Annotated in this window: 38 protein-coding genes and 1 pseudogene; 20 read left to right on the top strand and 19 right to left on the bottom strand. The window is 62.9% G+C overall.

All coding sequences use genetic code 11. The annotated features are described in order from the left end of the window. A partial coding sequence (locus tag PM2_RS20940; protein ID WP_042132374.1) for a peroxidase family protein occupies positions 1 to 10035 on the bottom strand: 10035 nt, incomplete at its 3' end. Between the two features lie 543 nt (positions 10036 to 10578). On the opposite strand from PM2_RS20940, the gene PM2_RS20935 reads away from it, so the two are divergent. The 5 genes and pseudogenes from PM2_RS20935 to PM2_RS20920 all read left to right on the top strand — a co-directional run bounded on the left by PM2_RS20935 (position 10579) and on the right by PM2_RS20920 (position 15893). Beyond that, complete coding sequence (locus PM2_RS20935) at positions 10579 to 12315, top strand: type I secretion system permease/ATPase (RefSeq protein ID WP_019097807.1); 1737 nt, start codon at positions 10579 to 10581, stop codon at positions 12313 to 12315. A 6-nt stretch (positions 12316 to 12321) separates the two neighbouring features. Further along, positions 12322 to 13662 carry an HlyD family type I secretion periplasmic adaptor subunit gene (locus PM2_RS20930; RefSeq protein WP_028699880.1) on the top strand — a complete coding sequence of 447 codons (1341 nt, stop codon included), beginning with the start codon at positions 12322 to 12324 and terminating at the stop codon, positions 13660 to 13662. Position 13663: 1 nt separating this feature from the next. Continuing rightward, positions 13664 to 14992: a TolC family outer membrane protein gene (locus tag PM2_RS20925; RefSeq protein ID WP_016711196.1), complete on the top strand. Its 1329-nt coding sequence runs from the start codon at positions 13664 to 13666 to the stop codon at positions 14990 to 14992. A gap of 49 nt (positions 14993 to 15041) precedes the next feature. Further along, a pseudogene (locus tag PM2_RS31620) lies at positions 15042 to 15137 on the top strand (diguanylate cyclase); the annotation flags it as partial. Between the two features lie 87 nt (positions 15138 to 15224). Beyond that, a complete protein-coding gene (locus PM2_RS20920) occupies positions 15225 to 15893 on the top strand; it encodes a class I SAM-dependent methyltransferase (protein WP_028699881.1) in 669 nt (222 codons plus the stop codon). A gap of 29 nt (positions 15894 to 15922) precedes the next feature. Here PM2_RS20920 and quiC read toward each other — a convergent pair whose 3' ends face one another. Next, a complete protein-coding gene (quiC, locus tag PM2_RS20915) occupies positions 15923 to 17830 on the bottom strand; it encodes a 3-dehydroshikimate dehydratase QuiC (protein ID WP_028699882.1) in 1908 nt (635 codons plus the stop codon). A 288-nt stretch (positions 17831 to 18118) separates the two neighbouring features. Here quiC and PM2_RS20910 point away from each other — a divergent pair, with 288 nt between their 5' ends. Continuing rightward, the gene (locus PM2_RS20910) at positions 18119 to 19492 is read left to right on the top strand and encodes an MFS transporter (protein WP_016711199.1); all 1374 of its coding nucleotides are present in this window, start codon (positions 18119 to 18121) and stop codon (positions 19490 to 19492) included. Between the two features lie 35 nt (positions 19493 to 19527). Here the strand turns inward: PM2_RS20910 and PM2_RS20905 are convergent, their stop codons facing one another. From PM2_RS20905 to PM2_RS20885, 5 genes are all read right to left on the bottom strand, one after another. Next, positions 19528 to 20940 (bottom strand): DOPA decarboxylase, encoded by a 1413-nt coding sequence (locus tag PM2_RS20905; RefSeq protein WP_028699883.1) that lies wholly within the window; start codon positions 20938 to 20940, stop codon positions 19528 to 19530. An 81-nt stretch (positions 20941 to 21021) separates the two neighbouring features. Then, positions 21022 to 21966 carry a LysR family transcriptional regulator gene (locus PM2_RS20900; RefSeq protein WP_016711201.1) on the bottom strand — a complete coding sequence of 315 codons (945 nt, stop codon included), beginning with the start codon at positions 21964 to 21966 and terminating at the stop codon, positions 21022 to 21024. Between the two features lie 96 nt (positions 21967 to 22062). Continuing rightward, complete coding sequence (locus PM2_RS20895) at positions 22063 to 22773, bottom strand: YebC/PmpR family DNA-binding transcriptional regulator (RefSeq protein WP_016711202.1); 711 nt, start codon at positions 22771 to 22773, stop codon at positions 22063 to 22065. 97 nt (positions 22774 to 22870) lie between these two features. Beyond that, entirely contained in the window at positions 22871 to 24262 is a 1392-nt protein-coding gene (locus PM2_RS20890) for an FAD-dependent oxidoreductase (protein ID WP_028699884.1), read from the bottom strand. 14 nt (positions 24263 to 24276) lie between these two features. Next, positions 24277 to 25593 (bottom strand): MFS transporter, encoded by a 1317-nt coding sequence (locus tag PM2_RS20885; protein WP_016711204.1) that lies wholly within the window; start codon positions 25591 to 25593, stop codon positions 24277 to 24279. Between the two features lie 243 nt (positions 25594 to 25836). Between PM2_RS20885 and PM2_RS20880 the strand changes: the two genes are divergently transcribed. Continuing rightward, positions 25837 to 26706, top strand: a complete 870-nt coding sequence (locus PM2_RS20880) for a LysR substrate-binding domain-containing protein (RefSeq protein WP_028699885.1) — start codon at positions 25837 to 25839, stop codon at positions 26704 to 26706. A 76-nt stretch (positions 26707 to 26782) separates the two neighbouring features. Then, positions 26783 to 27154 (top strand): DUF2784 domain-containing protein, encoded by a 372-nt coding sequence (locus PM2_RS20875; RefSeq protein ID WP_016711205.1) that lies wholly within the window; start codon positions 26783 to 26785, stop codon positions 27152 to 27154. Here the strand turns inward: PM2_RS20875 and tam are convergent. Then, positions 27144 to 27926 (bottom strand): trans-aconitate 2-methyltransferase, encoded by a 783-nt coding sequence (gene tam / locus PM2_RS20870; protein WP_028699886.1) that lies wholly within the window; start codon positions 27924 to 27926, stop codon positions 27144 to 27146. The genes PM2_RS20875 and tam overlap by 11 nt on opposite strands. A gap of 182 nt (positions 27927 to 28108) precedes the next feature. Between tam and PM2_RS20865 the strand changes: the two genes are divergently transcribed. Beyond that, positions 28109 to 28288: a hypothetical protein gene (locus PM2_RS20865; protein ID WP_028699887.1), complete on the top strand. Its 180-nt coding sequence runs from the start codon at positions 28109 to 28111 to the stop codon at positions 28286 to 28288. Between the two features lie 3 nt (positions 28289 to 28291). Here PM2_RS20865 and PM2_RS20860 read toward each other — a convergent pair whose 3' ends face one another. Continuing rightward, positions 28292 to 29704: an amino acid permease gene (locus PM2_RS20860; RefSeq protein WP_016711208.1), complete on the bottom strand. Its 1413-nt coding sequence runs from the start codon at positions 29702 to 29704 to the stop codon at positions 28292 to 28294. Positions 29705 to 30029: 325 nt separating this feature from the next. On the opposite strand from PM2_RS20860, the gene PM2_RS20855 reads away from it, so the two are divergent. Continuing rightward, complete coding sequence (locus tag PM2_RS20855) at positions 30030 to 31454, top strand: aminotransferase-like domain-containing protein (protein ID WP_028699888.1); 1425 nt, start codon at positions 30030 to 30032, stop codon at positions 31452 to 31454. A gap of 46 nt (positions 31455 to 31500) precedes the next feature. Here PM2_RS20855 and PM2_RS20850 read toward each other — a convergent pair whose 3' ends face one another. Continuing rightward, positions 31501 to 31785, bottom strand: a complete 285-nt coding sequence (locus PM2_RS20850) for a type II toxin-antitoxin system RelE family toxin (protein WP_028699889.1) — start codon at positions 31783 to 31785, stop codon at positions 31501 to 31503. A gap of 119 nt (positions 31786 to 31904) precedes the next feature. Between PM2_RS20850 and PM2_RS20845 the strand changes: the two genes are divergently transcribed. After that, positions 31905 to 32447, top strand: a complete 543-nt coding sequence (locus PM2_RS20845) for a WYL domain-containing transcriptional regulator (RefSeq protein WP_016711211.1) — start codon at positions 31905 to 31907, stop codon at positions 32445 to 32447. Positions 32448 to 32456: 9 nt separating this feature from the next. Here PM2_RS20845 and PM2_RS20840 read toward each other — a convergent pair whose 3' ends face one another. Both PM2_RS20840 and PM2_RS20835 read right to left on the bottom strand, forming a co-directional pair. Continuing rightward, positions 32457 to 33179, bottom strand: coding sequence for a hypothetical protein (locus PM2_RS20840; RefSeq protein ID WP_028699890.1), 723 nt, complete (start codon positions 33177 to 33179; stop codon positions 32457 to 32459). Positions 33180 to 33256: 77 nt separating this feature from the next. After that, on the bottom strand, positions 33257 to 33559 hold the full coding sequence (locus PM2_RS20835) for a DUF3077 domain-containing protein (RefSeq protein WP_016711213.1): 303 nt from the start codon (positions 33557 to 33559) through the stop codon (positions 33257 to 33259). Positions 33560 to 33757: 198 nt separating this feature from the next. On the opposite strand from PM2_RS20835, the gene PM2_RS20830 reads away from it, so the two are divergent. After that, on the top strand, positions 33758 to 34381 hold the full coding sequence (locus PM2_RS20830) for a glutathione S-transferase family protein (protein ID WP_028699891.1): 624 nt from the start codon (positions 33758 to 33760) through the stop codon (positions 34379 to 34381). A 52-nt stretch (positions 34382 to 34433) separates the two neighbouring features. Here the strand turns inward: PM2_RS20830 and PM2_RS20825 are convergent, their stop codons facing one another. Further along, positions 34434 to 35603 carry an MFS transporter gene (locus PM2_RS20825; RefSeq protein WP_016711215.1) on the bottom strand — a complete coding sequence of 390 codons (1170 nt, stop codon included), beginning with the start codon at positions 35601 to 35603 and terminating at the stop codon, positions 34434 to 34436. A 94-nt stretch (positions 35604 to 35697) separates the two neighbouring features. Here PM2_RS20825 and PM2_RS20820 point away from each other — a divergent pair, with 94 nt between their 5' ends. After that, positions 35698 to 36609, top strand: a complete 912-nt coding sequence (locus PM2_RS20820; RefSeq protein ID WP_016711216.1) for a LysR family transcriptional regulator — start codon at positions 35698 to 35700, stop codon at positions 36607 to 36609. 6 nt (positions 36610 to 36615) lie between these two features. Here the strand turns inward: PM2_RS20820 and PM2_RS20815 are convergent, their stop codons facing one another. Next, on the bottom strand, positions 36616 to 37101 hold the full coding sequence (locus PM2_RS20815; protein ID WP_019097828.1) for a hypothetical protein: 486 nt from the start codon (positions 37099 to 37101) through the stop codon (positions 36616 to 36618). Between the two features lie 409 nt (positions 37102 to 37510). Here PM2_RS20815 and PM2_RS20810 point away from each other — a divergent pair, with 409 nt between their 5' ends. The 5 genes from PM2_RS20810 to PM2_RS20790 all read left to right on the top strand — a co-directional run bounded on the left by PM2_RS20810 (position 37511) and on the right by PM2_RS20790 (position 42128). Further along, on the top strand, positions 37511 to 37756 hold the full coding sequence (locus PM2_RS20810) for a hypothetical protein (protein WP_016711218.1): 246 nt from the start codon (positions 37511 to 37513) through the stop codon (positions 37754 to 37756). A gap of 58 nt (positions 37757 to 37814) precedes the next feature. Next, complete coding sequence (locus tag PM2_RS20805; protein WP_016711219.1) at positions 37815 to 38846, top strand: 5'-nucleotidase; 1032 nt, start codon at positions 37815 to 37817, stop codon at positions 38844 to 38846. 120 nt (positions 38847 to 38966) lie between these two features. Beyond that, positions 38967 to 39737: an SDR family NAD(P)-dependent oxidoreductase gene (locus PM2_RS20800; protein ID WP_028699892.1), complete on the top strand. Its 771-nt coding sequence runs from the start codon at positions 38967 to 38969 to the stop codon at positions 39735 to 39737. A gap of 284 nt (positions 39738 to 40021) precedes the next feature. Then, the gene (locus PM2_RS20795; protein WP_028699893.1) at positions 40022 to 41299 is read left to right on the top strand and encodes a bifunctional O-acetylhomoserine aminocarboxypropyltransferase/cysteine synthase; all 1278 of its coding nucleotides are present in this window, start codon (positions 40022 to 40024) and stop codon (positions 41297 to 41299) included. A gap of 64 nt (positions 41300 to 41363) precedes the next feature. Next, positions 41364 to 42128, top strand: a complete 765-nt coding sequence (locus tag PM2_RS20790) for a hypothetical protein (RefSeq protein WP_028699894.1) — start codon at positions 41364 to 41366, stop codon at positions 42126 to 42128. 29 nt (positions 42129 to 42157) lie between these two features. On the opposite strand, the gene PM2_RS20785 is transcribed toward PM2_RS20790, so the two are convergent. Then, on the bottom strand, positions 42158 to 42613 hold the full coding sequence (locus PM2_RS20785) for an anti-virulence regulator CigR family protein (protein WP_019097834.1): 456 nt from the start codon (positions 42611 to 42613) through the stop codon (positions 42158 to 42160). A gap of 142 nt (positions 42614 to 42755) precedes the next feature. Next, a complete protein-coding gene (gene glsB, locus PM2_RS20780) occupies positions 42756 to 43664 on the bottom strand; it encodes a glutaminase B (RefSeq protein WP_016711224.1) in 909 nt (302 codons plus the stop codon). Between the two features lie 212 nt (positions 43665 to 43876). On the opposite strand from glsB, the gene PM2_RS20775 reads away from it, so the two are divergent. Then, positions 43877 to 44914, top strand: coding sequence for a sensor domain-containing diguanylate cyclase (locus PM2_RS20775; protein ID WP_028699895.1), 1038 nt, complete (start codon positions 43877 to 43879; stop codon positions 44912 to 44914). A 66-nt stretch (positions 44915 to 44980) separates the two neighbouring features. Here the strand turns inward: PM2_RS20775 and PM2_RS20770 are convergent, their stop codons facing one another. After that, positions 44981 to 45850 carry a DMT family transporter gene (locus PM2_RS20770; protein ID WP_016711226.1) on the bottom strand — a complete coding sequence of 290 codons (870 nt, stop codon included), beginning with the start codon at positions 45848 to 45850 and terminating at the stop codon, positions 44981 to 44983. A gap of 121 nt (positions 45851 to 45971) precedes the next feature. Here PM2_RS20770 and PM2_RS20765 point away from each other — a divergent pair, with 121 nt between their 5' ends. After that, entirely contained in the window at positions 45972 to 47354 is a 1383-nt protein-coding gene (locus tag PM2_RS20765) for an aminotransferase-like domain-containing protein (RefSeq protein WP_028699896.1), read from the top strand. An 8-nt stretch (positions 47355 to 47362) separates the two neighbouring features. Here PM2_RS20765 and PM2_RS20760 read toward each other — a convergent pair whose 3' ends face one another. Both PM2_RS20760 and PM2_RS20750 read right to left on the bottom strand, forming a co-directional pair. Further along, positions 47363 to 49486, bottom strand: coding sequence for a hybrid sensor histidine kinase/response regulator (locus tag PM2_RS20760; protein WP_028699897.1), 2124 nt, complete (start codon positions 49484 to 49486; stop codon positions 47363 to 47365). Between the two features lie 514 nt (positions 49487 to 50000). Then, positions 50001 to 51575 (bottom strand): aldehyde dehydrogenase (NADP(+)), encoded by a 1575-nt coding sequence (locus tag PM2_RS20750; RefSeq protein ID WP_028699898.1) that lies wholly within the window; start codon positions 51573 to 51575, stop codon positions 50001 to 50003. Positions 51576 to 51599 lie beyond the last annotated feature (24 nt).

The following is a 51599-nucleotide window of genomic DNA, read 5'->3' as shown; positions in this document are numbered from 1 at the left end:
AGTCAGGTTTTCGACGTTGGCACTCAGGGTATAATTGGCCAGCGCGGTACGCACGGCATCCGTACCGGCCCCCGCAGACTCAACCACCCGGTCCCCAGCGTTAGCCACCACGTAGGTATCGTTGCCCAGACCTCCCACCAGGCGGTCAGCACCTTCACGGCCATTGAGCACATCGTTGCCAGCGCCGCCGATGATGATGTTGTCCAGCATGTTACCAACTCCGGTGAAATTGCCCACCCCGGTATAGGTCAGGTTTTCAACATTGGCACCCAGGGTGTAGCTGGCCAGGATGGTCTGCACCAGATCAACACCGCCGTTAAGCGCTTCGCTTACCGTGTCGCCGACGTTGTCGACGACGAAGGTGTCGTTGCCTGCACCGCCAGTCATGGCATCCGCGCCGAGCCCGCCGTTGAGGATGTCGTTACCAAGCCCGCCGTCAAGAACGTCGTTGCCAAGCCCGCCAAACAGCTGGTCAGCTCCGTCCAGGCCCGAGATCACGTCATTGCCTGCACTCCCTATCAGGATATCGGCACCGTTGGTGCCAACCAGTGCCAACCCTGGCACTGCCGTTGTCGCCGCCGAGGTGAGCGATTCCAGCGTGCCGAAGGCGTCGGTGTAACGCACGATCACCTGCAATTGCTGGCCTCCCTGGTTGAGGCCTGGCGTGAAGGTGGCCGCAGTGGCGCCAACGATGTCGGTGAAGACGCCACCGGTACCTTGCTGCCACTGGAAGCTGAACGCACCCAGCCCATCAAGGTCGGCAATACTGCCGGTCAGAGCGGTCAAAACCTGGCCCACGTCTGGCGTGGTGTCGCTGATCGACACCGCACCCGTCGGGGCATCATTGACGTTGGCCACCGGGTCGAGGATGTCGGAGGCAACGCTTTCCTGCACACCGAAGTCATCCACGTAGCTCACCACCACCCGCATGTTCTGCCCCACTTGCGCCTGGGTCAGGACAAAGGTGCTGCTGATGGCGCCAGCGATGTTGACCCAACCAAGGCCCAGGTTGGACTGCCACTGGAAGGTGAACTGCGGGTTGCTCAGGCCGTCGGCATCGACGATGGTTGCCGTGTTGGCCGTCAGTGTCTGGTTCTGCACCAGCAACCCGGTCACGGTCGGGCCAGCACTCGGCGCGCTGTTCGCCGACGAGTCGACGATTTCCAGGGTGCCCTTGGCGTCCTGATACACCGCGCGAACGCGGATGCTGAGGCCGGCCACGTCGTCCGTGACCTGGTAGGTAGCGCCCGTCGCCCGTTGCACCTCCCCTGCGGCAACGAAGGTGATGTCTTCGTAAACCCCCGAACCCGGCAGCGTTTCGACTTGCCAGTAGTACGCTACCGGGCCGTTGACTGCACCGGTAGGGTTGGCCGCACTGACGTTGTCCGCATCGCGCACGGCTAGCGGTGTTACACGCAGCAGCTGACCACTGACGGGGGTATCGTCACGCAAACCGGTGGCCGCATCGAGAATCGCCAGGTGCCCCGTAGGGCCCGCGTTCACGGCAGTGCCCACACCCGACGCCTGCGAGCGGTCAGAGAACTGCAGCCGCTCGATACCGGTCAGGCGGTCGACACCATCACGCCCGGCCACCAGGTCGGTGACGATCACCGCGTTGCCATCGACCACCACGCTGTAGTCGGTGGCCACCCCCGAGAACACCGCCGTGTCATAGCTGTCGGTGCCATTGAGGATTTCCCGAATGATCACCAGCTGGCCCGGGTTGTAGGTGCCATTGAGCATGAACGGCACCATCGGCTCCATGCTGTCGAAACTGGCGATCTCCGGGCCGGTGCCGTCGCTGTTGGCGCGCACGCTGATGCGCACATTCAGCCACTTGTCACCGTCGAGGATGTCGTCGCCACCACGGCCTTCGATCAGGTCGCTGCCGCTGCCGCCGAGGATGATGTTGCCGCCATCGTAGAACGTCGCCCCGGCAGCCAGCAGGCTGGACAGGCCGTTGATCAGGTTGATGTTGGTCAGCACGCTGCCCGTGGCGCCATTGGTCGGCAGGCTGGCGGCGTCCTCGTTGTCACCGCGCAGGAAGTCGCCATGGGACGAGCCTGACAGGCCTTCCATGATGTCGAAGCGCACCAGCGCCGACGCGCCCGAGCCCGGTACCGGCGGCACATCGAAGAAGCGGTCGCTGTAGTCGACGGTCACGCCCTGGGCCAGGTCCTTGAAGGTCGCCCAGTCGTAGCCGGAGCCGCCGATATAGCGGTCGCCGAAGCCCAGGCTGCCGACCATGATGTCGTCGCCGCCTTCACCGTTGAACTTGTCGTTCTCGTTGCCGCCGATGAACACGTCGTGGCCGATGATCGGGTCGTTGCCGAGTGGGTCGAAGTTGTCGCCAGGCGCACCGTCCGAGGTGCCCTTCTCGATCCAGTCGTCGCCTTCGTTACCCATATCCTGTTCGTTGGCCTTGCTGCCCAGGATAAAGTCGTTGCCCTGGCCGCCAATGGCTTCGGAAGCGTCCTCACCGGTGACGATGAAGTCGTTGCCGAAACCGCCGATGATCAGGTTGACGCCATTACCGCCGTGCAGCACATCGTTGCCGTCGCCGCCCTGGATGTTGTCGTCACCGCCCATGTCGCTGATGATGTCGTCGCCGGCGCCACCGCGCAGCTGGTCGTTGCCGTCGCCACCCTCGATGCGGTCGTTGCCGCCATCGCCCCAGACCGTGTCGTCACCCTCGCTGGACACCAGGATGTCGTCACCGTTGGTGCCGCCCAGCACGATGTGCTCGACACCGGCATAGCGGATGTAGTTGGTGTCCGGGCCAACCGTCAGCGGGCTGTCGCGGAACACCACCTGCTCGCCGTTCTCGCCCAGCGGGTCGGCATTGCCCAAGCCGTCGTTGTATTGCTTGCTCTGGTCCAGTTCCAGGTAGAAGCCCGGGTCGGAGAACACCAGGCCCGGCAGGTGGGTGGCCGAGGTGTTGGCCATGATCAGCTTGGCGAACGAGTTGCTCTCCAGCTCGGCGTTCATCGACAGGCCAGAGGTGCGCTCCAGGTAGTAGAAGCGGTCACCGTCCTGCAGTTTCTCCATCTGGTTTTCGAACACGAAGTTGAAGGTACTGCCGAGCATGCCGCCGAACGGGGTTTTCGCCTCGGCCAGGCCGCCGATCCACAGGTCGATGGCATCGACACCGGTCACGGTCACAGCCTTCAGGTCATCGGCCGTACCCAGCACGCCATCCTTGCCCGGCAGGGTCACATTGGCCCAGGCACCACTGCTGTTGAGGAAGTCCAGGCGATCGGCCGGCGCACCATCGCCGCCGAACACCAGGGCCATGGCCGCAGCGCGTTTTTCGAGCAGGGTGGTGGCACCGGTGATGCTGCTGTGGGTGCCGTAAGCCGCGATGAAGTTGATCAGCGACTCGGGGTGCTTCAGGTGCTGCACCAGGTCGACCCAGCTGGTGTACGGTTTGAGCTGGGTGTCGCCGGTTTGCCCGAAGATGTCGCGGCGCACAGCATTCAGCGAGGGGATGCCGACATCACGGCCACGAGCGATGTTGATCGCCGGCAGGTCGAGCGGCAGGCCAAGCAGGTTGTTGCGCAGCGCCTCGGTGACGAACTCGTCGATTTCGTTACCGGCCTGGCGAGTAACCCCGCGCACGATGGCGCTGGTGGCATCCTCGGGGGTGACGCCACTGGCGGCATACGCCAGCGGGTTGAGGAACGCCGCGATCAAGCCCAGTTGCTGTTCGGGGTTTGCGCTGGCCGGGTCCTGGATGACGTTGAAGTCGACGTCAAAGCGGTCGACAGTCTCGGTCAGCATCGAGTGGCCAAAGCGGTACACGGTGTGGGCGAACTCGGCCACGATCGACGCATCGAGGTCCACGTCATACACCTGGGTCGGGGCGAAGAACAGGTCGACCCGTGGTTGCACGGTACGGGCGAACTCTTCGAACACCAGGTGCTGATACTGCATCTCGGTACCGAACTTGGCCGCTTGGAACAGGCGTTCGCCGTTCCATACCAGGGCATCGATCTCGGCCGGGGTGACCGGCAAAGCGGTGACCGGGTTGAGCAGCCACTCATTGAGGAAGGCCAGGTCGCCCGAGTCGAGCACGGTGTCCATGGTCTGCGCCACCAGCCGGTTGTGCTCGGCGTGGAAGACGGCATGCACGGCGGTCAGGCCGATGTTCTCGTTGACCCGGCCGTCGCCGGCAATGTAGTGCGCATCCAGCAGTTCGTTGTCGTAGGCCAGGTTGGCCCCGGTCTGCGGGTTGACGGGCACAGCGTTGCCGGCCACGTCGTCGGCATCCGGCGCCAGCACACCACCGCTGAACACCGGCACGGCATTGTGTGCAATGTCGGCGAGGAACTGGTGCCCCGTGCGCACGGCATTGGTCAGGTCGAGCGGCGCCAGCGGGTTGCCTTCGACCTGTTGGTCATCGGCCGTGCCGGCAATGCCGTCCAGGCCCTTCATCACCACCATCGGGTAGCCGTTCGGCCCCTTGATGAAGTTGCCGTAGGCGTCGGTGGCGAGCAAAGGCACGTTGTCGACATCGGCGTCGGTCAGGTTGATGCCAAGCAGGTCGCGGGCCTGGGCCTTGACCACCTTCCAAGTGGCCATGCCACCGATTTCGGTGTCGTCGCCGGTGCCGAACTTGCCATCGGCGCCCAGGTCACGGTTGGTGATCAGGCGGCCTGTAGCGACAGGGCCATCATCGGTCATGATGTAGGCGCGCAGGAACACCTGGTGCGAGGGGTGCGAGCTGTAGGTCTGGTTCTGGTCCACGAACGGCGTGGTGGTGTTGGTGTGCTCGTGAATGTCATCGGCGTTGCCGAGGATGCCATCCGGCCCTGGCAGGTTGGTGGCACGGGTTACCACCATGAAGTTGGTGAAACCACCCTCCACGTACAGCGGGTCATCCGGCTGCAGCGGGATGTAGATAGTACCCGAGCCGCCCTTGGTGACCAGGTCCAGACCATGGTCGAAGAACTGTCCGAAGAAGGTCATCCACGCGTTGAACGGCGCGGACAACCCGGCATCGGCTGCAGTGTTTTCGAACAGGTACACATCGTGGTCGTCGGTGGTGCCGAACTGGCCATCCATGCCGGGGCTGGCAACGATACGCACGCCGTCCTTGAGCACGTCGTCATTGCCTGGCGTGCCGAAGTTGAGCACGCCGTCCGCGCCCGGGTCATACGCGGTGGCATAAGCCGCCGGGTTGTTGGAGGTCTGGTCGACCACCAGGTTACTGATGGTACGCGGCTGCGAGTCGAACACCGGGCCGCTGGTTTGCTGGTACGACGTCCCCGGAATGGCTGGCGAGCCAGGCCCGAAGAAGCCAGCCGGGGCACCCTCTGCCGGGTTGAATACCGGGTCGGTCACGCGTGGGAAGACGTTGTCGGCGGCACCGAACTGGGTGTTGTCGGTGCCGTTGAGGTTCATCAGGTTGTTGTTCGAGCCATCTACCGCACGTAGCCCCAAGGGCGCGCGGATGTTGGGGATCAACGAAAGGATGTCCTGCCCGGCGGCATCGGCTTCGGCGATCTTGATCTGGGCCAGGATGAAGTTGAGGTCGGAGCGCACCATGTGCAGCCCTTCCCCCCCAGCGGTGGCATCCACGACCGGGGTGGCCGGCGTCGGCACCACCGGTGCGCCCGGCTGTACCACGGCCGTGGGCTGCGAGAAGAGCACTTCGGTAGTGCCATGGGCGTCCTGGTAGATCGCCTTGACCCGCAGGCTTAGCCCGGCCAGGTCTGGCGATACCTTGAACGACGTACCGTCGGCGCTCTGGAACGCCAGGTCGCCGGCCGGCAGCAGGATGATGTCCTGGAACACACCACTGCCCGGGTCGGCCTCGAACTGCCAGTAGTACGACACCGAACGGTCGGCAAGTGTGCCGGTCGGGTTGCCCGCGCTGACGTTGTCGGCGTCGAGCACGCCCGCCACGCTCACTGTCAGCATGTCACCCACAGTGATCGCACCGCCGTTGCCATCGAGCACGGTCGGGCTGCCGGTGGGTTGCGCGTTCACCCCTTCCACCAGCACGCGCTGGCTGTCGGCGAACTGCAGGCGTTCGATGTGCAGGAGGGTATCCACGCCATCGCGGCCGGCCACGGTATCGGTCACCGTCCACACGTCATCGGCAACGTCAGCCGTGCCTTTGGTGTTCTGGGTCACCACATATTCGCTCTGCACCCCCGCGTATATGGCAGTGTCAAAGGCCGCGCCGCCGGTCGAGGTACCCGGCAGGATTTCCCGCACGGCTTTGAGCTGACCTGGGTTGTAAGTGCGGTCGAGCATGAACGGGATCATGTCGACCATGCTGTCGAAGCTGGCGATCTCTGGCCCGGTGTGGTTGACGTCGCCTGGGGCATACACCGCAATGCGCACGTTCAGCCATTTATCGCCATCGATCAGGTCATCGCCGCCACGGCCTTCGATCAGGTCGCTGCCATTGCCGCCGAGCATGATGTTGCCGGTGGCAAAGCCGGTGGTCGGCAACCCGGCATCGGCCAGGAACTGCTGCAGGCCGCGGATCAATGCCACGTTGGTCAGTGCGCTGCCGGTGGCACCGCCATGGTTGAGGATGGTCACGGCATCGACGTCATCGCCCTTGAGCACATCGGCGTAGTTCGAGCCGGACACCCCTTCCACCTCGGCGAAGCGGTCGAGGATGCTGGCCGGCGAAGCGCCGACCGGGTTGAATACCCCGGCGTTCTGGTTTGGTGCATTGCCATGGGGCTGGGCCAGCGCGGCCAGGCTCAGGTCAACGGTAACGCCGACCTTGTCGTTCTTGTTGGTGATCCAGTCGAAGCCGGACATGCCGTCCATCTTGTCCTGAGCATCGCTGCCGACAAAGATGTCATCGCCACCCTCGCCGATCATTTCATCAAAACCACCGCCCCCGACGAAGATGTCGTTGCCGACCACCTCATCACCCAGCAGCGGCGCAAAGTTGTCACCTGGCGAACCGTCCTGGGTGCCCTTCTCGATCCAGTCATCCCCCTCGTTGCCGGTGGGCGGCAGGTTGGTCTTGGCACCGAGGATGAAGTCATCACCCTGGCCGCCGAAGGTGGTGGAAATATCCTCGGTGGTGATGATGAAGTCCTGACCGTCGCCGCCCAGAATCAGGTTGCCGGCCACCAGCATGCTGCCAGCGACGATCACGTCGTTACCGGCGTTGCCCTCCAGGCGGTTGTCGCCGAACGAGTCGGTGATGATGTCGTCACCTGCACCGCCCAGCACGGCATCGTTGCCAGCACCACCTTCAAGCACGTCGTCGCCGGCATCGCCGTAAACGGTATCGTCACCTTCGCCGGAAATGATGATGTCGTTGCCGGCAGTGCCGCCCAGCACCACATGGTCTTCACCGGTGTAGTGCAGGAAGTTGCTGTCGGGCCCAACCGTGTCAGGGTTGTCGCGAATCACCAGCGGTACGATTTCCACGCCGTTGATTTCGATGCCGCCCGTTGGGTCGGCCTTGCCGTCGGCCCCCAGCCCGGTGAACTGGTTGGCCTGGTTCACTTCCAGGGTGAAGGTGGGCGTGAGGAACACGGTGTTGGACAGGTGGGTGACGTCGGAGTTGGCCATGATCAGCTTGGCAAAGGAGTTGTTCTCCAGTTCCGTGCCGAAGTTCATGCCCGCCGTGCGCGACAGGTAGTAGAAGCGGTCGCCGTTCTGCAACGCTTCCAGCTGGGTTTCGAAGACAAAGTTGAAGCTGGAACCCAGCATGCCGCCGAAGGGCATTTTTTTCTCGGCCAGGCCGCCGACCCAGAAGTCGATGGCATCGACACCTGTCACCGTCACGCCGGCAATGTCGTCGGCCGTGCCGGCGATACCGTCTTTGCCGGCCAGCGTCACGTTGGCATAGGCGCCGGTGCTGTTGAGGAAGTCCAGGCGATCGGCAGGCGCGCCGTCGCCGCCAAGCACCAGCGCCACTGCGGCGGCGCGCTTGGCCGCTTCGGTGGTGGCCCCGGTGATGGTGGCGTGGGTGCCGTAGGCGGCGATGAAGTTGATCAGCGACGCCGGATGCTTGAGGTGGTCGGCAAAATCGACCCAGCTGATGTAGGCCTTGAGCTGGCTGTCACCGGTTGCGGCATAGAACTCGCGGCGCGCCTCGTTCAGGCTGGGGATACCGGTGTCACGGCCACGGGCGATGTTCAGCGCGGGCAGGTCCAGCGGCAGGCCAAGCAGGTTGTTGCGCAGCGCCTCGGTGACGAACTCGTCGATTTCGTTGCCCAGCTGGCGGGTCACGCCGCGAATGATCGCACCGGCTGCTTCATCGGCGGTGGCACCGCTGCCGGCGAAGGCCAGCGGGTTGAGGAAGGCGGCAATCAGGCCCAGTTGCTGATCCGGGTTGGCGGGGTCGCCCGACACCGGGTTGAAGTCGGGGTCAAAGCGGTCGACGGTTTCGGTCAGCATCGAGTGGCCGAAGCGGTACACCACATGGGCGAACTCGGCGAGGATGGCCGGGTTGATCGACGTGTCGTAGCCGTTGGGGGCGAGGAACTCGTCGATCTGCGGCTGAATGGTGCGCGCGAACTCTTCGAACACCAGGTGCTGGTACTGCATTTCGGTGCCGAACTTGGCGGCCTGGAACAACCGCTCGCCGTCCCATACCAGTGCGGCGATGCCGGCTGGCGTGGTGGGGATGGCAGTGACATCGTCGATCAGCCACTCGTTGAGGAACGCCAGGTCACCGGCGGCCAGCAAGGTGTCCTTGGTCTGCTGCACCAGGCGGTTGTGCTCGGAGTGGAACACATGGTGCACGGCAGTAAGGCCGATGTTTTCGTTCACCCGGCCGTCACCGGCGATGTAGTGGGCGTCGAGCAGTTCGTTGTCGTAGGTCAGGTTGTTGCCGCCTGGGCCAACTGGCTGGGCGTTGCCTACTGCGGTGTCGGCATCGGCCTGCAACACACCGCCCACCACCACGGGCGCGGCGTTGTGGGCAATGTCGTCAAGGAAGCCATGCCCGGTGCTCACGGCGTTGGCCAGGCTGATCGGCGCGTTGCGGTCGCCTTCGACCAGTTGGGTGACGTCGTCGGCCGTTCCGGCAATACCATCGGCGCCATTGTTCACCCGCATCACCACTTGCGGCATGCCGTTGGGCCCACGCAGGAAGTTGCCATAGGCATCGGTGGCCAGCAGCGGCACGCTGTGCACGTCGGCGTCGGTCAGGTTGATACCCAGCATGTCACGGGCCTGAGCCTTGACCACCGCCCAGGTGGCCATGCCGCCATTCTCGCTGTTGCCATCGTCAGCCGTGCCGAACTTGCCGTCCGCGCCCAGGTCGCGGTTGGTGATCAACCGCCCGGTGGCCACCGGGTCGCCAGCGGCATTCAGCGCATATTCGCGCAGAAACACCTGATGCGAGGGGTGCGAGCTGTAGGTCTGGCTCTGGTCGACGAACGGCGAGGTGGTGTTGGGCTGGCTATCGTCGGCCGTGCCCACCACGCCGTCAGCGCCGGCGGTGCGTACGGCGCGTGACAGCACCATGAAGTTGGTCGGGCTGCCGGCCACGAACAGCGGGTCGTCGGGGCGCAGCGGAATGAACACGATATCGGTGCTGCTCTTGCTCACCAGGTCAAGACCGTGGTCAAAGAACTGGCCGAAGAAGGTCATCCAGGCGTTGAAGCCAGCCGTCAGGCCCACGTCGGGCGAGACGTTGGGGATGAAGAACACGGGCTTGTCATCAGCGGTGCCGAACACCCCGTCGATCCCCGGGCTCATCACCGGGGCGGCACCGCCATTGGCCTCGACCGCAGCCGGGTTGTTCGCCGTCTGGTCGACGATCAGGTTACTGATGGTGCGCGGTTGTGAATCGACGACATTGCCGGTGCCCACATAGTTGGCGCGGTAGGAGGCATCGAGCAGGCGCAGGAACGCGTTGTCAGAGGCGCCGAACTCGCTTTGCCCGGCGACCAGGTTGTTGAAGCTGCCATCCACGGTGCGCAGGCCGAACGGCACCTGACTGTTGGGCAGCAGGTCGATCAGGCTGGCGCCATCTGCGTGGGCTTCGGCGATGAAGATCTGTTTGAGGATGAATTCCAGGTCTGACTTGCTGAAATTGGCCATTTCAATTGCCCTCGATCATTCAAGAGAAATCACAGGGCAACAGGGTCCATCCCGCGCCCAGTCAGTGTTGACGTGCGCAGTATCTGGTTCTTTTTTAAGGGCTCGGCGGCTCAACGCTGTTGTGTTGGCGCCTCAGCCTCATTACTCGAAAGCCGGCCCCACCGCTCCGGGGGGACCTGTTAATCGTGCGATACAGGTGTAACGCACGTGCATCGATCCCAGCTCGCACAGGGCCCGAATACTTCAGACTAAAGTCGTACGGCAAAAGCTTGTCAATATTTCGTCAAAAAAATCGTTCGATGATGATAATGCGATGCAACTAGCTGTTTTTCTGGCACTTATGAAAAGTTCAAAGTCTTTATAGAGCAAAATGATATTACCGAATGTTTCGTTGCAACCTACGCTCGTGCATGTGGGAGCAACGCAGCGTTTTGGACTATTCGCCATAAGAGCGACCCGCCTGCGAGCCGACCAAGAAGCCACAACTACCGTTGTACGGGGCGCCGCAAGGGCTTCCCGACTTGTAACGAAGGGAGGCCCCCGATGCCTAAGCCACCACGCACCCGCTCCGAGCTGGCCGACGTGCTCTTTCGCTTGCGCCGCAGCTTCTATGCCCTGGCCGCCTTCAGCGGCGTGATAAACGTCATGATGTTGACGCCAGCTATTTATATGCTGCAGGTGTACGACCGCGCGCTGGTCAGCCGCAACGTCACCACGCTGGGCATGCTCACGCTGCTGGTGGTCGGGTTGTTCCTGTTGATGTCGGCCTTGGAGATGACCCGTACCCGCGTGCTGATCCGGGTGGGCAACTGCCTGGACATGGACCTCAACCGGCGCATCTTCAGCGCCGCGTTCGAGCGCAACCTGAGCCGCGCCGGCGGCAACCCGGCCCAGGCCCTGCAGGACCTGGCGCAAGTGCGGCAGTTTCTGACCGGCAACGGTTTGTTCGCCTTTTTCGATGCACCATGGACGCCGATCTACCTGGTGGTCTGCTACCTGATCCACCCTTGGCTCGGGCTGGTCACGATGATTGGCTCGCTGATCCTGGTGGGCCTGGCCTACCTCACCGAGAAGGCTACGCAAAAGCCACTGGCCGAAGCCAATCAGGCCGCCATGACGTCGGCCAGCTACGCCAACAACAACCTGCGCAACGCCGAAGTGATCGAGGCCATGGGCATGCTGCCGTCAATCGGCAAGCGCTGGTACCAAGGGCACTTGCGCATCCTGCAGATGCAGACCCTGGCCTCCGACCGCGCGGCCCTGATCAGCAGCACCGGGCGTTTCGTGCGCATCACCTTGCAGTCGTTGATCCTCGGTACCGGTGCGTTGCTGGCAATAGAGGGCAAGATCACCCCCGGCATGATGATCGCGTGTTCGATCCTGACCGGCCGCGCCCTCGGCCCGGTGGAACAGGTGATTGCCTCCTGGAAGCAGTTGCTCGGTTGCCGCTTGGCCTGGGGCCGGCTCAACGACCTGCTGCAAGACTATCCGCAGCGGCCACCGAGCATGTCGCTGCAGCGGCCGATGGGCATGCTGGCCGTGGAAAACGTGATCGCCGGTGCCCCCGGCACCACCACCAGCATCGTGCGCGGGGTCAGCTTCAGCCTGGTGCCGGGTGAAAGCTTAGGCATCATCGGCCCTTCGGCTTCGGGCAAGTCTACCCTCGCCCGCCTGCTGGTGGGTGTGTGGCCGGCACAGGCCGGCAAGGTGCGCCTGGATGGTGCCGACATCTTCACCTGGAACAAGGCCGAACTCGGCCCTTGGCTGGGCTACCTGCCGCAAGACGTGGAGCTGTTCGAGGGCACCATCGCCGAAAACATCGCGCGCTTTGCCGAGGTGGACAGCGATGCCGTGATCCGTGCTGCCCGCAGCAGCGGCGTACACGACATGATCCTGCACTTCCCGCAGGGCTACGACACGCGCCTGGCCGCCGACGGCACCCCACTGTCCGGCGGCCAGAAGCAGCGTATCGCCCTGGCCCGCGCCCTGTATGGCGAGCCCAACCTGGTCGTGCTGGACGAACCCAACGCCAACCTCGATGACGTCGGCGAGAAGGCCCTGGTGGATGCGCTGGCCGAGTTGAAGGCGCGCGGCGCCACGGTGATCCTGATTTCCCATCGGCCCAATGTGCTGTGTGCAGTCGACAAGATACTCATGTTGCGCGACGGCGCTGTGCACATGCTCGGCAGCCGCGACGAAGTATTCGCGGCGCTGCGCAAGGCTGCCGTGATTCCAGCGGCCGGTGCGGCACCGCTGGCTTCGGTCAAAGTAAGGGAGTAGCCGATCATGCAGATGACTCAACACGCTGAGTTGATCCCCGCCGAAGCCAAGAACCTGATCGACCTGGATGCGGCCCGGCCAGTACGCTGGGGCGTATGGATGGTGATTGCCGGTTTTGGCGGTTTCTTGCTGTGGTCTTGCCTGGCGCCACTGGACGCAGGCGTGGTAGCCACCGGCACGGTCAAGATCACCAGCAACCGCAAGGCGGTACAGCACCTGACCGGCGGCACGGTCGAGGCGATCCTGGTGCGCGAAGGCGATCTGGTAAAAAAAGGCCAGGAAGTGGTGCGGCTCGACGCCCTGCGCGCAGTCGCTGAGCAAGGCGCGCTCAGCGCCCAGTACATCGTCAGCAAAACCGTGGAAAACCGCCTGGAAGCCGAACGCGACGGCCGCGACACGGTCACCTTCGACCCTGCCCTGCTCCAGCACTACGCCAATGACCCTCGCTTGCTGGCCGCCATGGACTTGCAACAGCGCCTGCTCGACACCCGCCGCGCCGGCCTGGCGGGGGAACTGAGCATCCTTGAGGAAAACCTCACCGCTTCGGCGGTGCAGCTCAAGGGCCTGCAGCAGGTGTACGGTGCCCGCGCCTCACAGATCGGCTTCCTCAACCAGGAACTGCAAGGCACCCGGGTGCTGGCCGCCGAAGGTTACGTACCGCGCAATCGCCTGCTGGAGCTGGAGCGCAGCAATGCCGACCTGTCCGCCGGCCAGGCAGAAAACCTCAACAACATAGCCCGGGCACGCAGCCAGGCCACCGAGATCAAGCTGCGCATCCTGCAGCGCCAGCACGACTACCTGAAAGAAGTGGAATCGCAACTGACCGACACCGCCAAGGAAAACACCACCCTGGCCGACCGCTTGCGCGCACTGGACTACGAAGTGACCCACACGGTGATCCGCTCGCCGATCGATGGCATGGTCCAGGGCCTGAGCATTGCCACGGTCGGCGGCATCATCCAGCCCGGTGCCAAGATCATGGAGGTGGTGCCACTCGACCAGCCCCTGCAGGTAGACGCAATGATCCCGGTGCAGGCTATCGACAAGATGGTGCCGGGCCTGGACGTGGACATCGCCTTCCCGGCCTTCAACCACGCACAGACGCCGAACATTCCGGGGCGGGTGAAGACCATTTCCGCCGACCGCCTGCTCGACGAAGAAAGCAAGCAGCCGTTCTACCTGGCCCAGGTGGAAGTGACGCCCGCCGGCATGGGCCTGCTGGGCAGCAACCACATCCGCCCCGGCATGCCCGCCACCGTCACCATCAAGACCGGCGAGCGCAACCTGCTCAGCTACCTGCTCAAACCCATGCTCGAACGCGTCGACGCCGCGTTCAAGGAGCAATGACATGAAACACCCGTGCCTGATGTTGTGCCTGCTGGGGGTTGCCGAACAGGCCAGTGCCATGGACCTGAAGCAAGCCTGGGACCTGTTGCAGTACCAGGGCCCGATCTACCAGGCCGCCGTGCATGAGAAACAGGCCGGCAGCGAAAACCGCGCTATCGGCGAAGCTGGCTTGCTGCCCCAGATCAACGCTTCAGCCTATTTCAACAGGGTCAATGGCAGCCAGCGCCAGAATGGCCAGGACAACGACCTGGACTATGACTCCAAAGGTGCCAACGTGCGCCTGCGCCAACCGCTGTTCAACAAACAGAAGATGGCCGAGTACCGCCAGGGCCAGCAACGGGCCGACTACAGCGTGGCGGTGTTCGATGCCAAGAGCCAGGACGCCGCGGTACGTCTGGCCGACGCCTACTTCGACGTGCTGCTGGCCAGCGAAACCATCACCCTGGCCAAAGCCAAGCTGAACGCTTTCGAAGAGCAACTGGCTTCGGCGAAGCGCCGCAAGGAACTGGGCGCTGGCACCATCACCGATGTCGACGAGTCGGTCGCTCGCCGCGACCTGGCCGAGGCCGACCTGATCGACGCCCAGGACAACCTAGTCAATACCCGGCGCAAGCTGGAGGAGTACATTGGTGAAACCCCACAGTCGCTGACCACCTTGCAGCCAGGCTTCAGTACACCGCCGCTGATGCCAGGCAACCTGCAGGACTGGCTGGTCAAGGCCCAGGCAGACAGCCCGTTGATTCATGCACGCCGGCACAGCTACGAGCTGGCCGAAGAAGAAGTGAAACGTGCCCGCGCCGGGCACTGGCCAACACTGGATTTCGTGGCCGGCTACACCGCCGGCAGCAGCCAGTCGATTTCCGAGATCAACCAGCGTAACCACTACAGCTCGATCGGGCTGGAGCTGAACATTCCGCTGTACAGCGGTGGCAGCACCAGCGCCCTTACTCGCCAGGCCAGCGCCAACAGCTCGAAGGCCCTGGACGAGCTGGACGCCACGCGCCAGGAGGTGATTTCCGACACCACCCGCGAGTACCGCGGTGTGCAGAGTGGAGCCTTGCGCATTCAGGCGCTGGAAAAGGCCGTGGCTTCCAACGAGCGCTCGCTGTCCTCCACACGCAAGGGCTTCAAGGAAGGCGGTACCAGCACCAACTCGGATGTACTCAATGCCGAAGAGTTGCTGTACGACGCCCGTCACGACCTGTTCGAGGCGAAGCTGAACTACCTGATGTCGCGGCTGCGGCTGGCCTCGTCGGTGGGTAGCCTGGGTGATGACGACATCGAACAGATCAACAATTACCTGGGGCCGGAACTGATGGTAAGCAATTGATCGGAGCACACACGGTAGCGGTGGCCGGTTTATTGACGTCAGGCTATTCACCGACTGCATGCACCCGGACGACCTGGCCATCACCCGCTCGTCGCTTGCAAGGGTGATGAACGGGCAGCCACATTACGACTCCCGCAACCGCCATGCCTGTTGCTGAGGCACGCGGATGGAAACAGGTACCAGGTCAAGCGACAGAGGACCGCAGCCGGCTGATCAAGAAAGGACCATCATCATGCTCAACCCTGAAAACGCGTTGCTCGACAGTTGGCAGCACAACGCGCAAGCCTGGATCGGCGCCGTGCGCAGCGGCGCCATCGAAAGCCGCCGCCAGGTCACCGACCAGGCGATCCTGCTGGCCATTCTTGGCCGCCAGCCCGAACGGGTGCTGGACCTGGGCTGCGGTGAGGGCTGGCTGCTGCGCGCCCTGGGTGATCGCGGGATCGAAGCCGTAGGCGTCGACGGTGACAGGACATTGGTGGATGCCGCGCAGGCTGCGGGCTCGGCCGAGGTGCACCTGGCCAGCTATGCGCAGTTGGCCGAGGGCCACGTTTACGTAGGCAAAGGTTATGACCTGATCTGTGCCAATTTTGCGTTGTTGCACCAGGACATCATTCCGCTACTGGCGGCGATGCACGACCTACTGGTGCCTGGCGGTGCGCTGGTGATCCAGACGCTGCACCCTTGGAGCATGGCGGGTGGGGATTATCAGGATGGCTGGCGGGAGGAGTCATTTGCCGGGTTCACCGGGGACTGGCAGCCAATGCCCTGGTATTTTCGTACCCTGGCCAGCTGGCTGAATGCACTGGACATGGCGGGGTTGCGGCTGGTCAGCCTGCAGGAGCCGCAGCACCCGCAGAGTGCGATGCCGCAGTCGTTGTTGATGGTGGCTGAGCGCCCTTGAGGCGCTCAAGCCCCCACACAGCTCAAGCTTCAGAGCACAGGCTTGCGCGCCGCCCCGCTGCGGGCTTTGGCCATGGCGGCCAGACGCACCGCGACGTTGGCCGCGCCGTAACCGGCATAGCCACCCTTGCGCTGGATGATCTCGAAGAAGAATCGCTCCTCGAACGGTTCGGTGTACACGTGGAACAGCTCGCCGCCCTGGGCATCGCGGTCGTACAGCACGTTGTAATACGCCAACTCGCTGAGGAACTCGTCGTCGAAATCGAAGCGGGCTGCCAGGTCGTCGTAGTAGTTCAGCGGGATTTCCAGCAACGGCACACCAGCCAGCTTGGCGCGCGCCACTTCGCGGAAGATATCGTCGCAATCGAAGGCGATGTGATGCACGCCCGAACCGCGGTAGCTGGACAGCGCATGAGCGATGGCGGTGTTGCGGTTTTCCGAAATGTTCAGCGGCAGGCGCAAGGTGCCACACTGGCTACGCAGCGCGCGGCTCTTGACCAGGCCGTACGGGTCTGGCAGCACCACTTCGTCATCCGCGGCGAAATCGAACAGGGTCTTGTAGAACAGCACCCAGCTGTCCAGCGACTCGGCCGGCAAGGCCAGGGCCATGTGATCGATGCGGCGCAGGCCACCGGTGGCGGTGGCGCTCTTGTCCAGGCTGAAATCGGTATCGTACAGCGTCTGCCCAGCGGTGCCCTGCTCCACTAGGTACAGCAAGCTACCATCCGGGGCACGCACCGCCGGTACTTCACATTCGTTAGGGCCGACCAAGCCCCGGAACGGCTGGCCACGGTAGGCAGTCGCGCGCTTCAGGGCTGCTTGCTGGTCCTTGACCCGCAGCGCGGTGGCGCACAGCGACGGGCCGTGGACCTCGAAGAAGTTGTGGCCGAAGGAATACGGTTCGGCGTTCAACACAATGTTGATATCGCCCTGGCGCAGCAACTGCACTTCTTTGCTGCGGTGTTTGCCAGCTTCGGCAAAACCCAGGCGCTTCAGCCAGCTGGCCAGACGCGCGCCAACAGCTTCGTCAACCGCGAATTCGAGGAACTCCACACCGTCATAGGTGCTCGCCGCTGGCGGGGTGAACAGCACGCCAGGTTCGATCGGCGTGTTTTCCTGTTCCAGGCGCAGGCGGGTCTGCTCTTCGAGGTACAACAGCGAGCGCAGGCCATCAGCGGCATTTTGCCGTGGCGGCGCAGCGCGGAACCCGTCATTGAAGATTTCCAGCGATAGCGGGCCACGGTAACCGGTGGCGAGGATCGGCGCCAGAAAGCCGGCCATGTCCATTTCACCCTGCCCCGGGAAGCACCGGAAGTGGCGGCTCCACTCCAGCACATCCATGGCCAGAATCGGCGCGTCGGCCATCTGCACGAAGAAAATCTTGTCACCGGGGATGTCGCGGATCGCGCTGGGGTCACCCTTCAGGGACAAGGTATGGAAACTGTCGAGGATCACCCCGAGGGCCGGGTGGTCGGCCTGGCGCACCAGGTTCCACACTTGCTGGTAGGTGTTGACGTGGCGGCCCCAGGCCAGCGCTTCGTAACCAATGCGCAGGCCGCGCTTGCCGGCGTGCTCGGCCAGCAGGCGCAGGTCATCGACCAGCAACTGTTCTTCGCCCAGAGCATCGGCCTGGACGTTACTGCACACCAGCACCAGGTCGGTGCCCAGCTCCTGCATCAGGTCGAACTTGCGTTCGGCGCGGTCGAGGTTTTTCTGCAGCCGGTCGCGGCGGCAGCCTTCAAAGTCGCGAAACGGCTGGAACAGGGTAATGGCAATGCCAAGATCAGCGCACATCTGGCGCACCTGGCGAGGGCTGCCGGCGTAATAGAGCAGGTCGTTTTCGAAGATCTCGACGCCGTCAAAACCGGCGGCGGCGATGGCTTCGAGCTTTTCCGGCAGGGTGCCGCTCAAGGACACGGTAGCGATCGAACGCTGCATGGCGGGAGTTCCTTGTTGTTAGAAAATGACGGTGCCAGTCAGGTAAAAACCACTGTCACAGTTTATGGCACGATCGATTATTCGCAGGTAAAGCCGCCGCTTCAATCTCTTTGTACGGAACGGTTAGTTTTGCGTTCGATTATCGCACAAAACCCAATTTAGCGAATTGCTAGACCGCTGGCCCTGCGGTCAACATGAGACCCAGACGCAGGCACACCGACCACTGCCTCCTGCCTTGGTGAACCGATGGCGGAACCTGCGCAAACAACAATAACAACGGAGACAACGATGGCTCACTCCAGCTCGCAAGCCAAAAAAGCGACCGCCAGTGGATGGATAGGCTCGGCACTCGAGTACTACGACTTCTTCATCTACGCCCAGGCCGCTGCGCTGATTTTCCCGCAGATCTTCTTCCCCAATACCGACCCAAAAATGGCCATCATTGCCTCGTTGGCCACGTACGGCGTGGGCTACCTGGCGCGCCCGGTCGGTGCCTTCGTACTGGGCCACTGGGGTGACACTCGCGGGCGCAAGAACGTCCTGCTGCTGTGCATGTTCCTGATGGGCTTGTCGACCATGGCCGTCGGCCTGCTGCCCACCTACCACGACATCGGTTACCTCGCCCCGGCCTTGCTGGTGGTGCTGCGCCTGATCCAGGGCTTTGCCGTGGCCGGGGAAATTTCCGGTGCCAGTTCCATGATCATGGAGCACGCGCCATTCGGCCGAAGAGGCTATTACGCCAGCTTTACCCTGCAAGGCGTGCAGGCTGGCCAGGTGCTGGCCGCGGCGGTGTTCCTGCCACTGGCCTACTTCATGCCTAGCGAAGCCTTCACCGAATGGGGCTGGCGCATTCCGTTCCTGATGAGCGCCATCGTGCTGATTGCCGGTTTCATCATCCGTAAGGAAGTGCACGAAACCCCGGCGTTCGTGAAGGAAGAGAAGCAGGACAAGGTTGCCAAGTCGCCCATCAGCGAGGCCTTCCGCCACAGCTGGAAGCACATGGTGCTGGTGATGTTCATGGCCCTGATGAACGTGATCCCGGTGGTGGCCACCATCTTCGGTGCGGCCTACGCGGTGCAGCCAGCCTATGGCATCGGCTTCGACAAGAGCGTGTACCTGTGGATCCCGGTGGTCGGCAACATCGTCGCGGTGCTGGTGATTCCGTTCGTGGGTAACCTGTCGGACAAGATCGGCCGTCGCCCGACCATGATCGCCGGTTGCCTGGGCTCTGGCCTGCTGGCGTTCGTCTACCTGTATGCAATCAGCATCCAGAACGTGCCCATGGCGTTTGCCGCATCGATCATCATGTGGGGCATGGTCTACCAGGGTTACAACGCGGTGTTCCCAAGCTTCTACCCAGAGCTGTTCCACACCCGCTACCGCGTATCGGCCATGGCCATCGCACAGAACATCGGCACCATGCTGACCGCCATGCTGCCAGCGCTGTTCGCCCTGGTCGCACCGCCTGGCTCGGACAACATCCCGCTGGTGGTGGGTAGCCTGGCGTTCTTCATTACCTGCGTGTGCGCCCTGGCGGCCTACATTGCCCCGGAAACCCATCGCCTGGCGATGGAAGACCTGGGTAACCCGGACGCCAAGCCGATGGAAAAGGATGCTTACGAGGCTAGCCGTAAAGGTAGCTTTCAGGCAGTGAGCCACTGACAGATTGTCGGGGCCGCGTTGCGGCCCCGGCAGTTTCAACCTTCAACCACTTCCTGCAAGCGCGCCCACAGTCGCTCGACATCCCCTCGCTCAGTCGGCAGCGCACCAATCGAAACCCGCACCATCCACCGCCCATCCAGTGTCGCTGGCGTCACATAGGCATCGCCAGAAGCATTCAGTCGGTCGGCCCACCCCTTGGTATGCGCATCCAGCGCCTCCCCTTCCAGCCCTGCCGGCCGATGGCGAATGCACAGGGTCTGCAACTGCACCGGCGCCAACACCTCCCACTCAGCCGCCTCCCCAACCTGCCCCGCCAACCATCGGGCATTGTCCAGATCGCGCCGCAACCGCGCCTGCAATGCGTCAACGCCCTCGCTGCGCAGCATGAACCACAGCTTCAACGCGCGGAACCGTCGGCCCAGCGGGATGCCCCAGTCACGCAGGTTCTTCACCTCGCCATCCACCGCCGATTGCAGATAGCTGGGGTTGGTGCTCATCACCCGAATCAGGTGCTGCGGATCGCGCACGTAATAGATCGAGCAATCGAAGGCCACACCCAGCCACTTGTGCGCATTGACCACCACCGAATCGGCCAGCTCGATGCCATCCCACATCCAGCGGCACTCAGGCAGGATCATCGCGGAACCGGCCATGGCCGAGTCCACATGCAGCCACAAACCATGGGCCTGGGCGACTTCACCGATCGGGCGCAGCGGGTCAAGGGCGGTGGTGGCCGTGGTGCCAGTGGTGGCCACGACCGCGCAAGGTTGGTTGCCTGCAGCCAGGTCCTGCTCGATCGCCGCCCGCAAGGCCTCTGGGCGCAAGGCGTAATGTTCGTCTGTGGGGATGAGGCGGATATTGTCGCGGCCAAAACCTGCCAGCAGCGCGGCCTTGTCTACCGAGCTGTGGGCATGGGCACTGACATACACGATCAAAGGCCTGGCTTCGGCCTGCAGGCCGCCGCGTACCAAGGCGTAGTCGGTCGCGCGTTCACGGGCACTGATCAGCGCCACCAGGGTGCTGGTCGACGCGGTGTCCTGGATCACCCCGCTCCACTGGCCAGACAGGCCCAGCAGCTGACGCAGCCAGTCGAGGGTGGTTTCTTCCAGCTCGCTCAGTGCCGGGCTGGATTGCCAAGACAGGCCCAGCACGCCCAGACCGGTGCTGAGGAAATCGCCCAATACGGAAGACAGGGTGCCATTGGAGGGGAAGTAGCCGTAGAAGTCCGGGTGCTGCCAATGGGACAGGCCGGGCATGACCAGCTGGTTGACGTCATCGAGGATGGCCTCGAAGGGTTCGCCTTGCCGAGGCGCAGTTGCGGGTAAGGCAGCCTTGAGGTAGCCGGGTTCAACCTGGGCCATGACCGGGCGCTCGCCGACGGTTTGGCGGTAGTCGGCGATCAGGTCGATCAATTGATGGCCGTACTGACGAAATTGTTCGGGGGTCACGTGGGGGCTCCTGTGGTTTTTCCACTGCCCCCAGTCTAGGCACCTGTGCCGAAGCGAATAACCCCGCCTTGCGCATACCAGCTATGGCAAACCCGCATGCCCACCCTGCACGCCAAACTGCGACTGTCGCCACAGCTCGAACACCCGGTTGCGCAACCAGCGGTGCTCGGCCGAGGCCTGCAGGCGCTGGTGCCACACCACCCAGTAGCGCTGGCTGTGGTCGATAAAACCCAGCGGCCGCCAGGCCAGATCATGCAAGCGGCACAGTTGCCGGGCAATGTGCTCGGGCACGGTTGCCACGGCCTGGCTGTTGGCGATCACCTGCACGGTGGCGGAGAAAAACGGCACTTCCAGGCTGACCCGCCGCTGCAAGCCTTGGGCGCGCAGGTGGCGGTCGATGAAGCTGTCCTTGTCGCCGCCGCCGGAAATACGCACATGCTTGTGCGCCAGGTAATCGGCCTGGCTGAGTGCGGCATGGGCAGCTAGCGGGTGGTCGTGACGCATCAGGCACACGGCGCGGTCCTCGCCCAGCAGACGCCCGTGCAGATTGGGCGGCGACTCGTCGAACAGGGTGGTGGCCAGGTCAATCTCGCCGCTGGCCAGCAAGGCGTACTGGCCGGCCTGCCAGGTACGGTACTCCAGCGATACGCCCGGTGCTTCGCGCTCCAGCGCGGCCACCAGTAGCGGCAACATGTGCTCGGCCACGTAGTCCGAAGCAGCCAGGCAGAAACGCCGCTCGCAGCGTACCGGGTCGAACACCGCGGGCTGACGCAGAGCCTGTAGTTCTTCGAGCACCTGGCGAAGGGGTTCGACAAGGGCTTCGGCGTGTTCGCTCAATACGTAGCCGCGGCCTTGGCGTACCAGCAGCGGATCGTCGAAGGCTTCGCGCAGGAGGGCCAGCTGGCGGCTCAGGGCCGACTGGCTGACGCCCAGGCGCTCGGCGGCGTGGCTGAGGTTTTTCAGCTGTAGCAGGTGGTCGAGGGTGCGCAGGTGGGCGAGGCTGAGGGAGGCGAAGGTGGGGTTCATGCAGGCTGCCTGCGGTGGCATTCAAGGGCCTATTCGCGGGCAAGTCGGTGCGCCGAACCGCCGCGAAGGGCCGCAAAGCGGCCCCGGATACACAAATTAGTCAGTCAAACCGACGTACACGTTCTGCACATCATCATTCTCGTCGATCGCCTCGAGGAACGCTTCCACCTCAGCCAATGCTTCAGCGCTCAGGCTGGCCGCACTCACCGGGTTTTTCGGGGTGTAGCCAATCTTCGCCGAGGTCACGGTAAAGCCATGCTCCGGCAGGGCCTTCTGTACCGCGTCCAGGTCGGTGGTGTCGGTAATGAACAGGGTCGAACCCTCTTCTTCACCTTCCTCGAAATCCTGGGCGCCGGCTTCGATGGCTGCCATTTCCGGGTCGGCATCGCCTTCCGGAGTAGCTTCGATCAGGCCGACGTGGTTGAAGTCCCAGGCCACCGAACCGCTGGCACCCAGCTGGCCTTTGCGGAACAGTACGCGGATTTGCGCGACGGTACGGTTGACGTTGTCGGTCAGGCACTCGACGATCAGTGGCACCTGGTGCGGTGCAAAGCCTTCGTAGCTGACGGCGTGGTACTGCACGGCATCACCGTCCAGGCCCGCGCCCTTGCGAATCGCACGCTCCAGCGTCTCGCGGGTCATCGAGGCCTTTTTGGCTTGCACGATGGCCAGGCGCAGGCGCGGGTTCATATCAGGATCGGCGCCCGACTTGGCCGCGATCTGGATTTCCTTGGACAGCTTGCCCATGACCTTGCCTTTGGCATTGGCCGCTGTTTCTCTATGTTTGGCTTTCCACTGTGCGCCCATGTCGACTCTCTTGTTTCAGCGGCCGGTTCAGGAAGCGACCGGCCAAAAGTGGGTGCATTTTATACGCCCTCATGCATGGGATCGACAAGAAATCTCATCAGCTTTTATCGGCCTTGCCCGCTGCCGCGGCAAACCGTGCCAGACACACATCCAGCCGTCGCGGCCGCATGCCGAGGTCTTCGGCGCGCTCCTTGCGGCGGATGGCATTGCGCACCATCAGCGAACCCAGGTAGCGCACAGGCTCGGGCGGGAACAGCCCCAGCGGCCCCTTGACCAGCGGCGAACGGGTCCATGGGTTGTCGAGCCCCAGCGCCAGCGACGACAGAATCTGCCCGCCCATATGGCAAGGCCCCACACCACTGCCCGAATAGCCAAAGCCATAGAATACGTTGCCCTGCCCGTCCAGCCGGCCAAAAAACGGCAAGCCGGTCACCGAGCGATCCGACGGCCCGTTCCAGCTGGCCGCCAGCGGCACTTCGGCCAAGGCCGGGAAAAACCCGCCCAGGCTTTCGCGCAGCAGCGGCCGGTATGGCGACGGCTGGTCGAACACCGGCAGCATGCGCCCGCCATAGGCAAAGGTATTGCCGCCTTTGCCAAGCATCAGCCGGCCATCGGAGGTGTTGTGGTAGTAGTGCACGAAAATGCGCGAGTCGAGCACGCTGATGCCGCTGTCCAGGCCGATCTCGCGCAGCAGCTCGGGGCACGGCTCGGTGATTACCATGTCACTGGATACGATCGCCACGCTGCGCTCGAACTGCGGGAAAGCCCGCGCCATCCAGGCGTTGAGGCCCAACACCACGCGGTCGGCGCGCACCGTGCCATGGGCCGTGCGCACCTGCACCGGGGCGCCGTGCTCCAGGCCACTCATGGCCGTGCCTTCATGAATGCGCACGCCGCGCTGTAACGCCACCCGGCGCAGGCCACGCACCAGCCTGCCCGGCTGCACCGTGGCGGCAGCTGGCGAGAACCAGCCCTCCAAGTGCCTTGCCGAACCCGCCAGACGCTGGACTAGGTCCAGCGGCAGGCGGCGAAACGAGTTGATGCCCTTCTGCTCCAGCGCCGCGATCACTGCATCGGTGGCGCCGACCTGAGCGGCGTTGGTGGCGGTGTACAACGTGCCATCCAGGCGGTAGTCGCAGTCGATGCCATTGGCCGCGCAGAACGTACCGATATCACCGATGCTGCGCTCCGACTCGCGCACCAGGCGTACCGCCTCGGCCACCCCGAACAGGCGTTCGAGGGTGAAGTACTTGGCCGACCAGGACAATGCGCAACCGCCGTTGCGGCCACTGGCGCCGGCGCCGCAGATATCGGCTTCGATCAGCACGATATCCAGCGCCGGCACCGCCTCCTTGAGCATCAGTGCTGTCCACAGGCCGGTGTAGCCGCCGCCGACGATGCACACATCGCAACGGGTATCGCCTTGCAGCGGTGGGCACACCGCCTCCTGCGCCGAATCCAGGGCCTGTTGCAGCCAGAAGGGTCTCATTCGCTTGCTTTCCTTTAGGTACGCAGTGGCTTGATTGCCATGCTGGTATTCGGTGCCACGTCAGCGCTTTGCGGGGTGCTGGCCGGGCGGCTGTTCCAGTGCGGCAGCAGCACCAACGCCGAGAACAGCGCGCAGCCGGCGAACACGATGAACACCGTGACACCATCGAAGTACCCCGGCAGGAGCCCACCCAGCACCGCCCCCACCGAGCCACAGCCGTTGACGAAGCCCGCGGCAGTCGCACCGGCCTTGGCAGTACCGAAGTCGATGGCCGCCGCGCCGCTGATCATCGAATCTGGCCCGTACAGGGTCAGGCCCATGACGAAAAGCAACGCCACCACCAGCATCACGCTGCCGGTGTGCATGGCCGCCATGAAGGCCGCCAGGGTCACCGTCAGCAACACCAGGCTGATCACGCAAGCCGGCATGCGGCGGGCGCCGAACAGTTTGTCGGAGGCCAGGCCAATGATGATCGGGCCCAGCAGCCCGGCCAGTTCAAAGGCGGTCGGGATGATTGCCGCACCCACCTTGCCCACCGAAGGCATCTGCTCGAAGACGATCACCGGCCCCCACAGCAGGATGGCGTAGCGCGCGGGTTTGAGCAGGAAGTACGCCAGGCCTAGCGTCAGCACGGTACGGTTGCGCAGGATCTCTTTCAGCGGCGCCCACACGCTGCACAGGTTGCCGGCCAGGGCCATGCTCTGCGGCTCGGGCTCTACCGCCGGCAGGCCGACATCTTCAGGTTTGTTGCGCTGCAGGATGAAGAACAGCACGGCCACCAGCGCCACCACGGCGGCACTGGAGAAGAACGCCGCGTGCCAGGTGCCGACCAGTGTGTAGGCCCACCAACCCGCGAACGGCGAAGCCACCAGGCCGCCGAAGGCATAGCAGGAACTCCACAAACCCAGTACTCGCCCGCGCTGCGAAGCCGGGAAGAAGCTGCCGATGTTCTTGCACAACCCGGCCCAACCGGTGGATTGCGCCAGGCCTTGCACCAGCATGCAGGTGGCAAAGATCGGGAAGGTGGCGTAGCTGCCCATCACCACCGCCGCCACGGCGGAAATCAGCAACCCGCCCAGCACCACCACACGCGGGCCAAAGCGGTCGGCGAGCATGCCCCAGGTGAACTGGCCCACGGCGTAAGCGGCGAGGTAGATGGCGTCGAGATTGGCCATGGCGGCCTTGTCGAGCATGAAGTTGGGGTCTTCGGCGATGCCCAGCTTGGCCACCGAGAAGGCTTTGCGGGTGAAGTAGAAGGCGGCGTAGGCCAGCCAGGTGATGGCGAAAATCTGGATGCGCCAGCGTTTGAACGCGGCTAGTGATTGATTCATGTACGTCTGACCTCTTGCTCAAGTGTGCCGGCAGAATGTGAAGAAACGCCTGTCTTGTTCTTGTGTTACGCACAGCGATGACGAGGCTGTCATCGGGTCAGATGGCACCGTGTGGGCACCATGGCCCTGGCGGCATTCGTGGTGCCAGCGTCGGGCTGACAAGCATGGAAACAGTTGCGCTAAGATAAATAAAATCGATTTATCGTATTTCACACATAAGCTCAGCTTGTTACTGAGGTGGTCATGTCGGTTTCCCACGCACAACTCAAGGCCTTCCATGCGGTGGCCGTGCACGGCAGCTTTACCCGCGCGGCAGAAAAGCTGTTTCTTACCCAGCCTGCGGTGTCGGACCAGGTGCGCAAGCTGGAGGAACGCTTCGGCGTTTTGCTGTTCCACCGCAACAAGCGTTCGGTGCAGTTGACCGACCTCGGTGAGCGCTTGCTGGGCATCAGCCAGCGCCTGTTCGCCTGCGAAGCCCAAGCCCATGACCTGCTGCAGGATTCGCGTGCCCTGCACACCGGCAGCCTGGTGCTGGCGGTGGATGCGCCGGTGCACGTGCTGCCGCAGATCGCTCGCTTCTGCCAGCGCTACCCGGGCATCCAGGTGAAGATCGAGACCGGCAACACCGATGAGTCACTGGCCCGGCTGTTCAGCTACCAGGCCGACCTGGCGCTGCTGGGCCGGGATGTGGACGATGAGCGGCTGCATTGCCTGCCCCTGCGCCGCGACCCGATGGTGGCATTCGTTTCCCACCACCACCCGTGGGCCAGCCGTGGTTCGATCAGCCTGGCCGACCTGGACGACACACCGCTGGTGCTGCGCGAGCCTGGCTCGGTGACGCGCCAGACCCTGGAAGAAGAAATGCAGCGGGCCGGGCTGCGGATTCGCCCGGCGATCCAGGTGGAAGGCCGCGAGGCGGCGCGGGAAGCGGTGGTGGTGGGGATTGGCGTGGGGGTGGTGTCGGCGGCGGAGTTTGGCGCCGATGCGCGGGTGTGTGCGCTGCCGATTGTGGACTGCCAGCGGCATTTGACCGAGACGTTGGTTTGCCTGAGCGAGCAGCGCACGCGACGGGTCGTGGCGACCTTTTTGCAGATGGTCGAGGAAGGGATGTAAGCCCGCGAAGAGGCCAGCACGGGCAACCCAACTATGCTGGGATAACCTCTAATCTCTTACCACGAATTCATCACCCATGCTTTACCGCCTTGCCGCCGACACCCTGGTCCTGCTGCACCTGGCCTTCATCCTGCTGGTGCTGTTCGGCGGCCTGCTGGTGCTCACGTGGCGCCCCGCCCTGCTCGTCCATTTGCCAGCCCTGGCCTGGGGCCTTGCGGTGGAATGCCTGCACCTGGGCTGCCCGCTCACCACCTGGGAAAACCACATGCGTAGCGCGGCCGGTGACGCCGGCTACCAAGGCGGTTTCGTCGAGCACTATATCTGGCCGCTGATCTACCCCGCCGGGCTGACGCCGCACCTCCAGCTGCTGCTGGGTTGCGTTGTGCTGCTGCTCAACCTCGGCGTTTACAGTTACGTGGCCTGGCGCTGGCGCCACCCTAGCGGGTAGCGATCACGAACAACCGCGGGAACGGCAGCAGTACCTTGCCATCGGTGGCCGGTGGGTAGTCTCGCTGCATGGCCTGCAGGTACATCTGCAGGAAGTCGGCCTGCTCCTGTTCATCAAGCCTGGCCAGATAAGGCCGCAGGGCCGAACCCTTGAACCACTCCACCACCGCTTCGGCGCCACCCGGCAGCGGGTGGTGATAGGTGGTGCGCCACACATCCACCCTCGCGCACAATGGGCTGAGCAGGTCGTAGTAGAACGCTGCGCTGTGCCGTGGTGGCAGCTGGAAATCGGCGAACTTCGCCGCCCAGGGGCCTTGGCTGGCAATCTCGCGCAATTGCCGGTGGGCCGGTTCGTCAAGGTTGTCCGGGGTCTGCACGGCCAGGCTAGCGCCTCCGCTCAGCTGGCGCACCAGGTGCGGGTACAGCGACGCGTGGTCGGGTACCCACTGCAGCGAGGCATTGGCCAGGATCAGGTCTTGCGGTTCCGGGGCGGACCAGCCGGCAATGTCCGCGACGGCCGTGCGTACCCGGGGGATGCACAACCGTTTGCGCTCACGGGCCTTGTCGATCATGTCCGGGTCGCTGTCCAGGGCGGTTACCTGGGCATCGGGGTAACGTTGCAGCAGCACTTCGGTGGAGTTGCCCGGGCCGCAGCCCAGGTCGGTAGCGTGGCGCACCGGACGCGGCGGAGTCGGGATGGCAGCAAGCAGGTCGCGCACAGCGCGGGTACGTTCATCTTCGAACAGGGAATACTGGGTGGCGGACCAAGCCATGTCGGGCTCCTTGGGCGGGCGATGTGTCTAGCATATGCCATCTGCCGACTGTAGGAGCCCTATCGCCGGCAAGCCAGCTTCCAGGTACGGCGCAGAGCCTGATGTTGGTGCAGTATCCGTGGGAGCTGGATTGCCGGCGATGAGGCCGGAACTGACCACCTAGGCTTGAAGTCAGTCCATTTATGCGCACACCCATGAAAACCTACATCGCCCTCGCCATCCTGGCCCTGATCGCCGCCGCCGCCCTGCTCGGCTCGCCCTGGATGAACCAGCGCTTCCACATGCCCGCAGAAAAAGCCCAGGCCCAGCAACGCGAAACGGCCGGGTCCCCAAGGGAGCCGGCCGTTTCGAAAAGCGAGTGACGCTTAGTGCTGCTTGCTGCCAGAACGGATCTGGTGCACCACACCCATCGCCACTACGATCGCCGCAGCGATACCGGTGGAGATCACCAGGATCTGGTAGTCAGGCATGAAGGCCATGGTCACCAGGGCTGCCACGATGAACGCGATCACCAGGTAGGTCAGCCACGGGAACAGCCACATCTTCAGGCGCACTTCCTTGCCTTCGGCAATCAGCTTGCGGCGCATGCGCAGCTGCGAGAAGGCGATGACCAGGTACACCAACAGGGCGATCATGCCGGTGGTGTTCATCAGGGTTTCCAGTACGTCTTTCGGGCGCAGGGTCTCGCTGAAGTTGATCAGCGCACACACCACGGCCACGGCGCACGAACCCATGATCGCGTATACCGGTACACCGGTGCCGGCGCGGGTAATCTTGAAGAACGACGGCGCATCGCCACGCTGGGCCAGGGAGAACAGCATGCGCGAAGCGGTGTAGTGGCCGGAGATCAAGCAGCTGCTCACCGAGGTCAGCACCACGAAGTTCATCAGCAGCTCGGCATACGGCACGCCCAGCAGCTCCAGGGTACGGCGGTAGGCGCCATAGCCGGAAACGCCCAGGTGCGGGTCGTTCCACGGTACCAGGCAGACGATCAGGAAGATCGAGCCCACGTAGAACAGGCACACACGCCAGACTACCGAGTTGGTGGCCTTGACGATCTGCGCAGCCGGGTCTTTGGCTTCGGAAGCAGCGATGGTAACGATTTCAGCACCCAGGAAGGCAAACATCACCCCGAGCAAGGCACCGATCACGGTGGTGATGCCATTGGGCATGAAGCCTTCGGCGGTAAGGTGGCTGATGCCACGCACTTCACCGAACTGCCAGATGTTCAGCACGGCAGCGGTACACACGATCAGGAAGCAGACGATCGCGATCACCTTGATCAAGGCGAACCAGAACTCGAACTCACCGTAGTGTTTGACGTTGAAGAAGTTGACGGTGATCAGCAGCAGGGTCGTGGCCAGCACGAACACGTTGACGCTGACGTCGGGGAAGAAGCCATGCAGGATCTTGCCCGCCACATAGGCTTCCCAGGCCATGAGGATGACCCAGTACCACCAGTACAGCCAGCCGATGGTGAAGCCGGCCCAGCGGCCGATGGCGCGGTCGGCATAGGTAGAGAACGAGCCGGTGTCTGGCGAGGAAGTCGCCATTTCACCCAGCATGCGCATGATCAGTACCACCAGGATGCCGCCCGCCAGGTAGGCCAGGACAGCGGCTGGGCCGGCGCTGTGGATCACGCTGCCGGAACCGACGAACAAGGCGCCGCCAATAACCCCGGCGATGGACATCATCGTCAGGTGGCGCGACTTCAGCGAGGCACTGAGCTTGCTCTCGTGCCCGCTTTTCGCGGTGGTGGTTGTGGATGTTGCGTCCATCAGTTGTGTACCCCGTGCTTCTTTTTATCCAAGGAAAACCGTGAAACCCCGATGGCTGGCGGTTTCACCTGTACATCAGTGCTAATGCGGGCAGGAAGGTGTGAACGAACACACGCAGGCCTTCCATGGCGGCCTGCTGACGCGCCCCAGGGCGGCTGCCTAGGGCGAACTGAACATGCTTTATGTGGCGATATCCGACACCTAATGTAAAAATGTCCGACGCAGAGAGCCATGCACAGTGGCATGAAACTCGCACTGCACTGTACAGGTCGCCCATGCAGTACACCCTGCAAACGCCAGGCGATACGCACCCTGAAGGCCCCGAATGTTCGAATTACATCCAGACTCCTCAACCCCGCTGGTCAACCAGATCATTGACGGGCTGCGCGAGCTGATCGATAACCAGACCCTAAAGCCAGGCGCCAAGGTGCCGTCGATCCGCGCCTTTGCCGCGAGCTATTCGGTGAGCACCTTCACCGTGGTCGAGGCCTACGACCGCCTGGTCGCCCAAGGGCTGCTGGTAAGCCGTGGCAATGCGGGGTTCTTCGTCAACCGCGCGGCGGGCGAACTGCTGGACACGCACAACGCCGAGGCTGATACCAGTCGACCAACGTTCAACTCCGAGTGGTACCTGCAGCAGATCTTCGAAATCCGCCAGTTGCCGTACAAACCGGGGTGCGGGTGGCTGCCCAACGACTGGATGTACGAAGACGGCCTGCGTCGCGGCCTGCGCCAGGTAGCCGGCAGCCCGCTGGAATTGTCAGGCTACGGCGACCCCATGGGCCTGATGGAGCTGCGTGCACTGACCGCGCAAAACCTGCAGCAAGAGCTGTCGATCGTCGCCAACCCTGCGCAACTGATGCTCACTCACGGCGCCAGCCAGGCCCTGGACCTGGCCGCACGCACGCTGGTGCGCCCAGGCGATGTGGTGCTGGTGGACGACCCTGGCTACCCCAACCTGATGAGCATTCTGCGCACCCAGGGCGCAACACTGGTCGGCGTGCCACGCACCCCGGCCGGTTACGACCTGAACCAACTGGAGCAGTTGCTCACCCACCACCGCCCGACCGCGTTCTTCACACAGCCGCACCTGCACAGCCCGACCTGCTCCCGCACCCCGCTGCCGCAGTTGCACCGTTTGCTGCAACTGGCCAGCCAGCACGGCTTCCGCCTGGTGGAAAACAACCTGTACGCCGACATGGTCGCCGAACCGCAGCCCTGCCTGGCCAGCCTCGACCACCTGCAGCAGGTGGTGTACGTGGGCAGCTACTCCAAGAGCATTTCGCCCAACGTGCGGGTCGGCTACATGCTGGCCAACCCCGAGCTGATGCAGAAACTGTTGCACCTGAAGATGCGTTCGGGCCTGACCACCTCACAGGTGATGGAGCGCGTGGTGTACGCCGCGATCATCGACGGCCGCTGGCGCAAACACCTCAAGCGCCTGCGCCAACGCCTGGCCGAGGCGCATCAGGAAGTTGGCCGGCATTTGCATCGATTGGGCTTTGAACTGTTCATTGAATCGGATGAAGGCATGTACATCTGGACCCGCCACCCGGCCATTCCGGACAGCGCGGCGCTGCTGGATGATGCGCTGGAGAAAGGCATCATGCTTGGGCCTGGGCAGTTGTTCATGGTGGATGCCAAGGCGACCGGGTGGATGCGGTTCAATGTGGCGTTCAGCACGGAGCCTGCGATGTGGGAGCTGCTGGAGAAGGTGCTGGTGAAGCATGTGCGACGGGGTGGGGTGTAGTGTGTATGGCGGGCGCTGAGCATATTGTGAATGCACCAGCGTGCCATCACCTAACGCTTTGAGCCGCAGGGTAGATCCCACTGCGCTCGCGCTTACCAACCGAAACCACTACGACAACGATTCGCTCGTCCTCAACCCGATACACCAGACGATACCCGGAGGCCCTGAGCTTGATTGTGTAGTGGTTCGGCAAGTCACGCAGCGCATCGGCCTGTACCTTGGGCGATTGTAAACGCTCGCCGAGTTTTTTCTTGATCTGCTCACGCACAGTGTGGCCAAGCTTGCTCCACTCCTTTAATGCCGAAGGCAGAAAATCTAGCTTATAGGTCATCCAGAGACACTGAATGCCTCGACCGAAAACTTGGATCCCATTCAGCAAAAGGGTATGCTGAGGCAATAGCCATACGCCATCACTCGACAGGTTTGGCGCCTGCTTCAAGGACGAGCCCTTTGCCCAGCCACCCCACCCGCCATACCATCGCCCGCCAGTGGCAGCTCCTCAAGTTACTGCCCGGCCGCCACCCGGGAATGAGCTCCACCCAGTTGCAGGCCGCCCTGAAGACCGTGGGGCATACCACCAGCAAACGCACTGTTGAGCGCGACCTGGTCGAGCTCGCTGCGCTGTTCCCACTGCAATGCAACAGCAAAGGCATACCTTACGGCTGGTACTGGCAACCGGGCCTGGACCTGAACGAAGCACAACAGTTGCAGCCCGACGTACTTGTTCCGCCGCCGCGCATTGAACTGCACGCCTGGGTCGATGACGTACTGGCCCGGCGCCTGGAAGCGCAGCCACTGTCTACGGATATGCAACTGACGCCACAAGAAAATGGCGGTGCCACGCTGCAGGCGAGCGTCGACGACAACCGCGCGCTGATGACCTGGCTGCTGTCCCAGGCCGGTTCGATCCGGGTGCATGCGCCCCACGTGCTGCGCGTGGCCATGCTGGAACAGTTGCGCCAGAGCTTGGCGCTGCACGATGGCGAATGTTGACCGGCGCAGTCAAACCGCGCGACGTCGCGAGAGGCAGGCATACCCAAGGCCCAACACACTGAGCCCCAACACCCCCAGCAACACCATCAGCTCACGGCTGTAGCGGGCCACCGTGGCAGGGAAACCGATGACCTCGTGGTACACCTGTACATTGGCTACACCGTCGGCGTGGCTGATGCTGACCCCGCCTTGGCGGATCTGCGAAAAGTCGGCGTCGAAATACACCCATACCTTGCAGGTGCCACCAGGTTCGATGGCCGGGATATCTACCTGCGCGGTGGCGTTTTCCAGCAGCGTGTCGTTACCGGCAGCATCGCGCACTTGCACCAGCCCTTTGGCTGGCAAGCGAATGCGCACCTGACGTACCTGAGCGTCTCCACTGTTGAGCAACTCGATGAGCAACCCCGTACGGTGATCGACCAGCCCGGCCTCGAACGGTTTGGCGAACAGCTGGGCATAAGGTGCCTGGGCCATTTCGATCAGCCGCTCGACCTGATCATGGCTCAGCCCGCCTTGGTCGATGCTGTTGATACGCTCCTGCAACTGCTCGTACTTGAGCTGTTCGCTGGCCTTGCTGATACGCTCGCTGAACTGGCTGGGGTAAGTGAGGTAAGCATAGGTCAGTGACGCCTCCAGGCGCGGGTTGCCCCTGAGCAGCGCGTAGGCGGCCAACAGGACCATCAGGCCAATCAGCACGGCGACGAGAAGCTTCCCCACCTTGTCCCAGCTCAATGCATGCTTCCTTCTGTGGTGATACGCGTTTCAAACCGCTCAAGGTTGCCAAGTTCGTGGCCCCCAGGCAAGCCTGGCTAGGCGTCACCTTCGCCTTCGCGCGCCTGACGCATCTGCAGCAACTGGCCATCGATCAGTGCCTTGGCCATGCCTGCCAGATAGAACGTGGCTTGCATCATCGCTTTGCGATCACCTGGCCTGTCGATGGCCTTGCGGGTGATTTCGGTGATGCAACCCATGATGCTGGAAGCTTCCATCAGTGCGGTGCGCAATGGCAGCTGAGGTTTCATTTGCACCAGTTCGGCATTGGCATTGCCAAACCGGCTTGCCGCGCACACGACATTGAGCTTGCTGCTGTTTTGGGGCGTGTCGTTTTCCATATCCATTCCTCGGGGTTACGAGCGTGCCGAGACTAGGGGGCTGCCGGCGCGACCACAATGGCCAATGGGGTGGAAAGGGTTACTTTCGGAAATGGACTACAAGAACTCGGCTAAAGGGGCGCTCAGTCGCTGATCTGCCCCTTGACCAGCCCTGGGCAGTGGCGGACGATCAACTCCCCCTCTACAAGGACGAACACCATGCTACGGATACTGGGCAGAGCCTCTTCCATCAACGTGCGGAAAGTCCTGTGGGCCTGTGCCGAGTTCGAAGTCGCGTTCGAGCGTGAAGACTGGGGCTCGGGCTTCCAGCCTACCGACCATGCCGAGTTCCTAGCACTTAACCCCAACGCCATGATCCCGGTGATCCAGGATGGCGACTTTACGCTGTGGGAGTCCAACAGCATCATCCGCTACCTGGCCAACCGCTACGGTGCCACCGCGTTCTACCCGAGCGAGGCGCAGGCACGGGCCAGGATCGACCAGTGGATCGACTGGCAGGCCTCGGACCTGAACCGCTCCTGGAGCTATGCATTCATGTCGCTGGTCAGGCATTCGCCCGCCCACCAGGACCCACAGGCGCTTGCCGCCGGCTGCGCCGAGTGGTCACGTTACATGCACATCCTCGACCGCCAGCTGGCCAGCACCGGTGCCTATGTGGCCGGCAGCCAGTTCACCCTGGCCGACATCCCTGTTGGCCTGTCGGTCAACCGCTGGTTCGAAACACCGTTCGAGCACCCGCACTTGCCGGCCGTACGTGATTACTACGAGCGCCTGAGCGAGCGCCCGGCCTATCACCTGCATGGTCGCAACGGCACGCCCTAACAGCAAAAAGGAAGACGCCGGGGCTACGTGCAGCCCCGGCGATACCCGCTTGTTACACCGCAACCTGGGCCGCCACCCCCCGACCACGCCAGGCAAACAGCAGCACCATCACCAGCCCCAAAGCCGCCATCGCCGCCCCTGCCAGGGCAATCGCCGAGTAACCCAACCCTGCATTGATCACCGCGCCACCGAGCGCCGCGCCAATCGCATTGCCCAGGTTGAACGCGCCGATGTTCACCGCCGACGCCAGGTTGGGCGCATCCTTGGCCGCTTCCATCACCCGCATCTGCAACGGCGGCACCAGGGCAAAGCTGGCGCCCCCCCAGACCAGCACCGCCAAAGCCGTCGGCAGTGGCCAGGCCAGAACCAGCGGAAACACCAGCAGCACCGCAATCAGCACCGCCAACGACAGCATCAGCGTGCGATCGATAGAGCGGTCCGCCGCCTTGCCACCCCACATATTCCCCAAGGTCAGGCCCACCCCGAACAGCACCAGCATGACTGTCACGAAGGTGGTAGACGCCGCCGCCTCGTTCTGCAGGATTGGCGCGATGTAGGTGAACACAGTAAACATTGCACTGGAACCCACCACGGTCAGCAGCAAGGCCGCCAATACCGGGCCGCGGCCCAACACGCGGATTTCTGCCATGGCCCCATCACCCTTGGGCAATGCAACATTGGGCAGCGCATACCAGAGCGTGGTCATCGCCACCAGGCCAAGCCCGGCAATACCCCAGAACGCTGTGCGCCAGCCCAGCATTTCACCAAACCAGGTCGCCAGCGGCACCCCTCCGATGGTGGCCAGGGTCAAGCCCATGAACATCGCCGCCACGGCACCAGCCCGCTTTTCGGGCGGCACCACACTGGCCGCAACGATCGAGCCGATGCCGAAAAATGCGCCGTGGTTCAACGAAGTGACCACCCGGGCCACCAGCAGGCTGGCGTAGTCACTGGCCAGCGCGGACATCAGGTTGCCCAAGGTGAAAATGGCCATCAGCCCGATCAACAGGTAACGTCGCGGGATCTTCACCGTGGCCAGGGTCATCAGCGGCGCGCCAATCAGCACACCGATGGCATAGGCACTGACCAACAGCCCTGCAGCAGGAATGGAAACGCCAAGGTCGGTGGCGATACTGGGCAACATGCCCATGGGGGCGAACTCGGTGACACCGATGCCGAAGGCACCGATGGCGAGTGCGACCAGAGGTGGATTGATACGCATGGCAAGCTCCTTATCTATGCCGCAAATGCTACAAAGTGTTTAAAAACCGCACTAGACTGCGTTTTTGCGAATCACCTTTGCCTGCGAGACACAAATGGACTTCAGTGGAAGATCCGGAGAGATGGAGATTTTTGCCAGGGTGGCGCAAGAAGGCAGCCTGTCCGCCGCCGCCCGGGCACTGGGCCTGACACCTTCTGCTGTCAGCCGCATCCTCGCCCGCACCGAACAGCGCCTGGGCACGCGCCTGCTGCTGCGCACCACCCGGGCGATCACCCTCACCCCCGAGGGTGAGGCCTACCTGCGCGGTGCGCGGCGGGTGCTGGCCGACATGCTGGAGCTAGAGGACGCCATCACCGACCAAGGCGTGCCACGCGGACGTTTGCGGGTCAGCGCGGCGCTTGGCCATGGCCGCCTGACCGTGGTGCCGCTGCTGGCAGCGTTCAGCGCGCGTTATCCTCAAGTGCTGGTCGACCTGACCCTCAGCGACGAGGTTGCCGACATTCTCGGCGGCCAGACCGACGTGGCGCTGCGCTTCGGTCACCTGCCAGACAGCTCGTTGAGTGCGCGTGCCATTGGCGAAACCGGCCAGGTAGTGGTCGCCTCGCCCGAGTACCTGCAACGCTGCGGTACCCCATTGGTGCCTGAGGACCTGGCCCGGCACAACTGCCTGCGCTTCAACTTTCGCCGCGCCGCGCCCGACTGGCCGTTTCGCCGCAATGGCGAAGTGTTTTCACTGAAGGTGACCGGTAATATCGAATGCAGCAGCGGTGAAGCCCTGGCGCAACTGGCCAGGTTGGGGGCTGGCATAGCGCGCATCGGTACCTTCACCGTGGTCGATGACCTGGCCAGCGGGCAGCTGGTACCGCTGCTGGAGGCGTACAACCCTGACGATCGCGAGCCGATTCATGCGGTGTTCGTAGGCGGCTCTGCGATGCCGGCGCGGGTGCGGGTGTTTGTGGATTTTCTGGTAGAGCAGCTGTCGTGCAGCGTGCGCAGGCCCCTGTAGCGGGCGTTAACCAAGCACGTGCAGCCCCAGCGTGAACACCGCCACAGCCAAGGCCACCAACGACACCGCATGACGCTCCAGGTACGCTGGCCAACCGTTCGCTCGCTGGCTCTCGCACTCACACTGGCGTTCGGCCAGGCTGGCCAACCGCGCCTCCACGCTGTCCACGCGGTCTGCCTGGGTGTTGGTCGCCTGTGCGAGCTTCTTCAGCGCCGTGGTCACCGTGTTCGACAGGCCCTCCCTGGCCAGGTTGCCTTCTGCCAGTTGCTGCTGGTGCTGTTCAAGGCGCTTGCGGATAACCCCTTCCTTCTGCACCCGGGCCAGGGTACTGGCCACAAGCTTCTGGTTCAGTGCATCGATACTGGCCTGCAACGTGCCTTGCTCAGCGGCCTGCTGAGGCGAAGTGTCTGCCTGAGCGGTGCTTTCGATCACCTTGTCCACCGTCGGCTTCGCGAGCGGGGTCAAAGTGCTGTGTTCGTGTGGCTGGTTCATCAATTCCTGTCCGGATACAGCGGTAATGGGCGGCAAGCTATCAAAATGGCATCACCGGATCCACTGATGCGTCGCGCATTTGAGTGGTTGGTCAGCATCTAAGAAGCCTGACCGGCTTGCTCAAAGCCACGTAAAGCCTCCTGTATATGTCAACTAACCAGCCATATTTGGGCAAAACTGCCCTTCTTCTGCCAACAACAGGCCGATTGCAAGCAAAGCCTTGCCAGAATGGCGCTGCATCCATAGCGTGATATCAGATTGCTTTGATCCTGCAGGCTGCCGCACCCAACAAGCCCCTCGGAACCTGCACCATTCCTTTACCTGTACAAGTCACCAATATCGACATGTATTAATAATAGACATATCGTCTCGCTTACCGGCTTGTTGCCACGTCCCAAGGAAACATTAAATGGAAGCGCTGGAAATCTCCCTGTTGTGCGTCTGCGGCATCACCCTGCTGCTTGTATGCCTGCAATCCGTCCGCCAAGGCGAGATGTGGAACTTGCTGCAGAGCGACCGTGAACTGGAGCAAACCGCCCGCCTTCACAAACAGGAGAACAGTAAGTTGCACGCGGCCCTGCGCGCAGAGCGCGAACATGTGAGCCAGTTGCAGTACCAGATTCAAGTGCTGCTCGGGCTGACGCCGCAGGCCTGAGGGCTTTACACACAGCGTACGCGTACACTTGCCCCAGGCCACTTGCAGGAGCAGCTTCATGCCTTACCCCATTGAACAGAAACTGGTCATCGGCGTTGCCTCGAGTGCGCTGTTCGACCTCACCGTCTCGGACGACATCTACAAGACCCGAGGGGTCGAGGCCTACCGTCAGCACCAGGAAGACAACCTGGACGAACCGTTTCCCAGGGGAGTGGCGTTCCCGTTCATTCGCCGCTTCCTGAGCATCAACCAGGCCTTCCCCGACCAATTGCCAGTGGAAGTGGTATTGCTCTCACGCAACTCGCCGGCAACCGGCCTGCGGGTGTTTCGCTCGATAAGCCACTACCAGCTGGACATTACCCGCGCGGCGTTCATGTCGGGCCGCTCGCCCTATGAATACATCCCGGCGTTCAATGCCTCGCTGTTCCTCAGTGCCAACGAAGAAGATGTGCAAAAGGCTATCGACGCCAACTACCCGGCTGGGCGGGTGCTGCCCACACGCATCTACGACGATGAAATAGACACAGAGCTACGGGTGGCCTTCGACTTCGATGGCGTGATTGCCGATGACGAGGCAGAGAGCGTGTACAAGCGCAACGACAACCTGAACGACTTTCAGGAACATGAGCGCGTACACAAAGGCACCCCGCACTCGCCAGGGCCCTTGGCAGACTTGTACCGCAAACTTTCACTGATTCGCATGCTGGAGGATCGCAAGCTGGCAGAAGACCCAAACTACAAGCGGATTTTGCGCATCGCCATCGTCACGGCGCGCAACGCACCCTCGCATGAGCGTGTGGTGACGACCTTGAAGGATTGGGGCGTGTCGCCGGATGAATGCTTCTTTCTAGGCGGGATGGAAAAGCCCAGGGTGCTGTCGATCCTCAAGCCGCATGTGTTCTTTGACGACCAGCGCACTCACTTGCAATCGCCTGCCGGGAATCTGCCAATGGTGCATGTGCCATTCGGGGTGGCCAACAGGCACGCGACGCCGAAGCTTTCTCACCCAATCACGGCACCTGCTGAAACTGTGCAAACTGAACACTCAGCGCAAGATGCGACAGTAGCCACTATTTTGCCCGCAACGTAGACTAGCTGTGCTGCGCTACGCAGCCCTCACAACCTCGGATCCGGAAAGGCAGAACTCCAATAGCAGGACTGTGAAACGAACCTGCAAGGGTGATCAAAAGTGTCTCACGAAGCGCGCTCAATGGCTTTGATCCCCGGACTGACCGGCAAAGCCAGTGTGTTGGTCTGCGGTGCAAGCCGAGGCATAGGCCTGGCGCTGTGCACGGCATTGCTGGCCCGCGACGATGTTAGCCGGGTCTGGGCCGTGGCGCGGCACGCCAGCGCCGCTGACGGGCTGCTTGCACTTGCCCAGGCACATGGCGAACGCGTGGTACTACTGGACTACGATGCGCGCGACGAGCTGGCACTTACCGCGCTTGCAAGCGAGGTGGGCATTGCCTGCACGCACCTTCATCTGGTGATCAGCACACTCGGCCTCCTCCACAAGGAGGGGGCCAAAGCCGAGAAGTCGCTGGGCCAATTGAACCTCGCCAGTTTGCAGGCCAGCTTCGCCACCAATGCGTTCGCCCCCATCTTGTTGCTCAAGCACCTGCTGCCATTGCTGCGCAAACAGCCCGCAACCTTTGCAGCGCTGTCGGCCAGGGTTGGCTCGATCGGCGACAACCGACTGGGTGGCTGGTACAGCTATCGTGCGAGCAAGGCGGCGCTGAATCAGCTACTGCACACGGCAAGCATCGAGCTGAAACGCGTCAACCCTGCGGCTACCCTGTTGGCACTGCATCCGGGAACCACCGATACCGAACTGTCGCGACCGTTTCAGGGGAACGTGCCGGAAGGGAGGCTGTTTGAGCCGGCATTTGCCGCACAGTGCGTGATCGAGCAGGTGGGGCGGCTTGGGCCGGCAGAGAGTGGAAGCTTTTGGGGGTGGGACGGCGAGCGGATCGTGTGGTGAGTGCACTCGCGCCGGGTGCACTGTTGCAGCCCGGCCGAGGCAGTGCGTTCCGCGGAAAAGGTGTTTCGACTTCATTGGAACGCTCCACAAGGCTAGATCTGCCGCCCACCGTGGGCCGGTGCGGCAGCGGGCGGATTCTAGAGCGGCGGCATGATGGCCCGTGGAATCTTTGCCTATCTTTACAATCTGCCCAGGCCCAGTGAGCGCCGGCACGACGCCCTTGACCCACGCCCTCGCACCACCGCATGCTCGAACGCTTCCACCCACGCTCAAGGAACGATTGCATGAAGCTGGAAACCCTCGCCGTCCATGCGGGCTTCAGCCCCGACCCGACCACCCGGGCGGTGGCCGTACCCATTTACCAGACCACCTCCTTCGCCTTCGACGACACCCAGCACGGTGCCGACCTGTTCGACCTGAAGGTGGCCGGCAACATCTACTCGCGCATCATGAACCCCACCAACGACGTGCTGGAGCAGCGCATGGCCGCCCTCGAAGGCGGGGTTGGCGCGCTGGCGGTGGCCTCGGGCATGGCAGCCATCACCTACGCCATCCAGACGGTCGCCGAGGCCGGCGACAATATTGTCTCGGTGGCCAAGCTGTACGGTGGTACCTACAACTTGCTGGCCCATACCCTGCCACGCATGGGTATCCATACCCGCTTCGCCGCCCATGACGACATCGCGGGCCTCGAAGCATTGATTGACCCACGCACCAAGGCGGTGTTCTGCGAGTCCATCGGCAACCCCGCCGGCAATATCGTCGATATCGCTGCACTGGCCGAAGCCGCCCACCGCCATGGTGTGCCCCTGATCGTCGACAACACCGTGGCCACCCCAGTGCTGTGCCGCCCATTCGAACATGGTGCGGACATTGTCGTGCATTCGCTGACCAAGTACATCGGCGGCCACGGCACCAGCATCGGCGGCATCGTCATCGACTCCGGCAAGTTCCCCTGGGCGGACAACAAAGAACGTTTCGCCCTGCTCAATACGCCCGACCCTTCCTACCACGGCGTCACCTATACCGAGGCCTTCGGCCCCGCCGCCTTCATCGGCCGCTGCCGCGTGGTGCCGTTGCGCAACACCGGCGCCGCGCTGTCGCCGTTCAACGCCTTCCTGATCCTGCAAGGCCTGGAAACGTTGGCCCTGCGCATGGAACGCCACACCGAAAACGCCCTGAAGGTCGCCCATTACCTGCAGGCTCACGAACAGGTGGCCTGGGTGAAGTATGCCGGGCTGCCGGACCACCCCGAGCATGAACTGGCCCAGCGTTACACCGGTGGCAAGCCCGCTTCGATCTTGTCATTTGGCATCAAGGGAGGCCAGGCGGCCGGTGCACGCTTCATCGATGCGCTGCAACTGGTGGTGCGCCTGGTGAACATCGGCGACGCCAAGTCGCTGGCCTGCCACCCCGCCTCCACCACCCACCGCCAGCTCAACGATGAAGAGCTGGAAAGGGCCGGCGTGCCACGGGACATGGTGCGTTTGTCGATCGGCATCGAGCACAGTGACGACATCATCGCCGACCTAGCCCAGGCACTGGAGGCCAGCCGCACCTAATGCATCCGCGCCCCACCCAATACTGACGGCGGGCGCACCTTCTCTGAGCCTGGACACCCCCGCAATGACCCTGTTCTACGTCAAGCTGATTGTCACGCCCCTGCTGATGTGGGCCATTTCCCTTGCCTCGCGGCGCTGGGGCGGCCTGCTGGGTGGGCTGCTGTCCGGCCTGCCGATCACCTCCGCGCTGGTGATGACCTTTCTGTGCCTGGAACAGGGCACAGCCTTCGCCTTGGGCGCATTGCCCGGCGCGCTGGGCGGCCTGGCGGCGGTGCAAGCCACCTATATGTTTTACCTGTTGGCCACACGCAGGCTCGGCCTCGCCCAGGCCGTGCCGCTGGCTTTGCTGTTTTACGGGTCGGCTGCCTATGCGTTTACGCACTGGGGCAACCTGTACCTGTCGATTGCCGTGGCGCTGGTGCTGATCGGTGTGCTGATACGCGCCAGCGGTCACGAGCCCAAACCCGATACCCTAGCCCGCCCCCGGCACCGGTACTGGGAGATCCCGCTGCGAATGGTAGCTGCCACGTCCCTGCTGCTGATCACCACCCGCCTGGCCAGCTGGCTGGGCCCGGCAACCAGCGGGATGCTGGCGCCGATTCCAGTGATTGCCTGGCCGCTGGTGGTGTTCGCCCATGTGCAGAATGGCCGGGCCGGCATGGCGGCCATGGTGCGGGGCAATGCGATTGGGGCGGTGGGCGTAATTGCGTTTTACCTGGTGCTGGCAGCATTGCTCGACACGTGGGGCGTTACCGTCGCCATCAGCCTGGCCATGCTCTGCGCCGTGGCGCTGACCGTTGGGCTGGCCACGGTATTGCGGCGGCGCTGACTAGCCTGCGCGGGGTGGCTCAGCACTGCTCAGTCGAACGCCCCGTTCAACACTTCGTAAATAATCCCGGTTGCCGCAGCGACAAGTATCAGGTCCGCACCCGCCTGCATCCACTCATAGCCATCGTAGTGAGGCAACTGTCCCAGCAAGCGACCGTCCAGCTTCTTGGCGATGCCGGGCGGCAGCGGCTTGCCACGCGCCAGGTTCTTCTGAATGCCGGGCGGCAATGCAGGCCCTGGGCTCCAGTAACTGCGGTGACCGCCAAGAATAGCCAGCACATCGCCGCGGTCGATGGACGGGCCACCATGCCAATCGTTACCGCCCTTCCCCTGCTTGTGGCTACCTGCATTGCCCTGGCCTTGAGCATGCTGTGCCTTGCCGTGACCCTGCCCTTTGCCGTTACCTGGGTCGGCAAAGGTCGGGCCAGCGGCGAATGCCACTGCCAACGCAGTCAGCAGGGCTGTCAGGTGTGATGTTTTGGCCATGGGAGCATCCTTCGCAAATGAGCGTTGCCCAAACTATAGACGGTGAACAGCGCTAACCGGCACTGCTCGCCCACATCGAACTCCGCACAACCGGGCCTCGTCACGCATGGCTACGGGGTTGCCCTGCGCATCCGCCCACTGATCAAAACACCGACCAGCCAATCCGCGAACTCAGCAACTCCAGCGCCGCCATCCCGGCGAGGGAGTTGCCCGCCGCATTCAACTCCGGCGACCACACGCACACCGTGAATTGCCCCGGCACGATCGCCACAATCCCGCCCCCCACGCCACTCTTGCCAGGCAACCCCACCCGATAGGCGAAATTCCCTGCTTCGTCATACAGTCCGCTGGTGGCCATGATCGAGTTCACCTGTTGCGTCTGGCGTCGGGTCAGAATCTGCTCACCGCTGTGCTTGCAGAACCCATCGTTGGCCAGGAAGCAGAACGCCCGGGCCAGATCCAGGCAGTTCATTTGCAGCGCGCAGTAGCTGAAATAACTGCGCAGCACAGCCTCCACCTCGTTATGGAAGTTGCCAAAGGACTGCATCAGGTAAGCCATGGCCGCGTTGCGCGCGCGGAATTGATATTCAGAATCTGCAACACGGGCATCGATCGAGATGTGGGGGTTGCCCGAGAGCCGTCGTACGAAATCGCGCATCGACAACGTGGGTGCTGCAAAGCGCGACTGGTTGATATCACAGATCACCAACGCACCCGCATTGATGAAGGGGTTGCGTGGGCGACCGCGCTCGAACTCCAGCTGTACCAGCGAGTTGAACGGCTGCCCCGAGGGCTCATGGCCAAGCCGCTCCCAAATGGCTTCACCCGAGTGCCCGATCGCCTGAACCAGGCTGAACACCTTGGAAATACTCTGCACCGAAAATGGCACCAGGGCGTCGCCCGCGCAGTGATAGCTGCCATCATTGCCGTAGACTGCGATGCCCAACTGGTTCGCCGGCACATCGGCCAGCGCAGGAATGTAGTCCGCCACTTTGCCCTTGCCGATCAAGGGACGTACTTCTTCAAGAATCTCATTCAACAGCGTTTGCATGGAAAGCCCTGTATCAGTCCCCAGACGACGGCTAAGGGGTAGCCTTCTTGACGAAGGTCGAGCGGAAGAAATCACACATTCGGCAAGAAATGCCGCTTTACCCTGTAGCCCATGGCTCGATGCCCTAACCTATGCTGTGCTTGGTTCGCCGATACACAGAACGTGCAACCGCCAGGTGCAGTGGCCGCTAACCAAGGAATGGAGGACCAACGATGCCAGCTTGCCCCCTACCCGCTGACGAAGTGCTTCGCCAGCGCACGCTCGATGACATGAACCTGGTCGATACACCCGCCGAGCATTACCTCGATACCTTGGTACGGCTCACCCAGGACCTGGCCCATGTGGACACCGTGCTTATCAGCCTCATCGACCAGGACCGGCAGTGGTTCAAGGCCCGGATAGGGCTTGAGGCAAGTGAGACGACGCGCAGTGTTTCATTCTGCGGCTACGCCATTCTCGGTGACGATACGTTGATGGTCCCCGATGCCACGTGCGATACGCGATTCGTCGACAATCCGCTCGTGCTCAACGCGCCCTATATCCGCTTTTACGCCGGCCACCCGTTGCGCGCCGGCAACGGCAAAGCCATCGGTACGCTGTGCATGTTCGACCCCCAGCCACGCGTGCTCAGCGAGGCGCAACAAGCGAACTTCAGGGACCTGGCCACGCTTGCCGAGGGATATCTGCAGCTGCGCACACTGGCACAGGTGAACCGCGACCTGCGCCTTGAAATGGATCGCGAGCAGCGCAAAGCCCTGCTCGACCCTTTGACACAACTCTGGAACCGCGGCGCATTGTCCGCGTTTGAAGCACATGAACGGCGCTTGGCCGAGGTGAACGGCTTACAGTTGGGGGCGGTTTATGCCGACCTCGATCATTTCAAAGCCATCAACGACAAGCACGGCCATGGCGGTGGTGACAAGGTGCTGTGCGAAACTGCCCGCCGCCTGCGCGCTGCACTGCGCCCCGATGACCTGCTCGTGCGACATGGGGGTGAGGAGTTCGTCGCGATTTTGCAGGTCAAGGACAGCGAAGAGCTGCAGCGGATTGCTGAGCGCATTCGGGAACAGGTGGGTGCAGGGGCGATGCAGATGCCCAGTGGTCAATTGAAGGTAAGCCTGAGCATAGGGTGCACCCTGTTTGCCAAAGGTGAAACGCTGGATGACGCACTGGAGCGCGCCGATAAGGGGCTCTATACCGCCAAACAGAACGGGCGTGATCGGGTTGTTTATGTAGCGCCGCCTTGTTGAGACGAGCACGGTCCGGGCTGTGTTGCGGTATGCTCGCCCTGCTTGCAACGACCCAGGCGTAATCACTTATTGGGCGTACTTCCTGGCCCCGGCCACGCAGATCACAGCCCCCAGCGTCACCACCAGCATCAACCAGCTGACCTGCTCGTGCAGCAGCAACGCCGCCAGCCCAAGCCCCATGAACGGCTGAAACAGTTGCAGCTGCCCCACAGCCGCAATGCCCCCCTGGACAAGCCCCCGGTACCAGAACACAAAGCCAATCAGCATGCTGAACAGCGAAACGTAGCCAAAGCTGAACCACGCCGGCGCACTTACCTTGGCAAAGGCATCAGGTGCTGGAAAATTAACGACCGTCAGCAGCAGCATGAACGGCAACGCCACCAGCAATGCCCAACTGATCACCTGCCACCCGCCCAATGTGCGCGACAGCCGCGCCCCTTCTGCATACCCCAAGCCACACACCACCACCGCTGCCGTCATCAGCAGGTCGCCCACCAACGACCCTTCGCCGCCATTCATCAACGCATAGCCCGCGACCAGCCCGGCCCCCATGAACGAGAACAGCCAGAACAACGGCCGAGGCCGCTCACCGCCCCGCAAAACGGCAAACCCAGCGGTACACAGCGGCAGCAGCCCGACGAAAACAATGGAATGGGCAGAGGTGACATGCTGGAGCGCCAGTGCCGTCAGCAACGGGAACCCGATGACAACGCCCAGCGCTGTTACCGCCAATGACGCCAAATCACCCCGCTTCGGCCGAGGCTGGCGCAGCACGATCAAGAACAGCGCACCCAACAAGGCGGCAATGGTGGCCCTGGCACAGGTCAGAAACGTCGGTTCAAAGTCCGCCACGGCCACGCGGGTTGCCGGCAACGAGCCCGCAAAAATGGCGACGCCTATGAAGCCATTGATCCATCCGCTTGTTGATCTTTCCATCGTTCATTCCTCGATAAGCCAGGCGTCAGTACATCACTGACGGGCTCACCCAGGCCATGTACAATCCAATACAGTTAAACCGAACTGTTATGCATATTAATCCAGCACAGTTGAGGGTGCGATGAAACGCAGCGGCACGCGAATTCGAACGGTCATGGCCGAGATCCAGTCCAGGATCGCCTCTCGCACCTACACCCCCGGCGCAAGAATTCCATCCGTCCGCGCCATGGCCCAGACCATGCAGGTGTCGGTTTCTACCGTGCTTGAGGCCTATGAACGGTTAATGGCCGAGGGTGTACTCAGCGCTCGCCCAGGCTCCGGCTTTTACGTTGCAGGGCCAGTGGCGCCATTGGCGCTGACCGAACTTGGCCCCAAACTGGATCGTGTCGTCGACCCGCTGTGGATCTCGCGCCAATCACTTGAAACCTCCCTCGATGCGTTGAAACCAGGGTGCGGGTGGCTACCGCCTTCCTGGATGTACGAAGCGGGTGTGCGTAAAGCGCTTCGCATGGTTGCCCGTTCTGACGCGTCAAAACTGACGGAGTACGCTTCACCGCTTGGCTATCCACCGCTCCGGCAGTTCCTGTCGCGGCGGCTGGCAGGCATCGGGGTCGAAGCCCCGCTTGAACAGATCATGCTCACCGAGTCCGGCACCCATGCCATCGACCTGATTTGCCGTTTTCTGCTGGAGCCGGGCGACACGGTGCTGGTGGACGACCCCTGCTATTTCAACTTTCACGCACTGCTGAAAGCACACCGGGTGAACGTTGTGGGCGTGCCTTACACGCCGACCGGCCCGGACATCGCTGCATTCGGCGCTGCCCTGCTCTCGCATGCGCCCCGGTTGTACATCACAAATTCCGGCATCCACAACCCGACCGGGGCCACCCTGTACCCGGTCACGGCACACAGGCTGCTGAAGCTGGCCGACACCTCCAACCTGGTGATTGTCGAGGACGATATTTTCGGCGACTTCGAACATACGCCCGCGCCACGCCTGTCTGCGTTCAATGGCCTCTCACGTGTCATCCAGATCGGCAGCTTTTCCAAGACCATCTCCGCTTCAATCCGCTGCGGCTACATCGCTGCGCGCGGTGAATGGATCGAGGGCCTGGTCGACCTCAAGATTGCGACCACCTTCGGCGGTGGGCGCCTGGCGGCCGACATCATCCACCACGCGATTACCGATAGCGGGTACCGAAAGCACATGGAGAGCGTGCGCGTTCGGTTGGCCGAGCAAATGGACAAAACGGTAGCCAGGCTTCAGGCGCTTGGTATAAAGCCTTGGATCATTCCCCAGGCGGGCCTGTACGCCTGGTGCCAGCTGCCGCAAGGCAAGGATGCAGCAACGCTGGCCAGGGCTTGTTTGAATGAGGGTGTAGTGCTGGCGCCCGGGAATGCCTTTAGCCAGTCCATGACTGCGGGGGATTTTCTGCGGTTCAACGTTGCGCAGTCGGGGGACGCCAGAATCTATGACGTGTTGAAACGGGCACTGGGTGCCTAGTGGCCCGATCAATCCATCTCGCTACCTCGGTCAGCCGCTACCGAAGGCCTGCCCAGATTGATTCGAGCGCCAAACATCGCGTGAACGTTGGCGATCAAATCCTCCATCGCGAATGGCTTGATCAACACGGCCGATGCGTTGCGCAATACCTCATCCTCAAACACTGAAGGGCTGGCGTAACCGGTCATGAAAATGACCGGTAACCCTACACGCGTTTGTCGCCCGAATTTCGCCATCTCCCGGCCGTCGAGCCCTCCCGGCAGTCCGATATCAGTCACCAGCAAATCGATGCGAGTGTCAGAAGCCAGCAGTTGCTGCCCGGCCTGGCTATCAGCGGCCTCGATAACCGTGCACCCCAAACCGCTGAGCACTTCACTGACAAACAAACGCACAGAGGGCTCGTCATCCACAATCAGCACATTGCGGTCAGACCATTGGGGTGAAAAATCGGGGTGGGTCTCTGCCGGGCCGATGTTTTCAGGCTGCCCTTGATCGATTGGCAGAAAAAGCTGCACCCGGGTTCCTGCCCCTTCTTCGGAAGCAATCCTGACTTGCCCGCCCGACTGCTTGGCAAAGCCATATACCATCGACAACCCCAGCCCTGTGCCTTCGCCCATCGCTTTGGTAGTGAAGAACGGCTCGCACGCTTTCGACAGTGTTTCGGCCGACATTCCCATGCCATTGTCCGCCACACTGATGGCGAGGTACGAACCCGGCTGCAGCTCGGCATCCAGGCCCGGGCCTGCCTCAAGGGCCTCGTTTGCAGTAGTGATGGTGATATTGCCTGCACGCTTGCCAATGGCATCCCGTGCATTGATGCAGAGGTTCAGCAGCGAGTTCTCGACCTGAACCGGGTCTACCAGGCAGGTGGAAAGCTGCGCTTTCAAATCGACTTTCAGAAGAATCATTGGTCCGACGGTGCGCCGCACAAGGTCCTCCAGGCCGCCTATCAGGCCATTGACCTCGGTACGGGTGGCCTGCAAAGGCTGCCGGCGTGAAAATGCCAGCAACCGATGGGTCAGGGCCGCCGCCTTGTGCGCCGCCCGGTGCGCGACCTCAATGTAGCGCTCGACGTCCGCCAACCGCCCTTGCTTGCCCCGCAGCTTGGCCAGGTCCAGGCTGCCGGTGATGCCTGCCAGCAGATTATTGAAGTCGTGTGCGATACCGCCCGTGAGCTGGCCTATCGCTTCCATTTTTTGCGATTGGCGCAGCGCCTCTTGCGCGGCCTCACGCTGGGCCACGGCTTCGCTGATGCGCTCTTCCAGCGTGCGGTTGAGGTTCAAAAGCGCGGCCTCGGCCTGTTTTCTTGCGGTAACGTCTATGGAAGAACCGATGAGCCCTATGACGTTTCCCGCCTCATCGAGCAAGGGGGCCTTGACGGAGAGCCATGTCGTTGCAGAACCGTCCGGCATGTCGACCCGCTCCTCGACCTGCACAGCCTTGCCGCCACGCATGATCTGCTGGTCGGTCTGCATCACCTGGCGCGCCTGCGCCTTGTCTTCGAGGAATTCGAGGTCCGTCTTGCCCAGGTAGAATTCTGGCGGTTTGCCGATCAGTTGCGTTGCCCCATGGTTGGCAATGAGCATCCTGCCTTCCAGGTCCTTTGCATACACAACCCCAGGCACTGCGGCAGTAAAGGTACGCAACAACGCCGATACGCGGTCTCGCTCAGCCTCAGCTGCCCTTCGCGACTCGATGTCCATGAGCACGCCAGGGAAGCGTATGGCCTGCCCTTCGGCATCCAGCTCGGCATGCCCGTTGGCCTCGATCCAGTGATACAGCCCGGCTTCGTTACGAACGCGATATTCACAACGGAACGTACCACCTCGAGACATCGCTTCATGGATATCCCGGGAAACGCGCTCACGATCACCCGGGTAGATCGAGTTGAAGGCTTCGGCGATTGGAATGCCCGCTTCACACTTTTGAGCAGGAATGCCGAAGGACCGGGAGAAACGTTCGTCTGCCGTTACCCGGTCGTTCGGAATATCCCAGACCCACGTACCCACGACCGCAGCGGCGTCCAGCACCAGACGCAGTTGTTCGGACGAATGTTCCGTAACAACCTCGTTCGCAGACCGCACACCTGCTGCTGGCAGTGGGCCCAGCGGGTCGATCCCATCTTTATCCATGACTCACCTCTGTCGCTTGCTCCACATCATAGTCTCACGGGCGACAGAAACCGAATTGAACAGCCTGCCCGGTCACACGCGACGGCTGAGCCTTGGGGCACACGTAAAAGGCCCGCGCCAAGGACGCGGGCCGTTCAGCGAAATGCCAGGCCGGTGAACAGTGGAGTAATCGCCTTCATCCCCAATTTCCTTTTGCTGTGAAGGTGAACATGCGACGCTGCAGGAAGAAACCTGCTTGCCGCTTAGCGATGCCCAGTTTCTGGGCCATCACGTGCTTCAAGCAGAAGAGCACTGGGTGTACCGGATGGCTGTACCCTCGTCCCGGGTTCCCCAGCCATCACACGAGACAGTGGAGTGTCGCGGGTTTCTGATTCAGGAGGTGTCGCAACTCCAGGTAAAACCGAGCAACGTCGAGCTGCTCCGGCGTGAAGGTTTCATCGCTGTCGAAGGGTGATTCATCGGTCGCCCCCCCCGCCGGGCTGGGCCCGACAGGTATACCGCGATAGCGCCTGCGTCAGGCAAGCGCCTCACGGCTGTGTTGACCGTCTACCAACCGCTGCAGGCCTAGTGGGTTAGCGTTTTTCAGGGCATCGGGCAGCAGCGCGTCCGGGTAGTCCTGGTAGCACACCGGGCGCAGGAACCGGTCGATGGCCAGGGTGCCGACTGAGGTACCGCGGGCATCGGAAGTGGCTGGGTAAGGCCCGCCATGTACCATCGCATCGCATACTTCGACACCGGTCGGGTAGCCGTTGACCAACAGGCGCCCCGCCTTGCGCTGCAGAACCGGCACCAGCGCAGCAAAGCGCTGGAAGTCTTCCGGCTCGGCAATGAGGGTGGCGGTCAGTTGCCCGTGCAGGGCTTGCAGAGCGCGGCGCAGGTCGGCTTCGTCGGCCACTTCGACCACCACCGTGGCAGGCCCGAATACCTCCTCCTGAAGCAACGCATCGCCGTTGAGCAGCAGGCTCACATCGGCCTGGAACAGCTGGGCGTGGGCCTGGTCGCCGGCCTGTTCGGCGCCGGCCAGGTGGCGTACGCCCGGGTGCTGGTGCAGGCGCTGCACACCGCTGGCATAACTGCGCAAGGTACCGGCATTGAGCATGGTCTGCGCGGGCTGGTCTGCCAGTTGCGCGCCCAGTACCGCAACGAAGGCGCTGAACGCTTCGCCAGCGATGCCGATGACCAGCCCGGGGTTGGTGCAGAACTGCCCGCAACCCAGCACCACCGAGGCGGCCAGTTCCTTGGCCACCAGCTCGCCACGGGCCTGCAACGCCGCGGGCAACACCAGCACCGGGTTGATGCTGCTCATTTCAGCGAACACCGGGATCGGTTGCGGGCGCGCCGCCGCCAGGTCGCACAGGGCACGGCCGCCCTTGAGCGAACCGGTAAAGCCCACGGCCTGGATCGCCGGGTGGCGTACCAGCGCTTCGCCGACACCGGCACCGTAGATCATGTTGAACACACCAGCTGGCATGCCGGTGGCTACCGCTGCACGCTCGACGGCCTCGGCCACCCGCTCGGCAGTGGCCATATGGCCGCTGTGCGCCTTGACCACGACCGGGCAGCCGGCAGCCAGCGCTGCTGCGGTGTCACCGCCGGCGGTGGAGAAGGCCAGTGGGAAGTTGCTGGCGCCGAACACGGCCACCGGACCAACACCGGTACGGTACTGGCGCAGGTCAGGGCGTGGCAGCGGTTGGCGCTGTGGCTGCGCGCGATCAATGCGCGCCCCCAGGTAGTCGCCACGGCGCAGCACCTTGGCGAACAGGCGCATCTGGTTGCTGGTACGGCCACGCTCGCCCTGAATGCGCCCAGCCGGCAACGCGGTCTCGCGGCACACGGTGGCGACGAAGGTATCGTCCAGCGCATCCAGCTGGTCGGCAATGGCATCAAGAAACTGCGCGCGGCGCTCTGGCGCCAAGGCGTTGTACTCGGCAAATGCCACTTCGGCAGCCTGTGCCGCGGCAGCCACTTCCTCAGGGGTGGCCTGGGCAAAGGCTAAAGGCAATGCTTCGCCGGTGCGCGCATCGAGGCTGTGCAGGCGCACGCTGCCGGCAGCACTGCGCTGGCCGCCAATGAAATTGCTTCCAGACATGGTTGACTCCTGTAACAAAAGAAA

Origin of the sequence: Pseudomonas monteilii NBRC 103158 = DSM 14164 (assembly GCF_000730605.1) — a bacterium.
In the GTDB taxonomy this organism is placed as follows: domain Bacteria; phylum Pseudomonadota; class Gammaproteobacteria; order Pseudomonadales; family Pseudomonadaceae; genus Aquipseudomonas; species Aquipseudomonas monteilii.
Note: the sequence above shows the minus strand (reverse complement) of the source record. Positions and strands in the feature narration are given on the sequence as shown.

Excerpts from the sequence above, each read along its gene's own strand:
- PM2_RS20935 (WP_019097807.1), top strand. The coding sequence starts at position 10,579 with ATGCCTAAGCCACCACGCACCCGCTCCGAGCTGGCCGACGTGCTCTTT.
- PM2_RS20930 (WP_028699880.1), top strand. The coding sequence starts at position 12,322 with ATGCAGATGACTCAACACGCTGAGTTGATCCCCGCCGAAGCCAAGAAC.
- PM2_RS20925 (WP_016711196.1), top strand. The coding sequence starts at position 13,664 with ATGAAACACCCGTGCCTGATGTTGTGCCTGCTGGGGGTTGCCGAACAG.
- PM2_RS20920 (WP_028699881.1), top strand. The coding sequence starts at position 15,225 with ATGCTCAACCCTGAAAACGCGTTGCTCGACAGTTGGCAGCACAACGCG.
- quiC (WP_028699882.1), bottom strand. The coding sequence starts at position 17,830 with ATGCAGCGTTCGATCGCTACCGTGTCCTTGAGCGGCACCCTGCCGGAA.
- PM2_RS20910 (WP_016711199.1), top strand. The coding sequence starts at position 18,119 with ATGGCTCACTCCAGCTCGCAAGCCAAAAAAGCGACCGCCAGTGGATGG.
- PM2_RS20900 (WP_016711201.1), bottom strand. The coding sequence starts at position 21,966 with ATGAACCCCACCTTCGCCTCCCTCAGCCTCGCCCACCTGCGCACCCTC.
- PM2_RS20895 (WP_016711202.1), bottom strand. The coding sequence starts at position 22,773 with ATGGGCGCACAGTGGAAAGCCAAACATAGAGAAACAGCGGCCAATGCC.
- PM2_RS20890 (WP_028699884.1), bottom strand. The coding sequence starts at position 24,262 with ATGAGACCCTTCTGGCTGCAACAGGCCCTGGATTCGGCGCAGGAGGCG.
- PM2_RS20885 (WP_016711204.1), bottom strand. The coding sequence starts at position 25,593 with ATGAATCAATCACTAGCCGCGTTCAAACGCTGGCGCATCCAGATTTTC.
- PM2_RS20880 (WP_028699885.1), top strand. The coding sequence starts at position 25,837 with ATGTCGGTTTCCCACGCACAACTCAAGGCCTTCCATGCGGTGGCCGTG.
- PM2_RS20875 (WP_016711205.1), top strand. The coding sequence starts at position 26,783 with ATGCTTTACCGCCTTGCCGCCGACACCCTGGTCCTGCTGCACCTGGCC.
- tam (WP_028699886.1), bottom strand. The coding sequence starts at position 27,926 with ATGGCTTGGTCCGCCACCCAGTATTCCCTGTTCGAAGATGAACGTACC.
- PM2_RS20865 (WP_028699887.1), top strand. The coding sequence starts at position 28,109 with ATGCGCACACCCATGAAAACCTACATCGCCCTCGCCATCCTGGCCCTG.
- PM2_RS20860 (WP_016711208.1), bottom strand. The coding sequence starts at position 29,704 with ATGGACGCAACATCCACAACCACCACCGCGAAAAGCGGGCACGAGAGC.
- PM2_RS20855 (WP_028699888.1), top strand. The coding sequence starts at position 30,030 with ATGTTCGAATTACATCCAGACTCCTCAACCCCGCTGGTCAACCAGATC.
- PM2_RS20850 (WP_028699889.1), bottom strand. The coding sequence starts at position 31,785 with ATGACCTATAAGCTAGATTTTCTGCCTTCGGCATTAAAGGAGTGGAGC.
- PM2_RS20835 (WP_016711213.1), bottom strand. The coding sequence starts at position 33,559 with ATGGAAAACGACACGCCCCAAAACAGCAGCAAGCTCAATGTCGTGTGC.
- PM2_RS20830 (WP_028699891.1), top strand. The coding sequence starts at position 33,758 with ATGCTACGGATACTGGGCAGAGCCTCTTCCATCAACGTGCGGAAAGTC.
- PM2_RS20825 (WP_016711215.1), bottom strand. The coding sequence starts at position 35,603 with ATGCGTATCAATCCACCTCTGGTCGCACTCGCCATCGGTGCCTTCGGC.
- PM2_RS20820 (WP_016711216.1), top strand. The coding sequence starts at position 35,698 with ATGGACTTCAGTGGAAGATCCGGAGAGATGGAGATTTTTGCCAGGGTG.
- PM2_RS20815 (WP_019097828.1), bottom strand. The coding sequence starts at position 37,101 with ATGAACCAGCCACACGAACACAGCACTTTGACCCCGCTCGCGAAGCCG.
- PM2_RS20810 (WP_016711218.1), top strand. The coding sequence starts at position 37,511 with ATGGAAGCGCTGGAAATCTCCCTGTTGTGCGTCTGCGGCATCACCCTG.
- PM2_RS20805 (WP_016711219.1), top strand. The coding sequence starts at position 37,815 with ATGCCTTACCCCATTGAACAGAAACTGGTCATCGGCGTTGCCTCGAGT.
- PM2_RS20800 (WP_028699892.1), top strand. The coding sequence starts at position 38,967 with ATGGCTTTGATCCCCGGACTGACCGGCAAAGCCAGTGTGTTGGTCTGC.
- PM2_RS20795 (WP_028699893.1), top strand. The coding sequence starts at position 40,022 with ATGAAGCTGGAAACCCTCGCCGTCCATGCGGGCTTCAGCCCCGACCCG.
- PM2_RS20790 (WP_028699894.1), top strand. The coding sequence starts at position 41,364 with ATGACCCTGTTCTACGTCAAGCTGATTGTCACGCCCCTGCTGATGTGG.
- PM2_RS20785 (WP_019097834.1), bottom strand. The coding sequence starts at position 42,613 with ATGGCCAAAACATCACACCTGACAGCCCTGCTGACTGCGTTGGCAGTG.
- glsB (WP_016711224.1), bottom strand. The coding sequence starts at position 43,664 with ATGCAAACGCTGTTGAATGAGATTCTTGAAGAAGTACGTCCCTTGATC.
- PM2_RS20775 (WP_028699895.1), top strand. The coding sequence starts at position 43,877 with ATGCCAGCTTGCCCCCTACCCGCTGACGAAGTGCTTCGCCAGCGCACG.
- PM2_RS20770 (WP_016711226.1), bottom strand. The coding sequence starts at position 45,850 with ATGGAAAGATCAACAAGCGGATGGATCAATGGCTTCATAGGCGTCGCC.
- PM2_RS20765 (WP_028699896.1), top strand. The coding sequence starts at position 45,972 with ATGAAACGCAGCGGCACGCGAATTCGAACGGTCATGGCCGAGATCCAG.
- PM2_RS20760 (WP_028699897.1), bottom strand. The coding sequence starts at position 49,486 with ATGGATAAAGATGGGATCGACCCGCTGGGCCCACTGCCAGCAGCAGGT.
- PM2_RS20750 (WP_028699898.1), bottom strand. The coding sequence starts at position 51,575 with ATGTCTGGAAGCAATTTCATTGGCGGCCAGCGCAGTGCTGCCGGCAGC.